General features: G+C 40.9%; 53 protein-coding genes (2 of these 53 running past the window's edge). 25 read left to right on the top strand and 28 right to left on the bottom strand.

The genetic code is table 11. The annotated features are described in order from the left end of the window. A protein-coding gene (locus tag MuYL_RS11445) for an MGH1-like glycoside hydrolase domain-containing protein (RefSeq protein ID WP_094570700.1) crosses the window boundary here: on the bottom strand, positions 1–175 show its start. The gene continues 2,429 nt to the left of window position 1, outside the view; only the first 175 of its 2,604 coding nucleotides appear in the window; its start codon is at positions 173–175; the stop codon falls past the left edge of the window. Positions 176–480: 305 nt separating this feature from the next. Here MuYL_RS11445 and MuYL_RS11440 point away from each other — a divergent pair, with 305 nt between their 5' ends. The 8 genes from MuYL_RS11440 to MuYL_RS23185 all read left to right on the top strand — a co-directional run bounded on the left by MuYL_RS11440 (position 481) and on the right by MuYL_RS23185 (position 3,849). Next, entirely contained in the window at positions 481–1,191 is a 711-nt protein-coding gene (locus tag MuYL_RS11440) for a LytR/AlgR family response regulator transcription factor (RefSeq protein WP_094570699.1), read from the top strand. A 103-nt stretch (positions 1,192–1,294) separates the two neighbouring features. Continuing rightward, positions 1,295–1,738 (top strand): hypothetical protein, encoded by a 444-nt coding sequence (locus tag MuYL_RS23455; protein WP_094570698.1) that lies wholly within the window; start codon positions 1,295–1,297, stop codon positions 1,736–1,738. A gap of 339 nt (positions 1,739–2,077) precedes the next feature. Further along, a complete protein-coding gene (locus tag MuYL_RS11430) occupies positions 2,078–2,365 on the top strand; it encodes a TIGR03643 family protein (RefSeq protein WP_094570697.1) in 288 nt (95 codons plus the stop codon). 301 nt (positions 2,366–2,666) lie between these two features. Further along, positions 2,667–2,843, top strand: a complete 177-nt coding sequence (locus tag MuYL_RS23450; protein ID WP_170309748.1) for a hypothetical protein — start codon at positions 2,667–2,669, stop codon at positions 2,841–2,843. A 1-nt stretch (position 2,844) separates the two neighbouring features. Next, entirely contained in the window at positions 2,845–2,967 is a 123-nt protein-coding gene (locus MuYL_RS23755; RefSeq protein ID WP_262493683.1) for a hypothetical protein, read from the top strand. A 26-nt stretch (positions 2,968–2,993) separates the two neighbouring features. Next, on the top strand, positions 2,994–3,338 hold the full coding sequence (locus MuYL_RS11425; RefSeq protein WP_094570696.1) for a DoxX family protein: 345 nt from the start codon (positions 2,994–2,996) through the stop codon (positions 3,336–3,338). A 5-nt stretch (positions 3,339–3,343) separates the two neighbouring features. After that, positions 3,344–3,682 (top strand): DoxX family protein, encoded by a 339-nt coding sequence (locus tag MuYL_RS11420; protein WP_094570695.1) that lies wholly within the window; start codon positions 3,344–3,346, stop codon positions 3,680–3,682. Between the two features lie 29 nt (positions 3,683–3,711). Next, positions 3,712–3,849 (top strand): hypothetical protein, encoded by a 138-nt coding sequence (locus tag MuYL_RS23185; RefSeq protein ID WP_157740776.1) that lies wholly within the window; start codon positions 3,712–3,714, stop codon positions 3,847–3,849. Positions 3,850–3,933: 84 nt separating this feature from the next. Here the strand turns inward: MuYL_RS23185 and MuYL_RS11415 are convergent, their stop codons facing one another. The 4 genes from MuYL_RS11415 to MuYL_RS11400 form a co-directional block, all read right to left on the bottom strand. Further along, positions 3,934–4,623 (bottom strand): hypothetical protein, encoded by a 690-nt coding sequence (locus tag MuYL_RS11415; RefSeq protein ID WP_157740774.1) that lies wholly within the window; start codon positions 4,621–4,623, stop codon positions 3,934–3,936. Continuing rightward, positions 4,620–8,306 carry a putative Ig domain-containing protein gene (locus tag MuYL_RS11410; protein ID WP_094570693.1) on the bottom strand — a complete coding sequence of 1,229 codons (3,687 nt, stop codon included), beginning with the start codon at positions 8,304–8,306 and terminating at the stop codon, positions 4,620–4,622. Before MuYL_RS11410 ends, MuYL_RS11415 begins: the two co-directional genes overlap by 4 nt. A 455-nt stretch (positions 8,307–8,761) precedes the next feature. After that, complete coding sequence (locus MuYL_RS11405) at positions 8,762–10,303, bottom strand: serine hydrolase domain-containing protein (protein ID WP_170309747.1); 1,542 nt, start codon at positions 10,301–10,303, stop codon at positions 8,762–8,764. 351 nt (positions 10,304–10,654) lie between these two features. Further along, positions 10,655–11,581, bottom strand: a complete 927-nt coding sequence (locus MuYL_RS11400; RefSeq protein WP_094570691.1) for a winged helix-turn-helix domain-containing protein — start codon at positions 11,579–11,581, stop codon at positions 10,655–10,657. Between the two features lie 149 nt (positions 11,582–11,730). Between MuYL_RS11400 and MuYL_RS11395 the strand changes: the two genes are divergently transcribed. The 4 genes from MuYL_RS11395 to MuYL_RS11380 all read left to right on the top strand — a co-directional run bounded on the left by MuYL_RS11395 (position 11,731) and on the right by MuYL_RS11380 (position 16,326). Then, a complete protein-coding gene (locus MuYL_RS11395; RefSeq protein ID WP_245845842.1) occupies positions 11,731–12,834 on the top strand; it encodes a YCF48-related protein in 1,104 nt (367 codons plus the stop codon). A gap of 460 nt (positions 12,835–13,294) precedes the next feature. After that, positions 13,295–13,894 carry a hypothetical protein gene (locus tag MuYL_RS11390; protein ID WP_094570689.1) on the top strand — a complete coding sequence of 200 codons (600 nt, stop codon included), beginning with the start codon at positions 13,295–13,297 and terminating at the stop codon, positions 13,892–13,894. Positions 13,895–14,114: 220 nt separating this feature from the next. Next, a complete protein-coding gene (locus MuYL_RS11385; RefSeq protein WP_094570688.1) occupies positions 14,115–14,924 on the top strand; it encodes a tRNA pseudouridine synthase A in 810 nt (269 codons plus the stop codon). Between the two features lie 91 nt (positions 14,925–15,015). Then, positions 15,016–16,326 carry a DEAD/DEAH box helicase gene (locus MuYL_RS11380; protein WP_094570687.1) on the top strand — a complete coding sequence of 437 codons (1,311 nt, stop codon included), beginning with the start codon at positions 15,016–15,018 and terminating at the stop codon, positions 16,324–16,326. 5 nt (positions 16,327–16,331) lie between these two features. On the opposite strand, the gene MuYL_RS11375 is transcribed toward MuYL_RS11380, so the two are convergent. Then, positions 16,332–16,550 (bottom strand): VF530 family protein, encoded by a 219-nt coding sequence (locus tag MuYL_RS11375; RefSeq protein ID WP_094570686.1) that lies wholly within the window; start codon positions 16,548–16,550, stop codon positions 16,332–16,334. 298 nt (positions 16,551–16,848) lie between these two features. On the opposite strand from MuYL_RS11375, the gene MuYL_RS11370 reads away from it, so the two are divergent. Both MuYL_RS11370 and MuYL_RS11365 read left to right on the top strand, forming a co-directional pair. Further along, the gene (locus tag MuYL_RS11370) at positions 16,849–17,460 is read left to right on the top strand and encodes an HAD family hydrolase (protein WP_094570685.1); all 612 of its coding nucleotides are present in this window, start codon (positions 16,849–16,851) and stop codon (positions 17,458–17,460) included. Between the two features lie 66 nt (positions 17,461–17,526). Continuing rightward, positions 17,527–19,113: a S41 family peptidase gene (locus MuYL_RS11365; RefSeq protein WP_094570684.1), complete on the top strand. Its 1,587-nt coding sequence runs from the start codon at positions 17,527–17,529 to the stop codon at positions 19,111–19,113. Between the two features lie 95 nt (positions 19,114–19,208). Here the strand turns inward: MuYL_RS11365 and smc are convergent, their stop codons facing one another. Continuing rightward, entirely contained in the window at positions 19,209–22,763 is a 3,555-nt protein-coding gene (gene smc, locus MuYL_RS11360; RefSeq protein ID WP_094570683.1) for a chromosome segregation protein SMC, read from the bottom strand. Between the two features lie 224 nt (positions 22,764–22,987). Between smc and MuYL_RS11355 the strand changes: the two genes are divergently transcribed. Then, a complete protein-coding gene (locus tag MuYL_RS11355; protein ID WP_094570682.1) occupies positions 22,988–23,626 on the top strand; it encodes an NAD(P)-dependent oxidoreductase in 639 nt (212 codons plus the stop codon). Between the two features lie 49 nt (positions 23,627–23,675). Here the strand turns inward: MuYL_RS11355 and MuYL_RS11350 are convergent, their stop codons facing one another. From MuYL_RS11350 to MuYL_RS11315, 8 genes are all read right to left on the bottom strand, one after another. Then, positions 23,676–24,464, bottom strand: a complete 789-nt coding sequence (locus MuYL_RS11350) for a PhzF family phenazine biosynthesis protein (protein WP_245845841.1) — start codon at positions 24,462–24,464, stop codon at positions 23,676–23,678. Positions 24,465–24,569: 105 nt separating this feature from the next. After that, entirely contained in the window at positions 24,570–26,003 is a 1,434-nt protein-coding gene (locus MuYL_RS11345; protein WP_094570681.1) for a hypothetical protein, read from the bottom strand. A gap of 5 nt (positions 26,004–26,008) precedes the next feature. Further along, on the bottom strand, positions 26,009–26,989 hold the full coding sequence (locus MuYL_RS11340; RefSeq protein ID WP_094570680.1) for a pepsin/retropepsin-like aspartic protease family protein: 981 nt from the start codon (positions 26,987–26,989) through the stop codon (positions 26,009–26,011). Between the two features lie 132 nt (positions 26,990–27,121). Further along, positions 27,122–27,340 (bottom strand): gliding motility-associated C-terminal domain-containing protein, encoded by a 219-nt coding sequence (locus MuYL_RS11335; RefSeq protein ID WP_157740772.1) that lies wholly within the window; start codon positions 27,338–27,340, stop codon positions 27,122–27,124. Between the two features lie 232 nt (positions 27,341–27,572). After that, on the bottom strand, positions 27,573–28,433 hold the full coding sequence (locus tag MuYL_RS11330; RefSeq protein ID WP_094570678.1) for a sigma-70 family RNA polymerase sigma factor: 861 nt from the start codon (positions 28,431–28,433) through the stop codon (positions 27,573–27,575). Positions 28,434–28,590: 157 nt separating this feature from the next. Continuing rightward, positions 28,591–29,430, bottom strand: coding sequence for an MBL fold metallo-hydrolase (locus MuYL_RS11325; protein ID WP_094570677.1), 840 nt, complete (start codon positions 29,428–29,430; stop codon positions 28,591–28,593). A gap of 73 nt (positions 29,431–29,503) precedes the next feature. Further along, a complete protein-coding gene (locus MuYL_RS11320; protein ID WP_094570676.1) occupies positions 29,504–29,803 on the bottom strand; it encodes a hypothetical protein in 300 nt (99 codons plus the stop codon). 7 nt (positions 29,804–29,810) lie between these two features. Next, entirely contained in the window at positions 29,811–30,461 is a 651-nt protein-coding gene (locus tag MuYL_RS11315; protein WP_094570675.1) for an ABC transporter ATP-binding protein, read from the bottom strand. 172 nt (positions 30,462–30,633) lie between these two features. On the opposite strand from MuYL_RS11315, the gene sucC reads away from it, so the two are divergent. The 5 genes from sucC to dnaJ all read left to right on the top strand — a co-directional run bounded on the left by sucC (position 30,634) and on the right by dnaJ (position 35,038). After that, positions 30,634–31,878, top strand: a complete 1,245-nt coding sequence (gene sucC, locus MuYL_RS11310) for an ADP-forming succinate--CoA ligase subunit beta (protein ID WP_262493686.1) — start codon at positions 30,634–30,636, stop codon at positions 31,876–31,878. Positions 31,879–31,980: 102 nt separating this feature from the next. Then, positions 31,981–32,184, top strand: coding sequence for a fructose-6-phosphate aldolase (locus MuYL_RS11305; RefSeq protein ID WP_094572917.1), 204 nt, complete (start codon positions 31,981–31,983; stop codon positions 32,182–32,184). A 79-nt stretch (positions 32,185–32,263) separates the two neighbouring features. Next, the gene (locus MuYL_RS11300) at positions 32,264–32,947 is read left to right on the top strand and encodes a cell division ATP-binding protein FtsE (RefSeq protein ID WP_094570673.1); all 684 of its coding nucleotides are present in this window, start codon (positions 32,264–32,266) and stop codon (positions 32,945–32,947) included. A 252-nt stretch (positions 32,948–33,199) separates the two neighbouring features. After that, a complete protein-coding gene (locus MuYL_RS11295; RefSeq protein WP_094572916.1) occupies positions 33,200–33,757 on the top strand; it encodes a nucleotide exchange factor GrpE in 558 nt (185 codons plus the stop codon). Positions 33,758–33,871: 114 nt separating this feature from the next. Further along, entirely contained in the window at positions 33,872–35,038 is a 1,167-nt protein-coding gene (gene dnaJ / locus MuYL_RS11290) for a molecular chaperone DnaJ (protein WP_094570672.1), read from the top strand. A 107-nt stretch (positions 35,039–35,145) separates the two neighbouring features. Here dnaJ and MuYL_RS11285 read toward each other — a convergent pair whose 3' ends face one another. The 3 genes from MuYL_RS11285 to gatB all read right to left on the bottom strand — a co-directional run bounded on the left by MuYL_RS11285 (position 35,146) and on the right by gatB (position 38,637). Continuing rightward, a complete protein-coding gene (locus tag MuYL_RS11285; RefSeq protein ID WP_094570671.1) occupies positions 35,146–35,835 on the bottom strand; it encodes a response regulator transcription factor in 690 nt (229 codons plus the stop codon). Positions 35,836–35,912: 77 nt separating this feature from the next. Beyond that, positions 35,913–37,055, bottom strand: a complete 1,143-nt coding sequence (locus MuYL_RS11280; RefSeq protein ID WP_094570670.1) for a TlpA disulfide reductase family protein — start codon at positions 37,053–37,055, stop codon at positions 35,913–35,915. Positions 37,056–37,170: 115 nt separating this feature from the next. Then, positions 37,171–38,637, bottom strand: a complete 1,467-nt coding sequence (gene gatB, locus MuYL_RS11275) for an Asp-tRNA(Asn)/Glu-tRNA(Gln) amidotransferase subunit GatB (RefSeq protein WP_094570669.1) — start codon at positions 38,635–38,637, stop codon at positions 37,171–37,173. A gap of 146 nt (positions 38,638–38,783) precedes the next feature. Here gatB and MuYL_RS23445 point away from each other — a divergent pair, with 146 nt between their 5' ends. Next, positions 38,784–39,365, top strand: coding sequence for a hypothetical protein (locus MuYL_RS23445; protein ID WP_170309746.1), 582 nt, complete (start codon positions 38,784–38,786; stop codon positions 39,363–39,365). A 70-nt stretch (positions 39,366–39,435) separates the two neighbouring features. On the opposite strand, the gene alaS is transcribed toward MuYL_RS23445, so the two are convergent. The 3 genes from alaS to MuYL_RS11255 form a co-directional block, all read right to left on the bottom strand. Then, on the bottom strand, positions 39,436–42,126 hold the full coding sequence (gene alaS / locus MuYL_RS11265) for an alanine--tRNA ligase (RefSeq protein WP_094570668.1): 2,691 nt from the start codon (positions 42,124–42,126) through the stop codon (positions 39,436–39,438). A 93-nt stretch (positions 42,127–42,219) separates the two neighbouring features. After that, positions 42,220–44,454, bottom strand: a complete 2,235-nt coding sequence (locus MuYL_RS11260) for a DUF3857 domain-containing protein (RefSeq protein WP_094570667.1) — start codon at positions 44,452–44,454, stop codon at positions 42,220–42,222. Continuing rightward, positions 44,451–46,328 carry a transglutaminase-like domain-containing protein gene (locus MuYL_RS11255; protein ID WP_094570666.1) on the bottom strand — a complete coding sequence of 626 codons (1,878 nt, stop codon included), beginning with the start codon at positions 46,326–46,328 and terminating at the stop codon, positions 44,451–44,453. The genes MuYL_RS11260 and MuYL_RS11255 overlap by 4 nt, the downstream gene beginning before the upstream one ends. 149 nt (positions 46,329–46,477) lie before the next feature. Here MuYL_RS11255 and MuYL_RS11250 point away from each other — a divergent pair, with 149 nt between their 5' ends. The 3 genes from MuYL_RS11250 (at position 46,478) to MuYL_RS11240 (ending at position 49,651) form a co-directional block, all read left to right on the top strand. Then, entirely contained in the window at positions 46,478–46,813 is a 336-nt protein-coding gene (locus MuYL_RS11250) for a MerR family transcriptional regulator (RefSeq protein ID WP_094570665.1), read from the top strand. 32 nt (positions 46,814–46,845) lie between these two features. Further along, complete coding sequence (locus MuYL_RS11245; RefSeq protein WP_094570664.1) at positions 46,846–48,945, top strand: ComEC/Rec2 family competence protein; 2,100 nt, start codon at positions 46,846–46,848, stop codon at positions 48,943–48,945. Positions 48,946–49,018: 73 nt separating this feature from the next. Next, positions 49,019–49,651 carry a DUF4412 domain-containing protein gene (locus MuYL_RS11240; RefSeq protein WP_094570663.1) on the top strand — a complete coding sequence of 211 codons (633 nt, stop codon included), beginning with the start codon at positions 49,019–49,021 and terminating at the stop codon, positions 49,649–49,651. Between the two features lie 64 nt (positions 49,652–49,715). Here MuYL_RS11240 and MuYL_RS11235 read toward each other — a convergent pair whose 3' ends face one another. The 4 genes from MuYL_RS11235 to MuYL_RS11220 are packed head-to-tail and all read right to left on the bottom strand — an operon-like array spanning position 49,716 to position 53,043. Then, entirely contained in the window at positions 49,716–50,333 is a 618-nt protein-coding gene (locus MuYL_RS11235) for a hypothetical protein (protein ID WP_094570662.1), read from the bottom strand. A 36-nt stretch (positions 50,334–50,369) separates the two neighbouring features. Next, entirely contained in the window at positions 50,370–51,635 is a 1,266-nt protein-coding gene (gene bioA, locus MuYL_RS11230) for an adenosylmethionine--8-amino-7-oxononanoate transaminase (RefSeq protein WP_094570661.1), read from the bottom strand. Beyond that, positions 51,632–52,072 carry an NUDIX domain-containing protein gene (locus MuYL_RS11225; protein WP_094570660.1) on the bottom strand — a complete coding sequence of 147 codons (441 nt, stop codon included), beginning with the start codon at positions 52,070–52,072 and terminating at the stop codon, positions 51,632–51,634. The genes bioA and MuYL_RS11225 overlap by 4 nt, the downstream gene beginning before the upstream one ends. Beyond that, positions 52,072–53,043 (bottom strand): cation diffusion facilitator family transporter, encoded by a 972-nt coding sequence (locus MuYL_RS11220; protein WP_094570659.1) that lies wholly within the window; start codon positions 53,041–53,043, stop codon positions 52,072–52,074. The genes MuYL_RS11225 and MuYL_RS11220 overlap by 1 nt, the downstream gene beginning before the upstream one ends. Before the next feature lie 357 nt (positions 53,044–53,400). Between MuYL_RS11220 and MuYL_RS11215 the strand changes: the two genes are divergently transcribed. Beyond that, positions 53,401–54,594 (top strand): pyridoxal phosphate-dependent aminotransferase, encoded by a 1,194-nt coding sequence (locus MuYL_RS11215; protein ID WP_170309745.1) that lies wholly within the window; start codon positions 53,401–53,403, stop codon positions 54,592–54,594. A gap of 180 nt (positions 54,595–54,774) precedes the next feature. Here MuYL_RS11215 and MuYL_RS11210 read toward each other — a convergent pair whose 3' ends face one another. From MuYL_RS11210 to MuYL_RS11200, 3 genes are all read right to left on the bottom strand, one after another. Continuing rightward, complete coding sequence (locus MuYL_RS11210; protein WP_094570658.1) at positions 54,775–55,308, bottom strand: hypothetical protein; 534 nt, start codon at positions 55,306–55,308, stop codon at positions 54,775–54,777. Between the two features lie 572 nt (positions 55,309–55,880). After that, entirely contained in the window at positions 55,881–56,795 is a 915-nt protein-coding gene (locus tag MuYL_RS11205) for a PorP/SprF family type IX secretion system membrane protein (protein WP_094570657.1), read from the bottom strand. A gap of 24 nt (positions 56,796–56,819) precedes the next feature. Next, a protein-coding gene (locus tag MuYL_RS11200) for a beta strand repeat-containing protein (protein WP_094570656.1) crosses the window boundary here: on the bottom strand, positions 56,820–57,671 show its end. Its footprint extends 3,363 nt past the window's final position; the window shows 852 of its 4,215 coding nt (coding positions 3,364–4,215); the start codon falls outside the window, past its right edge — the gene reads right to left on this strand; it ends in the stop codon at positions 56,820–56,822.

The following is a 57,671-nucleotide window of genomic DNA, read 5'->3' as shown; positions in this document are numbered from 1 at the left end:
CCTCGCCCCACCTGTAGGCATAACTTCGTGCCAAATCATGGTTTATATAGCTCCATGTGTTTCCGGAAGCGCTGTAGTCTTCCCTAACTGTGCCCCATTGCCGTTCAGAAATATATGGACCCCATACTTTCCATTTCCTTTCGCTCTGCGGTTTGGAAAGTCGTGTGTTTTCCATGATTATTCCTAATTAATTTTGATAATATAGCCCGATTGAAATCTCAATATAGTCAAAATCTATCTTAACGCCAATTAAAGCACTGTTACACTTCATTAAGTGTTTAATCATACAAAAAAGATCATTAAAAATTTCAGTCACCGGGATAGAAAGGCAATACTTTGGATAGCACAGTATTTTATAAGTCATAATGCTTTGGGTAAATATATAATGAAGTTGGCAACAGGGATTCAATCGTTTAGCTAATCCTTGCCAAATTAAAAGTCAGCTTGCACCAAAAGGCTTTCCGGCGTACCTTAGTAATTATGGAACATGTGCTCAATTGCCTGGTCATTGACGATGACCCCGAAGTAAATACCTATGTCTGCGAGTTGGTTAGTCAAACCCCATTCCTGCAACTGACCGGCTCTTATGACAATGCGCCGGCGGCTCTCCATGACCTGGAAACCGGGACTGTTGACCTATTGATACTGGACATTAACCTGCCGGGTATAGATGGTGTTACTTTTGCACGTACCTTAAAAGATAGCGGTCGCCCTGGTCCTCGTGTTATCCTGATCAGCGGCTCACGGGAATATGCAGTAGATGGTTACAAGGTGGATGCCGTAGATTACCTGGTAAAGCCTTTTTTATACGAAGACTTTTTTCGGGCCGTAGCAAAAGTTCGCAGCATGATGAGCCAGCCTAAGGCGGTTCCGGGTGATGACCACCTCTTTCTTAAAGTAGAACACGAACTAGTTAGGGTAAATATCGGCGAGATCCGTTACATAGAAAGTTTTAAAGATTATGTAAAAGTGTTTACAGGCGATAAGATGATCACTGCATTGTCCACACTCAAAGCAATGGAAGAACGTGTTGCCGGGCACAGATTTATGCGGATCCACCGTTCCTTTATCGTTAACCTCGATAAGATCGATTCGATCCAACACCTTACTGTTCGTTTCGGTAAAACAATTATCCCCGTCACCGAGCAATACAGGGAAGTGTTCCGTGCTGAGTTTCGTGACTGGCTTTAACTGACGGGAGCAGCTTTTCATCGTTCGGCGGCCGGCTTCGGTCGAACCGGCTTGCACCCTTTTAAAAGTCGTTGTTCATTTGACTAAATTTAAATGAATAACCATGAAAAAGATATTATTAATAGCCCTTATTATCGGTCTTGGCGCCGCATGCAAGGCATCCGGTCAAAATGATTCTACTAAAAAGGATACTGCAAAAATTAACAACCAGATAGCTAAGCTGAATAAAAAGTTGAATGACCTGCAGGACGAGTTAACCAAGGTACAAAACCGTTTGCCTGAAGAACAATCCGCAGCAGACGAAGCCGCGAGCAATTCCAATAAAGCCCAGGAAAAAAGCCGGCGGCAGGCCGCTTCAGCAGTCGGAGGCGATGCCGGCGACACCCGCAAAGCGGCAAAAGCAGCAAAGAAAGCTGCCAACGAGACCGGTGACGCGGAATACGCGGCCGGCAAAGTAGAAAAGGATCAGAAAAAAATCAGGGAAATTAACAAGGATATTGAAAAGACGAAAGAAAAGATTACAAAGATGCAGCAAGACAATGGATAGAACTTAACCTGATCTGGCATTTTAAATTTCACGGACCCCAGCAACGAGAGAAGGACCTTTACCTTGATCAACCGCTACTTAACAACATCCTGTTATCTACCTATGGTAAATAACAGGATGTTTTGATTAAATTTTGTCAGCCAATATCCGCGGAAAAAGAGACAATCAATAGAGGGATTAAAAAATCAAATTTGAGGAAGTAATTTTAATAAATAAAGTATAATAATGTATTTAATTATTAAATTATGTATAACATTGCACTATATAGTCCTGACTTTAAATAATATGCCCCCCTATAAACCGGGTATTAATGAGTTTTAGGTAATAAATATGTACTTAATGAGTAAAGCGTTAAATTTAGATGTTAGAAATACTGACCGTGTAATCGAGATGGCCTGGGAAGATCGCACTTCGTTTGACGCCATTAAGCTGCAGTTCGGAATCAACGAACAACAGGTAATTGAGCTAATGCGCAGGGAATTAAAATTAACCAGCTTTAAATTATGGCGCACCCGGGTTCAGGGACGCAGCACCAAACATCAAAGCTTAGGTGAACCTTCTGATTTAAGATTTAAATGCAGCATGCAAAAACACATTAGCTTTAATAAAATCAGCAAAAGAAAGTGACCCTAAATAATCAGACTATCACTAACAACTTAAAACAGGCCAGGGAAGAACAAATCATTACAGATGCAATATTTACCTTGATGAACTAAAATTATTTTTCTCTAAGCTTCTTCAATAACTAATTCAACTACAAACAGGAACAATAAGATCCTGATTTTTTACCGGTTGTTTATGATCCCGGTAACAATTTTCTTCTCCTATTTTACATTTCGCAGTTAACAAGTTCAGCATTTTTTAAGCTGTTTTTTTCAGTACCCCGGTAAGTCTATATCTTAATTTCCATTGTAATAATATATATCAAATGAACAAAATTTCTAAAATCGAATTTGCGATATTAACTATGATCATCGCTATCATATTTATATCAGAGTACTATTACATTATCCTCAAGGACCACGATCGCGCCATATTTATTGGGCTTTGGCCTCCTACAATGGTGGGTTTACTGATTTATTTTAACCTTAAAAAGAACAGGTAATATGGAAAATTTAGATCTGATCATTCTTACGTCCATAGTGACCATATTATATGTTGGCTTTGCCTGGGGACTTTTTTCTGCGCAAAAAAAACAACAGCACACCAGGAGCGAAACCCATTCTTAACAAACTTACAATTAACCAGCTTTTTTATGAATACCCTTTCAATTTGTGCCCAGGTCATCGTTGCAGTTACCGTACTTTATGTATGGATAGTCCGTTATGACAACATCCTAAAAGAGTTTAAGCAATTCGAAATTTCGGATTTATTAAGAAATTTTGTTGGCGCAACGAAAACAGCACTGTCAACGCTTTTAATTGCCGGGATTTGGTATCCGGAGTTGGTGATGATTCCTGCACTATTGATGGCCGTATTGATGGGGTGTGCCCAGATGGCCCATATTAAAGTTCGAAACCCCTGGCAAAAGTTTGTACCGTCAGGGATTTTGCTATTGCTCTCCCTGTTTATCGCCGGCGTTCATGCCGGAGTAATTTAATTTTCATGCTGCTAAAAATTTTAACCATAATTTCCGCTGCTTCATTCATTTATTATGGAATCAGCTTCTTTACAAACTCAGGTATGGAGGAAGAATTTCGGCGCTATAACCTGGATAAATTCAGGAAATTTATCGGGGTATTGCAATTGCTCGGCGGATCAGGATTACTGGCAGGATTATTTTGGCAACCTGGTTTAATCATATCGTCCGGCGGCCTTGCCTTATTAATGCTGGTAGGTTTCGGGGTGAGGGTTAAGATGAAGGATGGTTTACTAGCGTCAATGCCCTCTTTTATTTTTATGCTTTTAAATTCGTACATCTGCTTCGCCGCAATTTGCAGGTAATAACAGTATGTATAAAACTAATTGTTCCCATGGATGCTTATATCTTTATACATAATGTGCATGATATTGATGTGCGGAGCGGTGATTACCGCGAGGCCCAATATCATATAAATAACCATTGTAGCGAGCGTATTGCAGACTGGTGGCGCTTCATGTACATGAAGTGAGTGTTAATTTAGTTTGATCTGTGATTTTGTTTAGTGTTAGCAGAAAGCTAATGTTCTTTAATTAAGAACGTTAGGTAAATTCGCTTACTTCACTGCAAACTGGTATAAACCAGAATCAGAAGTATTACCGTTAACATCCCGGGTGATCACTCTCCAATAATAAGTTGTACCTGATATTACACTTACCCCGTTTACAAAACTATCGGAGATGGCGTTTTTAAAGATGGCCGGCGTTTTGGTGGTTCCAAAATAAACGTCGTAATTGGTGATGGTGTTGTTGTCAATTGCGCTGCCGGTCCAGGTTAAGTTGATAGCGCCTGTTGTTGACGCTATACTTTGTCCATAAGTTGGAGAAGTAATCTCAGCAGGATAAGGTGCATAGGTAACTACACCCGGCCCTGAATTGTAAAACTTCCAGGTAGCACTTTGTGCAGTAACGGTTGTTCTGTTAGATTTGGATATGATATACCAAGAGTAAGGTGTATTCCTGCTTAAGATAACAGTTAATTTCGTATCAGTTGTGGTTTGTGTGCTGGTGGCCGCTGTTAACAGGTTTTTAATGTACAGATCGTAGCTGTTGGCATTATCAGCAGCGTTCCACATAAATGTAATGGAGCTTTGGGTATTAGAAATTATTGTACCTGTGGTGCAAACCGCATTCTGTGTCGGTAAAGTAAGTGCTGCCATAGTCGGGTTGGGAACAGGGTTGTTCTTCTTGCCCCCGCAGGCTATTAACAAAAATAATAAGGGTATAACTAATAGTTTTTCTCTCATTTCTTGATAATCTTAAATATTTTATCCGAACTATCCGTCGAAAGGTGAAGCGCATAAACCCCTCCTTGCAGGCCGGTGAGATCAAGTTGAATTACACCTGATTGATTAATATATTGCTTTGTATAAACCAGCTTTCCGTCCCCAACATTATGGATCTCGATACTTACGTTATTGACCATTGTATTTCCTACATTCAAATTTAAGGAATTTTGAAATGGCATAGGGTAAGGGATGATCTTGCCTGAGATGTTGATAAATCGCTTAAAACTACCCTGGCAAAGCCTGTCTGTAGTTACCGTCAGGTCATTGGTTCCTTCACCAAGCGGCAGGGTAATACTGTTGCTACTGGTAGCATAAGCAGTGCCATTTAAAATAATATTGTAACGACTTCCACCACTCAATCCCAGAGTTAGGCTATTGTCTGAATTGATCACGGAATAAACAGATAGGTTCTTTGGCTCTGTGATCACAACATCATAGCATTGGGCGTAATCCGGCTGCCCTGCTACCGTAATACATACATGGTAGCTCCCGGCAGCGATGTTATTGATAGCTGTTGATGTGGTAAAAGGATAAGGCGTACTTAACCCATTGCCAGTTATCGTAGCTGTATAGGCCATGCTTTGCACTGCTGTAATATTCACTGAACCATCGTTGTTGCCTATGCAGGTAGCGCTGGTTGCAGATACGGAAAAATTATTTGCAGGAAGTGTGAAAACAGATTTGACATTGACGACCGCCGATGTTTGTGAAACGCCATTGGCCGTTATAGTCACCGTATAAGCGCCACTTTGTTTAGCTATATAAGTTGAAGCTGTTGCCCCGGCTATAACGGTACCGCCGTTACTCCACTGATAGTTATAACCGGTAGCAGGACTTGCTGTTAAAACAACCGAACCGGTTGAAAGAAAGGTAACCGGACCGTTTGCTGTAATAGCGGGCAGCGGGACAAATATAAACCCGCCAAATGTGCCTGTGCCAAAAGGTGTTTTTACGGATACATTGCCGGTTGATCCGTTATCTACAACGGCGGTAATAACCGTTGGCGAGCTGATTACGAATGACTTGGCGGGTGTATCGCCAAAGGTGACGTTTGTTGCTGCTGTAAAATTATTACCGTTAATTACTATGGTGCCATCGGTAATAGCCGCGGCCGGAGTAATACTGGTAATGGTTGGGGCAGCATTTGATGCCACTGTAATATGTATTACATAGCTACTGTTGCCGCCTGCGTTATAAGCTGTGACAATATAAGCTTTTGCCGGAGCAGGTGTCGTAGGTGTTCCGCTAATGATGCCTGTTTTACCGTCAAAAGTTAATCCGGCTGGTAAGACGGAATCTATTGTGTAACCTGTAAGGATCATCTTTGATATAGTTTGGGTATTTACGTCAGCTATGATAAGATTTCCGTCTCTGTCAATCGTTTGACCGGTAGTGGTTACAGGACCAGTATTGGGATAAACCGGGTAATTAGCGGAGTAATATAAATTATCCTTTATATCCACACCAATACCATACGAGGGGTTGATCAGGCCAGATACAACCGTAGAAACCACACTGTCTTTAGTGATCTTTCGTATATTATGGGCGTTAAGATCCGTCACAAATAGATTTTCTGCTGTATCCATAGCCATACCCTGGGGAAGTTCAAAAAACGCATGTGAACCTACACCATCCGGTGGATGGCCAGCCTTAAAACTAACCCCTGCATTGTCGGTTAAATTACCTGCAAAAGTGGTGACTACTCCAGCCGGCGTTATTTTCCTTATAGAGGCAACATCAGTTACGTATAAGTCGCCGGTCTTACTTACAACCATTCCTCCGGGATGAGAAAAGGCGGCTGCGTTGCCGGTACCATCTTTTTGCTTTGAACCACTTATAGTTGTTCCGGCAAAAGGGCCGATCATTCCTGAATGACTAACTTTTTGTATTGTACTGTAGAGGTTTTCCGAAATGTAAATATTGCCGGCGCCGTCAAGAGCAACACCGTTAATACCGGGAAAAAGTGCAGCTGATGCCAGTCCCGGAGGTGGGTTTGACGTAAATTTTCCATTCATGTCTAACGTTGTTACAACTGCATTTGGAGATATCCTTCTAACTTTCGATCGATCCGTAACATAAATATTGCCCGAAGCGTCAGTAGCTAAGTTTAGCGGATAAATGAAGCTTGCTTTTGTGCCAATGGCGTCAAAAGAAATAGTGGGAGGGCCTCCCCCGGCAATAATGCTTGTTGACCCGTAGGTAGTTTGAGGAACCACACCTCCTGTATTTTTTGGCGCTAATGGAATAATAGGGGTAGATGTTACAAAATAAGCCGGCACATTATTATAAGCAATTTTAGGTGGCTTCATATACTTTGGAGCCGGCGGCAATTTAACGTCAATAGTTACAGATGCGGTACTGCTGCCGTAACTATTGCTGGCAGTTATGTAAAAAGTCTGCGGGCCACCTGGTACATTAGGAGTTCCGCTTATAATTCCTGTATTAGGGTCAAAAACCAATCCGTCCGGTAATGAAGGGCCTTGTATTGTATAACTGCCCGTAACATCTACGCGCATGATGGTATTAATACCCGGGAAATAAATACTGCCATGGTAATATGTTATCGTTGCTCCGGATAATCCTTTTACAATGGTTGTTACAACTCCCCCGGGGCTTACTTTCCGCAAGGAGCCATTGCCGTCTAAAACATATTTATTACCTACGCCGTCTATAGCCAGTCCGGATAAATTATTAAAGCTGGCAGTGGTACCCGGGCCATCGTTATTTCCAATCGCTCCATAGCCTGCTTCAGTACTCACCAAACTATCGGGGGTTATTTTCCGTAAACGTAAATTGTAATAATCAGCTATAAATAAATTACCGCTGTTATCTGCTACTATGCCGATTGGTTGATTAAATCTTGCCGTTGTACCGTACCCATCTATAAATCCAGGCGAACCATCACCTGCAAAAGTGCTCACGTACTGTGAAGTGTTTATCTTTCGTATTTTATTTTGTGTTGTTAAATAAATATTCCCGGCATTATCCAGCGTTATGCCAACCGGCACAGAAAGACTTGCACTGGTACCCTGCCCATCCTGAGCATTAATTCTAATACCTGGGGCACCGCCCCCTGCCACTGTTGTGACCACACCACCGGCACTGATTTTTCGCACCAATCCGTTACTATACGTACCACCAAAAGGTTCCACAACGTATATATTTCTATTAATATCTGCAGCTAAACCTGCCGGGTTGTTAAAGCTCGCCGAGGCTGCCGGCCCATCTGCTGATCCATCGGTTCCGTTGCCTGCATAGGTACTCACAACACCACCGGGTGTTATCTTCCTGATAAATGCATGCTTGCCGGCATTGTTCGGAATGTTCCTGTCCGAAACATATAAATTACCTAACGAATCAACAGCTATACCGGAAGGAGAAGCAAAACTGGCCGCAGTACCCTTACCATTAACCGTACCGTATTGACCGTTACCCGCAAACGTGCTTACTTTGCCAAACTGCGATGCAGGTATGGACCCACCGGTATTTACCGGAATAAGCTTAACTGCCTTACCTGCTGTAAATGTTAGCGGCGTTGTATAAGTAATATTTGGTTTTTGGGCAAAAATATTCCCGGCAAATAAAAATGTGGTTGTTATAAGCAGCAACTTATAAAATACTTGCGGGTAAAACCTAAGCATAGGCGGTGGATTAGGTATTTTTAATTGATTATCAGAACCATACACTATAAAAGTGATAATAAAACTTCACTATTACAGTATTATATTGCTTTTTAAAACACTCCCTGGTCTAAATTTAGCGCAGCGCAACTTAGATCCACAATACCCAAAGCTTTCAGTTTAATAAAATAAACGGTACTAAGCCTTTCTGGCGGATAAATTATTCTTTTGGGATGTGGTGTAGGTAACCGCATTGGTTTCGCAAGCAGAATGCTTGCCATTTTTTAGGTCTAAGTTGCGCTGCGCTAAATTTAGACCAGTCGGAGGGTTTTCTGCAAAACTTTTATTACTTATATCTAATTAACTTTAGTTCTAACAATAAAACGTGAGCGAATATCTAACCTCATTCGGCTAACAAAATCGATGACGATGAGATAATCTGAACATTCCATAGCATTTGTCGGCGTTCCTGTACACTATTGCTGCAATTCGATTAATTTGTTCCGTGCATTGTCATTTTGCGGATTTAAGGAAAGTGATTTTGAATAATTTTTCCTGGCACCCGCTTTATCTCCGGCTTTCATTAATGCTTCACCAAGGCTATCGTACGCATCGGCAGATTTAGGATATAAAAACACCATGTGTTTAAAAATAGATAAAGCTTTAACTATTTGGCCAACACCAAGATAAAAATATCCAGTTTCATTCAAATCGCCTTCGCCAGCGCCGCTTTCTGATATTCCCTTTGCCTTTTGAGCGTCAAAGTATTTCAACATTACATCGACACCAGCAACTTGTGCAATAAGAAGAAATGTTTTTGGTTTTTGTTCAAATTTATAATTCCAACCAAATTCTTTGCTAACATTTTGCAGCAGAATATCCCAAAGATGCTCTCCGTTATCTGAGTTGGCGAGCAGGACAAGTCCGTTGCCCGTTTTCCAGTTCATGACAAGGAGGCTTTCAAAACCCTCATTTTGCCCATTATGACTATACAAACCCTCATTTATTGGATCAAGATGAAAACATTGTGCTCCTCCATCAATAAAGGGCGTTACCATAGCTTTTGCCAGTTGTTTTGGCAGGATGGCATTTGGCATGTTATTTTGAGCGCGACCTAAACCAATTGCGAACTTCGCTAAATCTGTTGCTGTAGTCCAAAGGCCTGCCGGTCCTTGTTCGGGGTAAATAAACCATTGACCTGGAACCTGATTTCCATTTGAGTTGGTTCCTGAAGCAGCCTTTGAATGCCATTTATCCGGTAATGGTTGAATGAAAGTGCTATTTGTCATTCCAAGTTTATCAAGTACAAGGTCACTCATAACGGTCGAAAATGGTTTCTTTGTGACATCAGTCAATAGTAATTGCTCGATTACAATCCCGCCCCCTGAATAACTTTCCATTTCTCCCGGTACTGCTATAACTCTTATCGCGGGATTATTGGCCGGTTGTTCCCCGTCCAAAATTTGTTTTAGCGTTGGTATTGGCAGCTTTCTGTTATACCCTGCGAAACCATGCACGTTTACTCCAGCACGGTGAGAAATCAGTTCTCTTAGCGTAACAGGATGTTGTTCAGTAAAACTATTCGAGGGAACTTTCCATGTGGTAAGAAAATGGTTAACATCTTCGTCAAGCGTTAAAACCTGTTTGTTCACAAGCAACATGGAAGCCATAGCAGTAACGGGTTTGCTTACAGAAGCAGCTTGAAATAACGTTGCAGGTCTAACTCGTTGAGATGAGCCTTGAGCCACAACACCATAACCCTTAGTAAAAACAATTTTATAATTACTAATAACAGCAATGCTAAGTCCTGGGACATGAAGAGATGCCATTAATTGCGAAAGGTTCAAATCCATGTAGTTCCTTCCATCAGAAAGCGGCATTTCGAGCCTTATCTTTTCAACTCGATTCATACGGGCAATTGCCGATCTTGTAGAAGAAGCAGGCAATGACACCTTAAGAGACTGAGCAGTCACATTGCTGACAATGAAATAAAGAAATAATGGAAGTATCCTTTTCATAATATAATTTTGACAAAGTTCTACCATTTAAATGAAAAGAATAAGTAAAAAACGGACAATAAAAAAATCGCTTTTTGATATATAGTTGTCATAAACTTGACCGAAGCCAAATTAAAGTCCCCGTGCTACTCCCTCGTCTAAGTTTAGCAGCGTAACTTAGATCTATAATAACCAAGGCTTTAAGCTTAATAAAATAAATCGCACTAAGCCTTTCGGGCCGGTATATTGATTTTTTGGTATGTGGCGTAGATAAACGCGTTGGTCTCGCAAGCAGAATGCTTGGCGTTTTTTAGGTATAAGTTGCGCTAAACTTAGACCAGTCGGGCAAAAGTACGTCTCTGCACTTTTAGCCTACGCAAGATAATCGCCGGACGGAGAGAAATCCTTCGTAGCGCCAATTTCAAGCTTATACCCTTTGCCGCGTACAACAATGATGTTGATCCCGGGATCAAGTTCCAGCTTTTTTCTGAGTTTGGAGATGAACATATCCAGGCTGCGCCCCACAATGACACCTTCATCTTCCCATATCTCTTTTTGCAGCCGGCTTCTTTCTATAACCTCGTTAGGCGATAGGGCGAAAATAAGCAGCACACGGGTTTCCGTCCGGGTAAGGTCTGTTGGCTTTCCATTTATAAGGAGTTTGCGATCCTGTACATCGAACAACACGGAGCCCAGGGTAAGCATGCCGGCGGGCTGGTCGCCGGGCAGCGCGGTGCGTGGCCTAAATGACCTGAAGGAAATAAAACCAACCAATGCTAAAAATGAAAGGCCGCCCAAAAGGTATCCGTTCTTTGCGGTAGTTATGCCCGTAGGTTTAAATTTGATTTCGATCATGTAACATCCCCGGGGTTGCTTTCTGCCTATACAGGCTACAATATCGTCCTTTTTATTGTTGGATACAGCGTATCCATAAGCTACGCTGGAGCTGCCGCAGTTCAGCACATTGACCACATAATCGCCCGCGAGCGGGTCTTTGGCCAGCAAGCGCCGGGTAGTGTTCACCAGGGAGTCCGGCCGAAAAGTAAGCTCATTTTCAAACGTGATCTGGTATTCATTTGCTGCGATCTTATTTACCGGCAGCACCCTCGACGTACTGTCGCCTGACTGCAAGAGCAGTTCGTGCCCGATCCTGCGGAGCAAAACTTCCCTCCTCGCGATATCAAAGTCGTCACTGCCGGACATACTGAAAGCTACACAAATTGCAGACGCCATTAAAAGCAGTATCGATCCAAAAAGGTACCTGCCTTTCCCGTAAAGGAGATTTCGGCTATCACGCATAGTGTCAAGATTTTATTTACAAAGTTTACATTTTTATTTACAATTAAAGCGCTCCAGGCTGAAATATATCAAAGTAATTTTGCTGAACCAATGCTGACAGGATCATAAAGTAGATTATGAAACATAGGTTTTACTTAAAATTTAAAAAAATGAAAAGATTATTTGTATTTGTTCCGGCTATCTTCCTGGTATTATTCCTGCTAAATTCTTTTGTGGTAAAAGAAAAGGACGCAAAAAAGAAACCAATAAAAGACGCCAAATCACCGGCGATTGGCAACATCATTTTTAAATCTGCTGATGGCGGACAAACATGGCAGGACATTAGCGAAGGACTACCTGAAAAATTGCAGCGGGAAGGTGTGTGGAGAGATGGTTTATTTGCAAATGACCGCGGGCTATATTTACGTGCCGGAAATGGGGTTTATCACAATGAACCAAATTCTACAACTCCTTTTTGGACGAAAGAAATTTTCCCTGGTGAACAACGTAACCTTGCCGCTGGCAAAAATGGGATCCTTGCATATGATTTAAGGGGCCAGTTTTTACAAAAAATAAACGGAACGAATAAGTGGTCGCCGATGTACACGAATTTTCAGGAACAAGCCGTACGCTTAGATAAAACGATAGATTGGATGTACGAGAATTATAAAGAGAGAGAAGTACGCACTGTTTTTGAAACTGCCGGAGGCACAGTTTTAATTGGCTCTAACAACAGCCTTTTTAGATCCACTGACGGTGGAAAAACCTGGAAACAAGTGCATGTTGGGGACGGTAGGATGAAATTTGCAGAGTCAAACGGTGTACTGCTGACTACCAGCAAAAATGGCATATTAAGATCGACCGATGATGGTCAACACTGGGATCGGGTGATTAGTGAAGGGGGGCTTGGCATTGCCGTGGAAAGTATAGACGGAGGATTTGCCGCTATAGTCTATAACACAATAACGCAAACAAACAGCATACACATTTCACTGGATAGTGGAAAAACCTGGAATGCCATAGGCGAAGAACTTCAACCTTCCTGGAATAGCTTATTAATGAAAAAAATAGGCATACCTCAATCTTCCTCGGATATTTCATCAATTAAACAAATGGGTAAATATTTAATATGCGGCGGCTCAGATGGGATATTCCGGTCAGCTGATATGGGCAAAACATGGAAAAAACTGTCACTTCCTGCTATAGAAAATTATGGCTTCAATTTATCTGTTTCAGGCAACGTAATTTATGTAATGCCAGGTAAGGGATGTTAAAAAAATCCAAACTCAGCGATACAAAATATCGCTGAATTAAAATCATTTGGTAATTATTATTAATCAATGTCATTTCTGTAGCGGACAAATACCTAAAAAATAATTTTCCACTACCCTAAAAAGTGAAACATATTGATTATAAGGTAATTACAAAAAAAAACACAAAAGCGAAAAATTTCATAATGCTTGATTATCAGATAGTTGCATCTGTTTTAAAATGAAACAAACTGACAATCAGCGTATTTCATAGTGTTCCACCCTGTTCCTGTGAAAAAACGGAACGCTGCACCGCGTGTTATAGGATTTTAAATCCGGTTAGATCTGAAAAATTATGAGGGCGGGCCCGGGGCAAAATATTTCTCACTTATAAAAATTAAAAAATATTATCAAACCTTTAAAACATGTTAATTTAAAACTGGTTATGTTATTTATTAAATAATTTAATTTAAAGGAATATAACATGAGCAATACGCCTGATAAAGAAGAGAAAGGTTTTTTTGACAAAGTCATAGAAACCATCAGCGAAATTTGGGATGGAACCAAAGATAAAGCCGAAGAATTAAAGGAAGAAGCTGGAGAAACAATTGACCACCTTAAGGAAAAAGCGGCGAAATCAAAAACTGCCGTTTCTGCTAAAGCTGCCAACGTAAAAAAAGACGCTTCACTTAAAGCCGAAAAACTGGAAAATAAAGCTAAAGTGGAAAAAGAGAAACTTACTGCCAAAGCTGCCGGCATTAAACAAAAAGCTTCAGCTAAATTAGCGGCTACTGAAACCAGCGCAAAAGCATCTGTTGAAAAGGTGAAAGATAAGGCTGAGTCAAAAGCAGCTGCCACTATCGCGAAAGCAAAAAAAGAAGCGGTCGTTGTCAAAGATCAGGCAGAAAAATCGTTAAAAAAAGCTTCGTCTGTTGTTGATAGCACTAAAAAACAGGCGAAAGAAAAAGCTAAGTCTGTGGCAGATACGGCCAAAACTAAAGCCGTAGCAGCAAAAAAAGAAATAGCCGGAAAGGTTTCAGCTAAAGCCTCGGCTGTTAAAAAGAAAGCGGACAACCAAAAATAACCGCTAACCAATGATTTGCTTAAGAAAGAGCATCACTTCCCATATTATTAAACAGATTAAAAAGAATCAACCACATTGAAAAATGCAGGTTGATTTTTTTAGTTTTGAGTGGTCCGGTTACCGATGAAATGATCATTATCAGCATCAGCGGCAGATTCTATTTTATAATTGTCACAGCCGAAAAAAATTATGCTTATTTTCGACTTTATTTGATTCGGCTTTGCGCTACTTCTTTCATATAGCCTATCATGGCACTAATTACAGCGGCTGGCAAAGACATCCGGGGGTGTCTAACGTGCAGGAAGTTTTGGAAACTGCTCTTGGTAAATTGTTAAAAGTTAATGTAAACATCAACGGCTGCGGGCGAACAGACGCACATGTACATGCCAGCCAGTTCTTTTTCCATGCCGATATCGATAGGGAACTGGACGACGAATTCTTTTTCAGGCTTAATAAGATCCTGCCGGATGATGTTGCCGTTTTTGACATTATAGCGATGCAGGGCCTCTGTCATGCACGTTTTGATGCCGTGCAAAGAAGTTACAACTATTTCATCCATACTTATAAAGACCCTTTCTTAAACACGTTCAGCTCGCTTTATCTTGATCCCAAACTTGATCTTGACAAAATGAACAAAGCTGTTGACCTCCTCCCCTTATATAATGATTACCGGTGCTTCTGCAAAATGCCCGACAGGAATGAAAACACCATCTGTAATGTATCAGCAGCGGGGCTATTTGTTAACAGCTCCGGCACTAAAATCAGGTTTAATATCTCAGCCAACCGCTTTTTAAGTAAAATGGTCCGGATCATCATAGGCCGGTTGCTGGATATTGGCGAAGGCCGAATGAGTGTTGATGAGTTTGAACACTATCTTATCAATAAAGAAACGCCAAAGATCATTATCCCTGCTTATCCCCAAGGTCTTTACCTGTCTAAAGTAACTTACCCATACCTTGATCTTCCACCTGCAACATCGTTCACAACTATGCTGCAAAACGATATTAATGCCAACTGGCAGCCTGTTTAACAGCTATAAACCACATCATTACATTAAATAGCTGAAAATAAGCTATAAAAAGGGTAATTTCGCGCTCCGTTAGGATTTTTAATATTACAGGATGGCGTGGTCAGAAAAATTAAAGCTCAGTAAACAATTAATAAAGGCAGTAACCGAAGCAGGCTATACAAGCCCTAAAGAGGTGCAGCAAAAAACGTTGGCCCGCATTTACGGCGGCCAGGATGTTTTAGTTGCCGGGCCGGAAGGATGCGGTAAAACCACTACTTATATTTTGGCCGTTTTAAACCGGATAAAATATAATGCCGAAGGTGTGCCTCTTGTCCTTATCCTGGTGCCTACTAAAGACGATGTACTGGCGGTGATCAGCGGGTTGGAACATTTTGGCAAAAACAAGCAAATGTCTATTGTTGGTTTATATGCCGCAACCGGTACTGAAGCTCAAATGGATGCATTGGCAGACGGTGCCGATATTGTAGTTGCCACGCCTGACCGGGCAAGGGCTATTTACTTAAAACTTGGGCTTAACCTGAACAAGGTTGAATTGTTGGTTGTTGATGACGCCGACCTGATAGTTAAACAAGGTTTACAGCTTCCTGTAGTTGAGTTGGCTAACAGTATTACCAAATGCCAGCACCTGGTATTTACTGAAGTGATCCATGACAGGCTAAACAAAATGATTAGTCCGTTTATGCAATCGGCAACTACTGTTGAGGTAGAAGAGGTTGCAGAAAGCGTACTTGAAACACACCCGCAACTGTTATATCATGTGCCAAACTTTGTCACCAAATTAAACCTGCTCAATTTATTTATGCAGGACAGTGAGTTGTTTACCAAAACCGTTGTGTTTGTAAATACCCGTCATACTGCCGAAAAAATCTACAAAACATTGCAAAATCGCCAGAACAATTCAATAGCTATCCTCAATTCCTGGTCGGTTGAATTTAATGGATTTACTGATATAAACGATTTTAAAAAATCTGCTAATACCAGGGTACTGATTGTAAGCAACGAAAATAGGGAGCCGATTGATCTGCATTACATCCCGTTCCTGATTCATTTTGAACTGCCTGAAGATAAAGAAACCTTTATCAGCCGCGTTACCAAAAAAACGTCAGAAACAGCGGATGAAACCCTGGCCATAACCTTTACAACAGACCTGGAACTAAGTACAGTAAGAAGAATAGAACAGGCTATAGGCCAAAAAATACCGGTTGGTGACCTTCCGGAAGCGCTTGTTATTGAGCAGGACAAAAAAGAAGCCGCCACAGAAGAAAAGAAACCGGTAAAAAACAAACCCGAAATACCGGTAGCAGGCGAAGCCTTCCATCAAAAAAAGCCCGAAAATTCCAAAACTTATAATTACAGTTCAGGTGTTAAAGCTAAAATGAATATGAAGAAAAAGCACGGATAATTCCCTTAATCAATACGGCTGTTTATATATAGATCTTCAACCTTTTTGCGCGCCCAAGGCGTTTTTCGAAGAAAAGTTAAACTGGATTTAATACTTGGATTGTCCAGGAAACAATTGATGCGGATCTGGTAACCAAGCTCCGGCCAGCCATAGTGAGCCACCAGGGCGTTCAAAACCATTTCCAATGTTTTACCGTGAAGCTTGTTATTGGGCTGTTGCTGCATTATATTTCAAAAATAGTTAAAATGCACACTCGCGGCGCATTCCCAGCTTTAAATACCATCATTTTTTTCCAGGTATCCAGCCAGCCACCTGCCAAGAATCTCTGTCCATAAAGATCTCCGCAGGCTTTTCACTAATAGATTGTATCTCTGATTTTTTACCGGGATAGTCGTTCCCGCGGATTACATGATAGCTGATGGTTCGTAACCATCTTGTTATTATCTTTACCAACACAAATCAATCGTTAATTGTGGTTAGATATAATTGACCGCAGTTAACGCAATATATGAACTGCTCACAATGAACTATATAGCTATTGACAGCCGTAAAAAGGCATTTATATTTGAACTGGACAACGTCCTCTATCCCGAAAAGGATTATTTATACCAGGTTTATTACCTTTTTGCAAGTCTTTTAGAATATACGGACCTTATTAATGCCAAAGAGACAACCGACCTGATGGTAAACACGTATATAAATGAGGGTAAGGAATATGTGTTTGACCGGGTAAAAGAAAAGTTTGGCATCAATGAAACCTACCGTGCTAACTTAAGGCACCTGATGTTGACTGCTAAACTACCCTTGAAATTACTGCTATACCAAAACATGCTGAATTTGTTACAGGATATTGTTGTTGACCGGAAAAAGATTTTTATAGTAACCAACGGTAACCCGGAGCAGCAGCTGAATAAAATTAAACAAACGGAATGGCACGGTCTTGAGGAATATTTAACGGTGTATTTTACCGAGGAAAGCACGCCGAAACCGGAGCCTGATATTATTGATATTTTAATAAAAGATCATAACTTGCAGAGGCGCGATCTGCTGATGATTGAAAACGCTGAAATTGACCGCCTTTGTGCCGAAGCAAGTGGAATTGATTATTTAAATTCCAGTGAATTTATACTTTAATACTATAACATAGTTAACTTATTACCGTTTAATAATCTGTTTAGAAAAACAAAACTTATCGTTTATATGAAAAAAATATTTTACTTATTTATCCTAGTAGCAGCGGCCGGTCTGTCATCTTGTAAAAAAGACAAAAAGACCACCACAACAGATTCAAACCAGCCCTCCAAACAAGGTACTGCATTGCAGCTGGCGCAGGATTCTCTTTATCTATATGCAAAAGAGGCGTACTTGTGGAATGATCAGCTCCCCACCTATGCAACATTTAAACCCCGCTCATTCACCAATGCATCCGACAAAACAGCTTTGGATAATGAGATGGATGCATTATCGCAATACGCGATAAACCCGGATGGCGGCAAACCGTACGAATATTATATCTACGATCCGGGTCGGGCGAAGTATTCATTTATTGATGACGGTACAGAAACCGGCGCGTTAAACGGCATCAAAGGCGACTTTGGAATTGACTACAATTACTGGCTTGTTGATGATATTCGTATAACTTATGTTTATCCCGGATCTCCCGCAGGCCTTGCCGGCCTCAAACGCGGCTACCAGATAGTAAGTATTAACGATAATACCAGTTTATCGTACGACGGTGTATCAGGTGGAAAAACTTATGGCGACGGATCAGGAAAAAATATAAATTTTGTTTACAATGCTATATTTCAAAGTTCCAGCATAAAAATGACGGTTAAACGTCCCGATGGCACTACCCTTTCCGTAAATTTCAGCACCGGCAGCTATGCCGTAAACCCTGTTTTAAAAGATACCGTTATTGACGCTGGCGCAGGGCACAAAATAGGCTATTTTGTTTTCAACAGCTTTACGTCTGACGCTAATGCCGATCCAAAACTTGACGCAGTATTTTCCAAATTTACTACGCAGGGCATAACTGACCTTGTTGTTGATTTACGTTACAATGGCGGCGGTTACGTTTCTACAGCCGAATATTTGGATAACCTGATTGTTCCGCCTTCAAAAAACGGCACCAATATGTATAAAACATATTTCAACAGCATCCTGAGCGCTAATAAGGAAACTTTACTTGTAAACCAGGTAAGAAAAGATGACAATGGTAATGTCTATAATTTATCGCAAATTGATTACTCTTTGAATTCCCAGTATAACACGCCTAATTTTGTTAAGAAAGGAAGCCTGAATATCCCAAGGGTATTCTTTATAATTGGTGGCGGCACTGCTTCAGCCAGTGAGCTTACCATAAATAACTTACGCCCGGTTATGGACGTGCAGTTTGTTGGTGAAACCAGTTATGGCAAGCCTGTTGGCTTTTTTGATATCCAAATTAACAAATACACCATGTTTACCCCTGAGTTTTCTACTAAAAACTCTGCAGGACAAGGGGATTACTATAACGGCATGACACCAAATACGGCTAATTACCCAGGAATTGCTGATTACGATGGTATAGACAAAGATTTTGGCGACCCTACCGAAAACTTATTTGCCCATATCATCGCCAAAGTAAAAACAGGCACCTACAGCCTTCCAACCAAGGTAACACAAAGCATTTCTTCAAACCCACGGGCGTTCTCTTTGGAACAGTCGCGTGATAAAACCATGCAGCTAAATAAAAATAAATTTACCGGAATGATATTCAATAGTAAGAAAGTAAAACTGAAAAAATAGAAATAAAGCATAAAGTTTAAGGGCGAAAGATAAAGGCAATTACGCCGAGATCTTTCGCCCTTTTTTTATTCACTCAATTACGCTTTACCCAGTCACTAATCTGCTAATTGCCGGAGATCAACAGCAACCACTCTTGATACGCCTTGCTCAACCATTGTTACACCATAAATAATATCGGTACTGGCTATCGTTCTTTTATTATGAGAGATAACTATGAACTGCGATTCTTTAGAGAATTCGCGGATGATATTATTGAATTTATCAATATTGGTATCATCAAGCGGGGCGTCAACCTCATCAAAAATACAGAAAGGCGCTGGTTTTAAAAGATAGAGAGAAAACAGTATGGCAGTTGCCGTTAGGGTTTTTTCGCCGCCCGACAACTGATTAATAGAGAGCGGTCGTTTACCTTTCGGCTTTGCAATAATGTCAATGTCTGATTCAAGTGGGTGCTGCGGATCGGTAAGGATCAGGTCGCATGAATCCTCCTCGTTAAACAGCGAACGGAAAACCCTTATAAAATTCTCACGCACCAGCGTAAACGAAGTCATGAATTTCTCTTTAGCAGTATCGTCAATTTCCTGTATGGTGGCCAATAATGAAGCCTTGGCGTCGCTCAAGTCTTTTTTCTGCGCCTGGATAAAGGTATAACGTTCGTTCATTTCGTTATATGCTTCCACAGCCAAAGGGTTTATGGCACCAAATTCATCTATCCGTTTTTTTAACTTTTCGGCTTTTTCCCTGATATCATGCTCATCTTCAACATCTTCAGCTTCAGTTTCCGGTAGTTCGTGGATGTCAACATTAAATTCAACTGATAACCGCTCTTTCAGGGCATTCAACTCCAGTTTTAAATTATTTTTCTCGTCGCGAAGTTCATTTTCTATCAGTTCCGCATTATCTTTCTTACGCCTTAACGCAGTTATTTCTTCTTCCGTTTCAGCAATCTTCCCGCGCCATGCATAATGTTCCTGCTCGGCCTGTTGTGTGGCTTTCTCAAGCAAGTCTTTTTGCTCATACATTTCCATCAGGTCATCATCTGAATTGTCCGACTGCTGCAAATTTTCATGGATGGCCAGCTTTACGTTTTCAAGCTCTTCGTTATTTACTTTTATCCGGCCTTCCAGGCTTTCCTTTTGCGATTCCCTGTAATCAAGGTCCTTTATCAACCCTGAAACCTTATTCTGCTGCTGGTGAAAGCGAATATTCTCCTGGTTATAGGCATTAGACTTTACAGACACATACTCATTCAACTCATTAAAAGCAAGTTGCTTTTCCGCCAGCAGTTCTGCCTGGGTTTGCTTCTGCCCTTTCAGTTCTTCGAGCTGTGGCAGTAACACAAGCATCTCTTCTTTAATACTGCTTATTTTCCGTGCAATGTCTTCCTTGCGGTTAAGGCTGTTTTCAATAAAGGTCTGATATTGCTCCTGCCTTGTTTTTACGGTTACCAGTTCGGTATTTAAACGGTTAACATCCTGCTGCTTTTGTTTGATATCAGCAGCCCTTCCTGACGCCTTCAGCGCCCCCAGCTTATTATGCAGGCCGTCAAAACGCGCTTTAAGTTCATTTACTTCAACGTCAACAAGCTTAATCACTTTCAGCAACGCCTCCAGGTTTTTCGCGCGGCCAATCCGCTTACCTTCAAACAAACCAACCGAGCCCCCAGCCATTGCATGTCTTGATTTATTGAACTTCCCGCTTTTGCCAATTAACACCACGCCCGGCGGCAGGTCGGCATTATTTAAGGCGTTGTCGTTTTCGTCATTCACCAGGTAAACATTATTCAGCAAGTGATCACAAAGCGCCTGGTATTGCTTTTCAACTTCAATTACATTCAGCGCCGGGACAGCCGCACCATCAAAATCAGCGCTTAATGTTGCTGCCTTATTTATTTCGGCAGTTTCATAGCTTTTTAAAACAAAAAACTGGGCCCTGCCCTGCGCAGCCCTGCTTAATAAATTGATAGCCTTAATGGCCTCGTTATAAGTATCAACCACATAATGGTTCATCAGCGGCTCAAGGTAGTTCTCAATAGCTATCCTATATTCCTCGCGGCAAAACAATATGTCGCTAAATAGTGGTGCATTTTTTGACCACTCCGTGTTTTTTTTCAAAAACCGGATGGATTCAGGAAATCCCTCCAGGTTGTCTACCATGCTTTTGGTAAGGTTGTACTCATTCTGTTTGGCATCAAGCTTCCTGCTTTCGCGAATGATCGTTTCCTGTATGGTATTGAGTTCGGTTTCGGTCGATTTTATCTGCTCCTGAAGTCCGGTTTCAAAGTCAACAACTTCATTATAATCCTTTTCGGCTGCCTCAACCCGTTGCTGCAGGCCATCAACTACCGTATTAAAATGTGAAAGTTCAGCCTCTTTGTTGGTGGCATCTTCCATATTCCGCTGCCCCTCCTGTTCCAGCGCCTGCTCCTGGATCTTTAAAATATCAAGATCCTTTTCGGTTTTGTAAGCCTGGTTCTGTAAGCGGGTATTAATGCTGCTAAGTTCTGCTATCTCATTTTTAGCTTCCGACTGTTCAGCCCGCAATTCATCAACGGCTTCTTTTAAATCTGTTACCTGCAGCAGCACTTTTTGCAGGTTTTCATCTTCCTGCAGTTTTTCCTCCAGCAGGCGCTTTATATTGTAAAGCACATGGTTAAACTGCGTTTTATCTTTATCAAGCTCTTCGGTTAACCTTTTCTCTTTGTCCTGCTGAAATTTCAGTTGCTCGTTCTTTATTTTCTTTTCGCTTTCATAAGCACGGATTTTTGAAACAAACTCGTTTGTGGCTTTTTGTTGTAACGACAGATTTTTTTCCTTTGTCAGGCTATCCAGCTTTTGCTGTTGTAAAAATGCCTCCAGCGTATCAATCTGGGTTACAATGCCCGATTTACCTTCCTTGTGCTTTTGCTCCTGTTCCTCTATCCTGCTTAACGATTCACTGAACGATGCGATCCTGAACGATGCCAATGTTATGCTTAGTGCCTTGTATTGCTCTTTGATCTGGTAATACCGCTCTGTCTTCCTGGCCTGGTTTTCTAACGTTTTAAGGTTCTTTTCTATTTCAAAAAGCAGGTCCTCTACCCTTTCCAGGTCAGCTTCGGTATCTTTCAGTTTGTTAAACGTTTGCTTTTTGCGGAGTTTGTATTTGGAAATACCCGATGCTTCCTCAAATAAATTGCGGCGCGAACCCTCTTTGTTAGTGATGATCTCATCAATCATCTTTAACTCTATAATGGAATAAGAATCCGCACCGATGCCCGTATCCAGGAACAGGTCAGTAATATCCTTTAAGCGACATTGCACATCGTTAAGGCGGTATTCACTTTCGCCGGTGCGGTAAAGCCGCCGCGTTAAGGTAACCTGCGAAAAATCAGTAGGAAGGATGTTTTTTGTATTATCGAATGTTAATGATACTTCGGCAAGATTGGCGGCTTTACGGCTTTTGGTCCCATTAAATATAACGTTATCCATTTTTTCGGAACGGAGCATCTTGGTGCTTTGTTCCCCAAGTACCCAGCGGATAGAATCGACAACGTTTGATTTTCCGCATCCGTTAGGGCCCACAATAGCAGTTACACCTTCATTAAAGTTTATAGTTATTTTATCACCAAAGCTTTTAAATCCCTTGATTTCTAACTTAGTAAGCTGCATTTACGTTATCCCGATCCTTAATTTTTCGAACTTTCAAAGTAATCATAAAAAAATCATTTTTTAAACAATATTTTACTTATGTAAAAGCTGATAGGTTTTAAAAAAAATATCCGGATAACTTCGGTTTTGTCAAAACAGCACCGTTTACGCTTGCTTTTTGCTTTTAAGTAATTCATCAAAACATTTTTAACTTTTCAAGCATTTATACCCTATATAACTTAAAAATGAAAATAGCAATATTTGGAGCTTCCGGAAACATAGGCAGCCGTATAGTTACCGAAGCATTGAACCGTGGGCACAACGTTACTGCGGTAGTACGCCAGCCGGAAAATTATATTTTACAAGCCCCACATCTTCGGATAGCGAAAGGAGACCTTTTCAATTCACAGGATGTGGAAGCAGCTGTATTTGACCATGATGCCGTTGTGTGCGCATATAATTTCACAAAGGGTGCAACACCCTCAACCATAACGGAGATCACAGTACCGCTGCTAAACGGCATGAAGCAAGCTCACGTAAAGCGATTAGTAGTAATTGGCGGCGCAGGCAGCCTGGAAGTGGCCCCGGGCATACAAAGCGTGGATACACCTGATTTTCCCGATGCCTATAAACCTGTTGCGCTCGCGCATCGCGAGGCGCTAAAAAACTATCAAAAAGAAACCGGGCTGGATTGGACTTATGTTAGCCCTTCAGCAGAAATTACTCCGGGGGAACGCACCGGCAATTTTCGTACAGGAAAAGACCAGATGTTGTTTGACGAAAACGGGAAAAGCCACATTTCAATGGAGGACTTTGCCGTTGCTATAATTGATGAACTTGAACAACCGAAGCATATCAGGGAAAGGTTTACGGTTGGCTATTAGTGCTTAGTGAACAGGCACTAACGCCATTAGTTCCAACCTCTAATCACTATCACACAAATATCTCGCCTTTTAAATAGGTTACCGCTTTACCGCTCATCAATACCCTGTCCCCTTTAAGTTCGCACCAAAGCTCGCCTTTGCGTTCGGAAAGCTGATAGGCATGCATTTTTGTTTTGCCCAACTTTTCGGCCCAATACGGGATCAGGTTGCAATGTGCCGACCCGGTAACCGGATCTTCAGGAATACCTGCACCGGGAGCAAAAAAGCGGGATACGAAATCAACCTTATCACCCGGAGCGGTAACAATTACCCCCACCGTGTCCATTTTTGATAACGCAAAAAAATCTGGCGAAAGGTCACGGATATCGCTTTCAAATTCGTACACCAAAAAGTAATCCCGCGATCTCAAAACCTCTACAGGTTGTTTTTCACCTAAAGCTTCAATAAGCCCTACAGGGGCGTCAATATGAATAGGCGGCCGCAACGGAAAGTCCAAAGTATATTTATCGCCTTCTCTTTTTACAATAAGTGTCCCCGCTTTTACAGTTTCAAAATGGATCTCATCGCTGCTATGGCCCAACTGGGTAAAAAGGATATGTGCCGATGCTAAAGTTGCATGTCCGCAAAGATCAATCTCATACTCAGGCGTAAACCACCTTAGTTTATAACCGTCGCCGGTTTTTACAAAAAAAGCAGTTTCGGCCAGATTGTTTTCAATTGCTATGTTTTGCATTGTTTCGTCCGGCAGCCACGCATCCAGCGGGCAAACAGCCGCGGGATTGCCGCCGAAAAGCCTGTCGGTAAATGCATCTGCCTGGTAAATAGGTATTGTAATCATATTTTGAAATGATAAATGGCGATGGTTAAAGTTAAAAGGTTTTTTTTGATATCAAAATGCAAGGTGCCTAACTTTATTAGCTATTAAAAGTAGCCTGTTTCCCTTTTATTCTATCCACAAAACGGAGTTACCTGTATTATATTCATTTCTCTCCCACAGTTTATTGCCGGGATCAAGGATCAACTTATCACCAACCTTAAATTTATATAAATATTTGCCCGGCTTAAGATAAAAATTTATCACCCATTCATCGCCCTGGTGTGCCATTGTGTAGCCATTTTCATCCCAATTGTTAAAATTGCCATTAAGTGTAATATTTTTTTCGCCCGGATAACCTTTTAATTTAAAAGTATAATTCGGTTTAGCTGCTACAAATGAATTGCGCTCACCGTTTTCAAAAGCATAGTGCGGGTTTGCCGGGTCAGTAATCCAATTACCATCAACAATAAACTTATATTGATAATCACCTGCTGGAAGTGTCAATTTAACCATCCACCCGTCAATAGTCTTGTTAAGGCTGATCTCATCTGGCTTCCAGTCATTAAAATCACCGGCTAAAAAGAGCTTTCTTGCATTTTTATAACCATTCAGTTTAAAAACAATTTTCTCGCCCAGATTTAAAACAGAGCTAGCATTTCCGCCCTCGTCTTTTAATTTATTCGGGTTTGCCGGATCAGCTATCCACCTGCCGTCCACCAAAAAATGATACACATGCCTGCCATCGCTTAAGTAAAGTTGCTTTTCCCAGGCACTTCCCCTTTTTTCCAGCACCAGTTCATCCTCATTCCATTTATTAAAATCGCCGGCCACGACGACTTTGCGTGCGGATGAATATCCGGGTAGTTTTAATGTATAATTGTATTTAAAGAACACCGAGTTGGTGTTACCCGCCCCATCATCAACCCGCAGCAGATTGTTAGGGTCGGTTGTCCAACGCCCGTCAACAATGTACTTATATTCATAAACACCGGCTTCAAGCTTAACATCAATTATCCAGCCGCCGCCTACTTTTCTCATTGCGCCGCGGAGTGTGCTCCAGTTATTAAAACTCCCCGACAAAAAGACTCTTCTCGCCCGGGTGTAACCGGGCAGAATAAACCGGGTTAAGCCAGACGACAGCCCAAATACGGTCATCTTTGCATATCGGTTAACCCCATATTCAACCGGGGCCGGATAACCTGATCTCCCCTCAAAGTTTGGGAGCCTGGTGGTTACTTCATAAGGTGTGCTTTGCGGGTTATAATTTAAATCTGTTAAGGATCTATCGAAGCGGATCACATTCCCCTTACGTTCGGTCATGTTCCATCCATCTTTGCTGATTTCTGTAAAATCGCCTTTTAAAACCTTTCCAGTGCTTGAATTACTTAGTCCGGCAATTTTCAGAATACTGTCTAATTGTTTTCCAGGCGATTTAAGGTCTAACTGCAGGATTAAATGGTCGCGGTCAACAAACAGGATATTTTGATTTTGGGCAACAGCAAGTTTCATACTGCTTAAAAGCAATACAAAAGCCACCAAAACACTCCTGCTGTTGCGCATCGTTATTAATTGTTATAAATGTACATTTCAAATTCCTTTTTTACGAAGTTGATAGTAAATATCCCTCTCGAAAAAAAATCGTATCCTAAAATACCGTCAACTGTATAGCCGTATGCTTTACCCATTTTCTCAAGATTGGTCACAAGGGCTCTGTTTTTCACAAAAGTGTGGTCGCCTACGGTTAAGCGATCAAAGCTGGTATATAACACCTCAAAAGTTGAGCCACCCACTCCTGTTAATTTTGTGCGACCAATTACCTGCATGGAGGATAGTGTTTTTTTTGACCGGTCATAGTCCAGGAGATTGGTTTCGGCGGCGGTATCAAATGCCAGCCATAAAGGATTATTGTTAACGTTGCTTTTCAAAAAAATAACATCATTTAAATAACGGAATGGGCTTGTTAATAAACGGTCATGAAAAATGCGTTCATTCTGAGGAATATTACCAGTTTTATCCACCTTTTGAATATAAAGAACATTGTGAAAAAGATCAATAGTAATGGCAAATTTTAAAAACAGCCCTGTACCCAATAAACCAAGCACCTTTATATTTCTTCCATTTTCTATAAATGAGAGATCAGTAACTTGTGCTGTAAGGCGACTATATTGAAGATCAAGGATTTTAAAGTTATGAATGTATGTTGTAAATGCTCCGGATGACAAACCATTGATGCCACCGGCTTCCTGGTCGCCAACGTTTGGGAGGTACCTGAAATAAGTTTCATTTAAAACCAGGTTTGGAGCACCTGTATCCAAAATAAAATTGCCCTCCATTGTATCCACCTGCGCTTCAACAATTATCAGGTTACCAGCCCTTTTTATAGGTACCACTAAGGTGTTAAAATCAGCGAAAGGTGCCGGATCGGGATAACGATTTCGGGCGACGGTTTTAAACTTGATATTACCGATTGCAATATTCTCATCAGCCTGTGCTATAAAGCTCCATGACAGCATTAAAATTGACCATATGACGAAAAGTTTGCGCATCTGCTATTGTACCTAATAGACCACCTTTCGGGCGGTATAGTTACAGCGAAGGCAAAAAATATCAGAAAATCACCTGACGATAAAAACCAAACCCGTTTGTTTGGGCACATAGCTATCTTTGGGGTCAACAATCTAATAGTAAGTTCCGGCGGGCAGGTATGCCCCGTTAAACCGGCCGTCCCAGGGTTTGCTGTAACCAATACTTTGAAACACACGCTGGCCGTACCTGCTAAAAACACTGACATCCGCTTTCGGATAATTATCTATATTTTTAATATACCAGCAATCATTTATACCGTCGCCATTAGGCGAAAAGCTGTCGACTATGGTCAGCACCTTATACACCTTCACAAGACATTGCTGGTTTGTTCGCCGCAATTTCCGGTAGATCGCCCGTGCAGTGTGTAGGTAATATCATTAAGAGCGCTGGTTACAGGCGTTAAAATCGATAGATTATCATCTTGAACAAATGGGATCTCAATTAAAAGTAAGCGCCGGGATAGAAAACCCCAAAAGAACAGGTAAAAAAAAACCGGAATTTCTTCCGGTTCTTCTCTCGTTACAATTAATGTAATAAAATTTATTATCCTAAATATGATTTCAGGATTTTGCTTCTTGAGGTATGACGCAGGCGTTGCAGCGCTTTATCTTTTATCTGCCGTACGCGCTCACGGGTAAGGTTAAACTTCTCGCCTATTTCTTCCAGCGACAGCGGATGATTGGTACCTAAACCGAAGAACAACACAATGATTTCGCGTTCACGTTCCGTAAGTGTTGAAAGTGAACGTTTAATTTCTTCTGATAACGATTCGTTAATTAAAATTGAATCGGTATTTGGTTCCTGGTTCTCCAATACATCAAGCAGGGTATTTTCTTCACCCTGCACAAAAGGGGCATCCATTGATACATGACGGCCTGAATTGCTCAGCGTGTCTGATATTTTATCAACCGTGGTCTCCAGCATGTCAGCCAATTCTTCCGGCGATGGCTCACGCTCATATTCCTGCTCAAGCTTTGAAAATGCTTTGCTTATTTTACTTAATGAGCCTACCTGATTTAACGGCAAACGTACAATACGTGATTGCTCGGCAATAGCCTGCAAAATTGACTGACGAATCCACCAAACGGCGTATGATATAAATTTAAAACCTTTGGTTTCATCAAAGCGTTTTGCGGCCTTTATTAAACCTAAGTTACCTTCATTTATTAAATCGCCCAGGGTTAAGCCCTGGTTTTGATATTGTTTAGCTACAGAAACCACAAAGCGAAGGTTGGTTTTTGTTAAGCGCTCTAATGCAGCCTGGTCACCCTCCCTTATCTTCTGCGCTAATATTACTTCTTCTTCGGCTGTTATCAGGTCAACTTTACCAATTTCGTGCAGGTATTTATCAAGTGATTGCGACTCACGATTGGTAATTGATTGGGTTATTTTGAGTTGTCTCATCTAATTTATTAACCTCGATTCTTATTTTAGAAATGAACGTGCAAAGGTATGATTTTGTTACAAAAATTTTTCGGTTATGCTTAAATAATAAAATATTTACATTTTACTGATCGTGCTGTATTTATTGAATTATTTTGCGGGATATTGCCTCTTGTTCTCATATACAATCAAGGTTAAAAGTTTCTTTAAGCCTGATCCCTTTTTCAGTTTGCTGAAGTGTACAACACTCATTAACCGGATCGTGTTCGAGGTACAAGATATAATTTTTTTCAACTGCTTCATTTAAAAAAAGTTTTTTTTCATTGAGCGTTTGAAGGGGAAACATATCATAAGCCATTACATAAGGCAGCGGTATATGCCCGGTTGATGGCAGAAGATCAGCCATATATAAAACAGATTTGCCGTTGTAGTTCATCAGTGGCAGCATCATCGCATCTGTATGCCCGTAAACAAACCGGATGTCAATATGATCAGTAAACTTTACGCCGTCTTCGGCAGCTATAAACTTTAGTTGTCCGCTCTCTTGTATGGGTAAAATATTTTCCTTTAAAAACGAAGCTTTTTCACGTTCATTGGGGTTAACGGCCCAATCCCAATGCCTCTCATTGCTCCAGTACGTTGCATTTTTAAATGCAGGCAATAATTTATCATCTTCCCTTTCTACGGCCCCACCAACGTGATCAAAATGCAAATGAGTTAAAAATACGTCGGTGATATCATTGCGGTGAAAACCAAATTTGGCCAATGACTTGTCCATTGTTGCATCGCCATGCAAATAGTAGTGACTAAAAAATTTCTGATCCTGCTTGTTGCCTATCCCTGTATCAACCAAAATTAACCGGCCTGCATCAGCTATCAGCAAACAGCGCATGGCCCAGGTACAAAGGTTATTTTCATCAGCGGGATTGCTTTTACTCCATATAGTTTTTGGCACAACACCAAACATGGCCCCACCATCTAATTTAAAAAACCCGGTATCTATTGTATATAAGTTCATAGTTGACAGTTTATAGCCGAAACGGCTTCCACATACAGTAAGCAAAGTAAAACAAATTGCAATGAACTGTCAACTATGAACTTTGAACTACTTCAATTCCGTATTCATTAAACAACTGCACTGCTTTAAGTAAATTTGCAAACTCATCATCTTTTAACGCATAAACTTTATTAACTTCCTTATCCAGGCATAAAGTGAGCATTTCGTGGGTATAAGACGGTGAAGCCGGATTGGGCAGCTTCAGCATATTGGCATTTTTCAACATAAAGTCAGGCAACTCCAAATAATCGCCTAATAAAACATGGTCAGTGTTTAGCTGGTTCTTAAGCTTGTGAGCTTCAGCAGAGCTGGCTGCGGTGATAAGTATTTTCATTAGGCAATTAAACTATCAAACCATCTTTCATTGATACAACACGATCGCTCATATCGGCCAGGTCCTGGTTGTGGGTAACTATTACAAAAGTTTGGTTAAACTCCTTACGCAGGCTGATGAACAGTTTATGCAGATCAAGGGAATTGGCCGAATCGAGGTTCCCTGATGGTTCGTCGGCGAAGATGATGGATGGGTTATTGATCAGGGCCCTGGCCACAGCCACCCGTTGCTGCTCGCCGCCCGAAAGTTCATTTGGTTTATGGTTTAGCCTGTCGCCCAAGCCAAGTAATTGTAACAATTCAGTTGCCCTGCCTTCTGCTTCCTTGCGCGCGGTGCCGGCAATAAAAGCCGGGATACAAACATTTTCAATAGCATCAAATTCGCCAAGCAAATGATGGAACTGAAAGATAAACCCTATCCGCTGGTTACGGAACGCGCTTAAGCTTTTATTATTCAAGCCGCCAACTTCGGCATTATCTATATAGAGTTTTCCGCTGTCAGGCCTGTCTAAAGTGCCTAAAATATTCAGCAAAGTACTTTTCCCGGCGCCTGAAGCACCAACAATGGTTACAATTTCGCCCTGGCCCACTTCGAGGTCAACGCCTTTCAAAATCTGCAATTGCCCGTATGATTTATGGATATTTTTAGCTTTGAGCATGGGCGAATTTAGAGATTAGACATTAGAGATTAGCGATTAGCAGAAAAAAAATTATACCATTTACCTTTTTAACAGCGGATCGGCATAACTGTGTCTATTAAAGCATTTGTATTGCTCCATAAATCTTTACTCACCCTAAAGTAAAAAACTAATTTCTATTCGCTGGTCTCTAATCACTAATCTCAAACAAAATCGTAGATTTACCGCAAATTCTTCACAAAACATGAATATTCACGAATATCAAGGTAAGGCCATATTAAAAAGCTTTGGCGTTAGGGTTCAGGAAGGCATAGTTGCCGACAGCGTTGAACAGGCTGTTGAAGCTGCAAAAAAAATGAAAGAAGATTACGGCTCGGATTGGGTGGTAATAAAAGCGCAGATTCACGCTGGTGGCCGCGGAAAAGGCGGCGGTGTAAAATTAGCTAAGAACTTAGAAGAGGTAAAAGAAAGAGCAACCAATATATTGGGCATGCAATTGATTACCCCTCAAACCGGCCCCGAAGGCAAGCTGGTGAGCAAAGTGCTGGTAGCACAGGATGTTTATTATCCGGGCGAAAGCGAAACAAAAGAATTTTATATAAGCGTGCTACTTGACCGTGCAAAGGGCCGTAACATAATCATGTATTCAACCGAAGGCGGTATGGATATTGAAGAAGTTGCACACTCAACACCAGAGCGCATCCATAAAGAAGAAATTGATCCTAAAGTAGGCTTACAGGGTTTCCAGGCACGTAAAATAGCCTTTAACCTTGGTCTCTCAGGCGACGCTTTTAAGGATATGGTGAAATTTATCACCGCCTTATATAAGGCATATGATGCTACTGATTCATCTCAATTTGAGATTAACCCGGTATTAAAAACATCTGACAACAAAATACTTGCTGTTGACGCCAAGGTAAACCTTGATGACAACGCATTATTCCGCCACCCGGATTATGCTGCAATGCGCGATGTTGCCGAAGAGGACCCGATGGAAGTGGAAGCCAGCAAATCAAACCTAAACTTTGTAAAGCTCGACGGCAACGTTGGCTGTATGGTTAATGGTGCAGGTTTAGCCATGGCAACAATGGACATTATTAAAATTGCCGGTGGCGAGCCTGCCAACTTTTTGGATGTTGGCGGTACGGCCAATGCAGAAACTGTAAAAGCAGCGTTCAACATCATATTAAAAGATCCAAACGTTAAAGCCATCCTGATTAATATATTTGGCGGTATAGTACGTTGCGACCGTGTTGCACAAGGTGTTATTGATGCCTACCACGAAATCGGTAATATCCCGGTTCCAATTATAGTTCGCTTACAGGGAACAAACGCTGTTGAAGCTAAAAAACTAATTGACGACTCGGGCTTAAAAGTTTACTCAGCTATTTTACTTAAAGAAGCAGCTGAGCGGGTTAAAGAAGTGTTGGCATTATAGAAAGTCTATAGTCGATGGACCATAGTCAATGGTTTATCTAACTTTGAACTATTAAACAATACAAACCATGGACTATCGACCATGGTCCATGGACCTGAAAATATGTATATAATTAAAGTTAAAGGCGTTGCCAAAATACCTGATTACGTACAGTTAAGGGATGATAAGTTTACATTGCTTGCTTATTTCAGAGTGGACAGGCCTGATAAATCGCTGGATAAAGTAGGGCTTCAGGATAAAACAGAATATATTATGAATATTATTAAGGATCTGCCTTTCGGGCAGATCCTTAAATTAGAACTTTGATGGAGTTAATCAGCGATTAGTTAATTAGAGGTTAACTATATTTGGCGATTGAACCAATCAAACCAGTGAACCGAAAGATATGATTGAAAATTCCATTATAAAGCTAAACAACGTTGATGTTTTTCAGCAGGCACACCTGGTGCTGTCAAACGTTAACCTGCATATTAATAAAGGGGATTTTGTTTGGCTTATAGGGCAAACTGGTTCAGGTAAAAGTAGTTTACTGAAAGTTATTTACGGCGACCTGAATATCAATACAGGTTCAGGGTATGCGTGCAGTTATGACCTGAACCATCTTAAAAGCAACGACGTGCCTTTTTTACGCCGCAAGCTTGGAATAGTTTTCCAGGATTTTCAACTACTGACCGATCGTACAGTGGAGCAAAACCTCCAGTTTGTGATGCGCGCAACCGGCTGGACGGATAAAAAATTAATCTCAGACCGCGCACTGGATGTTTTGGAAAAAGTAGGATTACGCTCCAAATTGAAAAAAATGCCGCATGAGCTATCAGGCGGTGAGCAGCAACGGGTGGTTATAGCCCGGGCCTTACTTAACGACCCTGAAATTATTCTGGCTGATGAGCCAACCGGCAACCTTGACCCCGATACCTCTGAAGAAATTGTACTGCTGTTAAAACAGATTAGCCAATCAGGCACTTCCGTAATTATAGCCACGCATGATTATCATATCATCCGTACTTTTCCGTCCCGTATTATTAAATGCGAAAATGGCAAAGTTTTGGAAGACGTGAAAATTGCCTGAATAAAATAAGTAGTAACGGTAAGTGGCAATAGCAGTCAATAATTTGATTATATGGTTACATACCCTTCTTTTTTAGAATTACCGTTAACACAGCTAATCCGTTTACCTAAAGCTATTACTGCCACTAATTAAAACTCTGCCACTAAAACAGTGTCACAATTTACATTTTACTCAAAAAGCTCTGACACGATGTCGCCTTTATGCCTGTGGCAGGATACTTGATTGGCACTATTAGCTATGAATTTTAACGATATGTTGAAGAAAAAAAAGAAAGAAGATTCAGAAAACACTGAAGATATAAATGGTACACTTGATGGCGCCGGGCAGGAAATAGATGAACAGGCTGCCGAAAATGCACCTTCACCTGTAGATACACTCAAAGAAGAGTTATCGCTAGCAAATGACAAATACCTGCGTTTATATGCTGAATTTGATAATTTCAGGAGGCGCACTATAAAAGAACGCGAAGAAGCAAGAAAACTGGAAGGTAAAGACGTTATCGTTTCATTACTGCCTGTATTAGATGATTTTGAGCGCGCATTAAAGGCTATGGAAACTGCTGCCGATATTGCCCCGGTTAAAGAAGGTGTTACATTGATCCAAAACAAGTTAAAAAACGCATTAGCGCAAAAAGGCCTGAAAGAAATGGAGTCAATAGGTTCCCCGTTTGACCCTGAACTACAGGAAGCGATCACCAATATCCCTGCGCCTACTGATGACCTTAAAGGCAAAGTAGTTGATGAAATGGAAAAAGGTTATTTCCTTAATGACCGGGTGGTACGTTTTGCTAAAGTAATAGTAGGAGCGTAATTGATTTCGGATTTGGAAATTTCAACTTCGGGGCTAAAAATCGAATTTGATTATCCATATAAAAAATCCAAAATCTGAAATAATAGTAAATTCGAATTCCGAAACAATAAAAAAATGTCTAAAAGAGATTACTACGATATATTGGGCGTAGCAAAAGGCGCTGATGCTGATGAGATAAAAAAAGCTTATCGCAAAATGGCGATCAAGTACCACCCTGACAAGAACCAGGGGGACAAAGCTGCCGAAGATAAGTTTAAAGAAGCGGCAGAAGCATACGAAGTTTTAAGTAATCCTGAAAAACGGCAGCGGTATGACCAATTTGGCCATGCAGCCAATGCACATTCTGCCAACGGTGGCGGCTATGGCGGCGGCGGTATGGATATGAATGACATATTCAGCCAGTTTGGTGACATATTTGGCGGGGGTAGTCCGTTTGAAGGCTTTTTTGGCGGCGGAAGACAAGGCGGCAGCGCCGGCGGCCGAAGGGTAGCCCGCGGCAGCAACCTGCGTATTAAAGTAAGGTTAACCCTTGAAGAAATTGCCAATGGCGCCGAAAAGAAAATTAAGGTAAACAAACAAATTGTATGTAAAACCTGCGATGGCAGCGGCGCAAAAGATAAAGCATCGTTCCAAACCTGTAAAACATGCGGTGGTTCCGGCGCTGTGCGCAGGGTAACCAATACTATACTTGGCCAGATGCAGACTACCAGCACCTGCCCTACCTGTAACGGCGAAGGCTCAACCATACTGTCAAAATGTACGGTATGCCATGGCGACGGCGTTGTACGCGGTGAAGAAACTATTACCATCAACATCCCTGCGGGCGTAAGCGAAGGCATGCAACTAAGCATGGGCGGTAAGGGAAATGCTGCGCCACGCGGCGGTGTACCCGGAGACCTGATTATACTGATTGAGGAGATTCCGCATGAAACACTAAAACGCGATGGCAACAATGTGATCTACGACTTGCACGTAAACTTTGTTGACGCCACTTTAGGAACCAGCGTTGAAGTGCCAACCATTGACGGTAAGGTTAAAATTAAAATAGATGCAGGTACCCAGGGAGGTAAAATCCTTCGCCTAAAAAGTAAAGGCGTACCTGAAGTGAATTCGTACCGCCGCGGCGATCAACTTGTACATATCAACATCTGGACGCCAAAAGCACTGAGCCGTGAAGAACGCGAACTGCTTGAAAAATTGCAGAGTTCTCCAAACTTTAAACCAAATCCGGGCAAAAACGAGAAAAGCTTTTTTGAACGGATGAAGGAATACTTTGAATAAAGGAAAAGCTTAAAAGCAAAGGGTTAGGAACCCAAAATCATCATACAAAAACAAAAGCGGGCGCAAATAATTTACGCCCGCTTTTGTTTTATCAAAATGTGTAGTTGTTAAGCTTCAAATTTGTACCCCACTCCTTTTACAGTTGCAACACAGTCATCGCCAAGCTTCTCGCGCAGTTTGCGGATGTGAACGTCAATGGTGCGGTTAGTAACCACTACAGAATCTTCCCAAATATTTTTAAGGATCACCTCGCGGGTGTAAACTTTGCCCGGTTTTGAAGCAAGCAGGTATAACAATTCAAACTCTTTCTTTGCCAATACAACCTTATTACCGCGCTGAAAAACAAGATAAGCTTCGCGGTCAATAACCAGGTCGCCTATTTCAAGCTTGTTATCGGTCATATCTTCTGCCGGCGCATTGCGGCGCAATATGGCGTTTATGCGGCTAACCAGAGCACGGGGCTTTATTGGTTTAGCAATATAATCATCGGCACCTACATTAAATCCGGCAATTTCAGAGTACTCTTCGCTGCGGGCAGTCAAGAAAACCATAAAAGTATTCTTGAACTCAGGCATTGTGCGCATAATTCGGCATGCTTCAATACCATCCATTTTTGGCATCATTATATCCAATACAATTAAGTCTGGTAATGATCTTTTAGCTTCAGCAACAGCTTCCTGCCCGTTGCGTGCCAGGAAAACCTGGTAGCCCTCTTTTTTCAAATTATATTCAATAAGCTCTAAAATATCAGGCTCATCGTCAACTATCAGAATTTTTTGTTTGTTAGAACTACTCATGCACGTTAATTTTTTGCGTAAAAGTAGGTGCGCAAATGAAGATTACGGTTAAAGATACATTAACAAATTGTTAAATGTTACTTTATTTTAACGATTTGTTGAGATTTATTAAACGTCTTATTTAAAAACTCTTCAAGATCGGTACCTGTTACGTTTTTTGCAACGATAACACCGTTCGGATCAATTATAAAATTTGAAGGGATCGCTTCAATATGGAAAAGTCGTTCTGTAGGACCCTCGAAATTTTTCAGGTCAGATCCATGGCTCCAGGTAAGTTTATCGGCAGCTATAGCCTGCTCCCATTTAGCTTTGTCCTGGTCAAGCGAAATCCCAAGTATATTAAATCCGAGTGGTTTAAATACGGCATATTGCTTAACCACATTTGGATTTTCCTGCCTGCAGGGCGCACACCACGATGCCCAGAAATCAAGCATCACATATTTACCTTTGTAATCAGCCAATTTTATGGGTTTACCATCCACACCTGCGATGGTAAAATCAGGTGCCTTATGCCCCACCGAAACAGGCTTAAGGTCCATCATTTGTTTGATGAATTTTTGAACACCCGGATTATCTTTAAAGCTGCTTTTAATATCATCCGCGTATGCAATAAGATGCGGCTCAAACTTGCCTTCCTCCAGCGATGTTGCCGCATAAAACCCTGCAAGCGAATTTTTGTTAGCATTAACAAACTTCAGGATCTCGGTGCTGTAATCTTTGATATTCCGTTGAAACATGGGCAGATATATTTTTATCAGTGAATCTGATTCTTTGCCAATTGCCTGCGCTTTATCCTGATATTCCTGCGTTATTTTAGCATTCTTTTCACCATAAAAATTACTGATCTTGTTAAATTCTTTGATCTTTTCCGAATCATCCGATCCTGAAATCTTATAGGCATGTGAATTATCAGTAAGATTTGTACTGAAGTCAATAGCATCTCCATTTTTAGCGATCAGATCAAAAATACTCCCGCCAACCCTTAACTTATACAGATTGGCATAAGGTGCCACATGCTTAAACTGGAACGTGCCCTGGTCGCTTAAATTAGTCGAATCAACAACGGCAACAGTAGCACTGTCAGCGGCTAACAGGTATATTTTTTTTAGGCTTCCAGGGTTGGTCACGGTTCCCGAAAGGGTAAATGCGTCCTTATTTTTGCAGGAAGACACTACAAATGAAACCAGGATAATGGTGTAAAATATGAAATACTTTTTCATGGTATATTTTTTAATCAATTTAAATAAGCGGTTGACCTTTAATCAATGCCCATATACATAGTTGCTTTTACCTTATATTAAAAATTTAAAATGACCGTTAAACTCCGGCCTCAAATTATTTCGATTCCAGTTCTTTAATTAATAACTGGTTTGTTTTTTGCGGATCAATTTTCCCTTTCGAGCTTTTCATTATTTCGCCCATAAACAAGCCTAAAACGCCTTTTTTTCCTTTTTTGTACTCTATAACTTTATCAGGAAATTTAGCGATTGCATCCTGTATAAACCTGCTCACGTCATCATTATCAGCACTTATCAGCAAATTTAATTCAGCAGCCAGCGTAGCTGCGTCTTTATCACCATGTTTAACCAGCTCCGGGAATAGTTTGTGCGACGCTACGGTATTATTGATCTTTCCTGAATCAACCAGTTTTATCAGACCCGCTAAAGTTCCTGGCTTCAGGGTGAAGTCAGTTATGGACAGGCTATGATCATTTAAATAGGATTTTATGGGGCCCATCAGCCAGTTTACCGCAGCTTTATAGTTATCTGTACTGGCAATAAGCTGTTCAAAATATTGGGCGAAGTCTTTGTCAGCTGTGATAACACCGGCATCATAGTCAGAAAGGCCCAACTGCGCGGTGTACTTTTCATAAAGAACGTTTGGCAATACCGGCATGGTAAGCAGTACCTTATCAATATACTCCTGGTTTAATGACAATGGTGTGAGATCCGGCTCAGGAAAATAACGATAATCATTAGCCATTTCTTTTGACCGCAGTACAGATGTTTCACCGGTATCCGCATTAAAATTAAGGGTATTTTGGTCGATATGGCCTCCATTTTCAATAATATTAACCTGGCGCTCAAATTCATGCTCAATAGCACGCTGAACATTACGGATAGAGTTAAGGTTTTTTACCTCGCAACGGTTTCCATAAGTTGTTGCCCCCCTAAGCCTCACTGAAATATTGGCGTCGCAGCGCAGGCTGCCCTCTTCCATATTGCCATCGCAAATATCAAGGTAACGTACCAGCTTGCGGACCTCTGTTAAAAAATGTCCTGCCTCTTCACTACTGCGCATATCAGGCTCCGTAACTATTTCAATAAGTGGAACGCCAGCCCTGTTTAAATCGATCAATGAGTCTGAATGATCCTGGTCGTGCATGCTTTTTCCGGCATCTTCCTCCAGGTGGATATGATGGATAGCGATATTTTTGGCTCCGTTAGCTAACCTTACCAATACCGATCCGCCTAAGCAAATGGGCATCTGATCCTGGGTTATCTGGTAGCCTTTAGGTAAATCGGCATAAAAATAATTTTTTCGTGCAAAAGTATTGCGCAGGTTGATGGTGCAATTACAGGCAAGCCCCATTTTTACGGCGTATTCAACTGCTTTTTTATTAAGCTTGGGCAAAGTGCCCGGATGCCCCAGGGAAATGGGACTGATATGCTCGTTGGGTCCTGCGCCGAAAGCGGCAGAATCACTCGAAAATACTTTACTTAAAGTGGATAACTGTGCGTGAACCTCCAACCCGACAACTAATTCATATTTGTCGCTTTTCCCGGCTATAGTACTGATCATATAAATAAAATGCGGCGATGGTTTTATCCGTTCTACCGTTCAAATATAAAGTTATTACTTATTAATGCCACACAGACCGGAAAAATAGATACCATTTTGCAATAGCGGCACGTGTTTTGGCTTATGTACCCAAATTACATTTAATTATGAAAAAATTCGTCTTTAATTTATTAGCTGTGTCCCTTGTAATTGCATTTAACAGTTCTCCATCAAAAGCGCAGGTTAGCGTCGGGGTACACGTGGGGATCTGGACACCTCCACCCGCATACGCCTCGGTAAATTATTATTATTTACCTGACGTGGAAAGTTATTATTATGTACCAACTCATCAATATGTTTATTTAAACGGCGGAAACTGGGTTTTCCGGGCATCTTTACCATCGCGCTATAGCGATTATGACATAAATTCAGGATATAAAGTAGCTATTAACAGGCCGCGTCCCTACAGGTATTTTTATCACGACCGTGATGCCTACAGAGGCCATCGCGGTGAAAGGGGCGGTACTATATTTCGCGATCATTACAGATCAGGAGGCGGCAACTATAACCATTATGGAAACAGGCCTCATGGAAATTTACGTGGATACGGAAATAATGGCCGTCATACAGGACAAATGTATCGCGGCGGCCATGGCGGTGGTGGTCATGGTGGCGGAGGCCGTCCAGGCGGAGGCGAACATGGTGGTGGCCGCGGTGGCGGCGGACATGGTGGTGGTCACGGGCATTAATCACAAAAAAGAGAAAAACCGCTTTACAGGGCGGTTTTTCTCTTTTGTATTGCCGGGAAGAATATTTTCTTTATGCAACAAAACTCTTTGCTTTTTCCAATGCTTTGTCAAGCCCACTAATGTCACTGCCGCCTGCCGTAGCAAAAAACGGCTGACCGCCTCCCCCGCCCTTTATCTCCTTGGCAAGTTCGCGCACTATCGCTCCTGCATTAAGGTTCTTTTCTTTTACAAGGTTCTCTGCTATCATCACCGTCAAAGATGGCTTACCGTCAATCTCAGCTGCCAACACCAGGAACAAGTCTGAAACAATATCCTTTAGCTGGTAGGCAAGATTCTTTATAGCATCAGCATTTGGCAACTGAACTTTTTGGGCGATAAAATTAATGCCGTTTATCTGCTCTGCTTTTTCAGCCAGTTCATTTTTTAACCCCGCCGATTTTTCGAGAACCGATTTTTCAATTTCCTTTTTTAGTTTTGAATTCTCTTCCAATAAAGCTTCAACGCTTTTTGAAATGTCCTTTGGGTTTTTCAGCAGCTCTTTTAAATGTTGCACCAGTTTATTTTGGGCAATAATATAATCTTCGGCGGCAATACCAGTAATCGCTTCAATACGCCTTACCCCTGCTGCTACAGCGCTTTCACTTATAATTTTGAAGAAACCTATTTGGCCGGTAGCTTTGACATGCGTACCGCCGCAAAGCTCTTTGCTAAACTCATCGTCAAAGGTAATTACGCGTACGTACTCGCCATATTTTTCACCAAACAGGGCAGTTACGCCGCTGGTGATTGCCTCTGCATACAATACACTCCGCTCCTCTTTAAGCGGGATGTTTTCGCGCACTTTTTGATTAACAATAGCTTCTATCTGTGCCAGCTCATCATCCGTAACCTTTGCGAAGTGCGAAAAGTCAAAACGCAGGTAATCTGAATTTACCAATGATCCTTTTTGGTTTACATGCGCCCCCAATACCTGTTTCATGGCGGCATGCAGCAAGTGCGTGGCGCTGTGGTTACTGTTGGTGCGGTTGCGCAGCGCAGGGTCAACAATAGCTGTTAAAGCATCGTCAATATCTTCCGGCAGCTTATCTGTAAAATGAACGATCAGGCCATTTTCTTTTTTGGTATCGGTTACATAAATAACCTCACCAACCGGGAACACCAGCTCACCCTTATCGCCCACCTGCCCGCCGCTTTCAGCATAGAACGGGGTCTTATCCAATACTATCTGGTATTGCTCTGTTCCCTTTGCCTTTACCTTGCGGTATTTTACAATATGGGCTATGCTTTCCGTTTCATCATAACCGGTAAACTCAACGGTATCATCATCCTTTAAAACCACCCAATCGCCGGTATCAATGGCTGTAGCTGCGCGTGAGCGGGTCTTTTGTTGTTGAAGGGCTTCATTAAAACCTTTAACATCTACTTGCCAACCTTTTTCGCGAGCCATTAATTCTGTAAGATCTAATGGAAACCCATAAGTATCGGACAATTCGAAGGCATTCTTTCCAGAAACAACATTTTTATATGGAGTATGGATTTGTGTCCCATCTCCATTAACTACTGTTTGTGCCGTAGCGAAGACTGACGTCATTTGATTAAAGCGATTGATACCTGAAAGAAGAGTCCTTAAAAAGCTAATTTCCTCTTCCAACACCACCTTCTGCACAAAATCCTTTTGATCATACAGATTATCAAATACTCTTTTAAACTGCTCAGCCAATAAAGGCACCAGCTGGTTTAAAAATGGCTCTTTAAATTCCAGGTACTGATATGAATATCTAACAGCCCTGCGCAAGATCCGGCGGATAACGTACCCTGCCTTATTATTTGATGGCAATTGTCCATCCGCAATAGCAAAACTGATAGCGCGGATATGATCGGCCAGTACCCGCATGGCAACAGCCTCGTTCCAGCCTTCCCTGCCGGGTTTTACAGCACTATTATATTTCTTACCGCTTCTTTCGGCAATAAAACTGATCATCGGCTGAAAAACATCCGTATCGTAATTCGATGTTTTTCCCTGCATCACCCTTACCAGCCGCTCGAAGCCCATGCCCGTATCCACATGCTTGGCCGGCAGCAATTGCAGCGAACCATCTTTAAGGCGGTTAAACTGCATAAACACGTTATTCCAGATCTCAATTACCTGGTCGTGGTCGCCATTTACCAGGGTTGCGCCATCAACAAGGGCACGCTCACTGTCGGGGCGGTTGTCATAATGGATCTCAGAGCTGGGGCCGCAGGGGCCTGTTTCGCCCATTTCCCAGAAGTTATCTTTTTTATTTCCGGGGAGAATATTTGCTTCAGCAACAAATTCCTTCCAGAAGTTATAAGTCTCGGTATCTTTTTCCAAACCTTCCTTTTCGTCACCTTCAAAATAGGTCACATACAAGCGGCTCTTATCTATTTTATAAACTTCAGTTAGTAGTTCCCAGCTCCAGGCGATGGCCTCTTTTTTAAAATAGTCGCCAAAGCTCCAGTTGCCCAACATCTCGAACATGGTGTGGTGATAGGTATCAATACCTACTTCCTCCAGGTCGTTATGCTTGCCCGATACGCGCAGACAACGTTGCGTATCAACCGCCCGGGTAAACTTCAGCGTCTCCTCGCCTAAAAATATCGCTTTAAACTGATTCATCCCCGCGTTGGTAAACATCAGCGTAGGATCGTTTTTTATTACAATAGGTGCTGAGGGCACAATGGTGTGTCCCTTTGAAGCAAAAAAATCAAGAAATGCCTTACGAATTTCATTAGCTGTCATGAGTGCAAAGATAGAATTATTGTACGAACCCAAATTTGACGACAATATTTTATTTCAGAAGCAGGTGCATAATAACCCTAATTTTTTTACAGTTTAATTAACCTTTTCAAACAGTATTTTCTTTGAGTCAAATTCTGCTGCCGTATTTATTACAGCAACCAGATTTGGCCAATCTGAAGCTTTTTCAAAATTATTGGTATAAACGCGGTTAACACTTACATGAAGCTTGTCGCCGCTAACCGTAGCTGATGATGTAAAAGAGCCCGTTTTATTAGCTTTGGTGCCCGTAAGCTCTTCCATGCCTTTAGCTGCGTAACCCTTTGGTATGTCAATAGTAATGGTGTATTTAAAACTGCGCGCCATGGGCATATAAACATCCTTGTCGCGTACCTTATCTTTTTCTTCAATCTTCAAAAATCCACCGGTTAACTTACCTACATCAATAATAAAATTATTTCCTGCTTTTTTCACCAAATTATCTAACTCGAATTTCTCGCTGTATTCAAATATTGGACGGGAATTGTTAACGGCTGTATTTATTATTTTGCAGTCGGTTACTTTCTGTGGTTCCTGGCTAAATTTTGTTTTTATCTCGTCGCTGTAATATTTATCCCTGCTGCTGTGTTCCTTAGCAAATGTTTCATTCACCTGTGCGGGGAATTTCTTCATGCCCTCAAATCTTTTGTAACGCTTTTCAATGGGAATGCCGGCCGCTGCGTCCGTCATAGCTATATCAATCTCATCCGCAAGCATCAGATCTTTTTGATCATCATGCCTTAACGCACCTTTTTCTTTAACTATCCTTTCAATGGCTAATTTCTTTTGGTCGGGGCCAGAAAGGCTTACATTTAATTGTTCATTAATGTAGTTTTGATCAGCTGCAATTACCGGCAATATCGCTTCACTTTCAGTAAAATCGTATTCATGATCGTTCTTCCGCTTTGGGTGCAGCACAATCACTTTCTCGCCTTGAAACCGTGCCGGGATCTCGTTGTAATGGGTAACAATATCATCAAAACACAGGTATGCCGGCGTGCTTCCATTTATACGGATAAGTGCCTCAAAATCTTCTGCATTAAAAACGTTATCCAAAAAATTGCCGTTGCGTGATGCTACCAATAAAACATCATGATCAACCTTCATCTCAGTTAAAGCAAAAGAAATGTTTGTTGTATTAACCCTGCTTGCCGCTGCACGGTATTTCATACCGGAGAGATCCTCAAGGTCAGTCGGTATATATTGGCAAAAGGTATTAAATTTCCATTTGGTATAAAGCACTTTTGCAACACTGTCTGCCGAAGCTGCCTTTAATGATTTCTTATCTTTGAAATTTTCTTTAACACTAACTACAAGGTCCATAAAAAGATGCTCCCTTTCGATAAAGTTTTTTTCAAAATTATATTTTTGCGCCTGAAGCATGGCTGTTTTGCCTTCAAACTTGTTTTTTTCGACCACTTTGTCAATAGGATCGTCGTAAGCGCTTCCTATCTCTATGTAAGGATATTGGCGAAATCCTGAAATCCATACCTGGCTTTGATATTTAGGAATATTGGTAAGCTTAAGACTCAATATTTGATCGCCTTCGCTGTTGCGGGTTTCTTCAAAGTGCGGGGCACCATTGGCATAGATAGTTTTAAACTTGATCTTTTTATTGAACTGGTATTCTATGCTATAGTATAACACAGGATACTCATCCACCAGGAAAAACAGGTTGTCGTTATCCTTATACAAATTCCCTTCCTCCTTATCTGCTATGTCTTGCTTACAAATATAATAGTCGAGTATGTCGCCAACCTGCAGATCAGGAATGGCAAGCTTACCTTTCTGATCTTTAGCCTCATTTTTTGTTAAAACCTCTTCGCTGGTATTTACAATTAACTCCTTGCCGCCCGGCTTCAATACCTTAGCGCCAATAAAAGTGTTATTTACATTGGCAAACCTTGCGAATAGCTGGGAGGTAGTCTTATCGAGCCGTTTTTGGTAGGCGAGTGTCGAGAAGCTTTCCAATGCGGTTTTATCATTGATCTTAACCCTTTCGTGAAATATACTGAATTTTGTAGTGCGGGTTGTAACTCCTATTGCCCTTCCAAATTTAAGCTTTCCACTCGAAGCCCTTGATAAACTGAACGACCGTGCCAGTATAACAGCACTTTCCTTACTAAAATTGGCCGGAGCCGTGGTTGATTTAAATTCAGCAACCGGGTTACCCCAAACCTCAGTTTTCAATTGTTCTGCCTTCTCTATGTAGGCCGCTTTTTCTTTGGCGCTTTGGGCTAAAGCAGCAAAAGATGATATTAAACAAATTATTAACAGTAAAGATTTTTTCATTCAGAGATAGGTTTAAGCGTTATATTTTCGTTGTAAGTTTTAGCAAGTTGTTCAATATCCCTATTCCACTGCGCAAATTTAGAAACAGTCAAATGGGTATTTTTTATTAAAAGGTTCTTTTTGTAGATAATTTTACCCGGTTGGCTGTCATACGTTATATGAAATTCATAGTCGGGGTTTACAATATTAAGTGGGGCCGGCACGCTGCTTACTTTATATTTCGCAGGAAGCGTCAATTCAGTTTCCTTATAAAGGTTTGTTTTGTACTCAAACCAGTAATCATGTTTTCGTTCATCTGTTTTTATTGCTGAATTTAAAAATTCCTTTTTAAAATCCAGGTCAACGTAATAAGCCTTACTGAATGATGATACGGCATTTTTGTACTCCAGTTTGTAAGCAGCAGTAAGGTCCTTATCAACATTGTCTGTGCTGGAGAGGTTCAATTCTTTTATAGCATAATCATTATTGTTGTTTGACAAATAGTGGTTCATAGCCTCGTCAGCCTTTTCCTTTTTTATATTACTCAATCCACTTAACACCGATTCCTTTTCTTCACCCTTCCACAGGTGTTTTACGCTTCCATCAAGGCTTGTGCCATTGATTGTAAGCCTGCTGGTTTCAAAATCATAATTTTGAGCCGGCAATGCATATGGAATTTTGTTTAAAACAAAATGCTCGCCGTCTTCCATCATCACCTCGCGGCCCTGGATCCTTTCAGCATATTCATTAAGGCCAAGATAGGTTTCAGTAGCATCAAGATAAATGAACTTTCCTTTAAAATTTAAAGCACAGATCATGTGGTTGTCTACAGCCAGCGATGGCGTTTGATAGTTATAAGCAATGTGATCCGTCCCCAGCCAGCACAACCTGGCATCATAACCAGAAGCAGTAAGCAGTTCCTTAGTTAAGTTTGCCATCCCTTTACAGTCACCATATTTTTTACGCAGCACCTCGTCGGCCTTTTCAGGTTTAAACCCTGCCATGCCATCTTCAAAAGCTATGTACCTCACATTGTCCTGTACATAATAAAACAGCGCCTTAATTTTATCCATATCAGCCGTTAGCCCCGCGGTAAGCTCTTTAGCCTTGGCACTTAATACGGCCTTATCATTAATAACTTCCTTAGTTAAGCCATGACACCAGGTGTACATATCTTCTACCGTGCCCAAATACCTGAAATCCCTGCCGCCCGCTTTAGCCGACTTAGATAAGATCAATATATGCGGATAAATATATGTGGGCCCGGGGCTGTTTTCCTCGGTTTTAAAAGCAGGTAAATTAACCGCTGTATAAGTTATAATGTCGGCATCATCTCCTTTGTTGTATGTGGTTGTTTCGGTAATGTTGTAACCATTAAAGTTCATTTCTTTTAATTCAACATTCATCCATCGCGGAATTTTAAAAATCACATCTCTTTTTTTAACAGCGTAGCTATCAGAAAAATAGGCCGAAGTTAAATATCTCGGATCTGCAATTGTTTCAGTAAAAGTAACGTTTGCGGTACTACCTTTCTTCTGGAGGAGGAGCGGGAAATAGCAGATCCGTTCATCAGAATAAAAAACATCATTAACAGAGTAGTAAGAATATTTAGGCTGAAAATCTTTCGGTGTATGGTTATCTACTTTGCATTCAACGTCATTAATTGTTACCTGGTCATTGTAATTTTCAGAAACCGGGAGACTTACCAAATAATTATTACTGGTGTAAACTGTATTAAGCAAATATTTAACCTCAATTCTGGCTAATTTTGCGTTATAAATAAACTGGTAATTATTTTTTGCGGATGTAATAGTAACTGAAGAATCAGCGGGAATGGCAAATGCCTGTAAATCAACAAACAACAGTGCACAGTAAAGAAGTAAAGGTTTAATCATATTTTTTGGGTCAGGGTTCCCTAAGGTAAAACAATTTCTACGTGAAAAAAGCTAAATAAGTTAAGATTGGAATTATATTTCCCAGCACTTGTTTTTGAAATTTCAGTCCACAGATTTCCGCACTTCCAATTAAACAATTACATTTGTACATGCCATATAAAGAACGGGAAATCAGCAAGATGTACTATACCATGGGTGAGGTCGCCATCCTATTTGATGTAAACCAATCGCTCATAAGGTTTTACGAAAAAGAGTTTGATGTGCTGCAGCCCAAGAAGAACAAAAAAGGGAATCGTTACTTTACCCCTGAAGACATTGAGAACCTGAAAATCATCTTTCATCTCATCCGCGATAAAGGCTACACCCTGAACGGAGCAAAAGAATATTTAAAAAACAATATGGCTGATAGTAAAGACAGCCATCGGGTAATCAGCTCTTTGGAAAGTCTTAAAAAGTTTTTGATAGAGGTTAGAGACCAGTTGTAATTTCTGATTGAAAAGCTATCTTTATTTTCTATATGATAGCCAAACACAAAGGCGAAATACCTTTCCTTATCCTGCTGCTTCCCTTTATATTGGGAATTAGTTTAGCTATTAATTTCTCCACCTTATCCAACATCAACCTGCTCACCGTTTTATTTTTTGCGCTGAGCTTAATATTTATTTTACTCAATTTAACTTACACAAAGATAGGGCTTTATAGATCCAGGTGGATTGGCGGCATACTGATCACCTGCATTTTATTTTTATCGGGTTTTATCAGTGTTATCAGAAATAACGAGCTTAACAACAACCACCATTTTTCGAAGGCTAGCGCACAGTATCTTGTTGTAAAGATCAATAATGAACCTATTCTTAAAAATGGCTGGATCAGATTTATTGCCACTGTTGAAGAAACTGTAAACAACGGTAAAAGCACCCCATCATCCGGTACTTTGCTTTTAGCTTTAAAAGACCAGGAAAGTGACCTCACTTACGGTGATGAACTATTGATTCCTGCAAAATACGCAGCGGTAAACCCGCCGTTTAATCCCGCTGAGTTTAATTATAAAAGATACCTGGCTAACCAAAACATCTATTACCAGTCTTTTTTATTCCCTAAACAATATGAACTATTAGCGTTCGGAAAAGGCAATGCCATAGTAAGTTACGCTTTAAAACTAAGAAAAAACCTGATAGGAAAGCTAAAGCGCAACATGCGCGATACCAATGCCATCGCAGTGGCATCCACGCTGATATTGGGTTATAAAACTGATCTGAGCAATGATGTATTACAGGCCTACTCAAAAACAGGAACGGTACATGTGCTTTCCGTTTCGGGTGCCCACGTAGCAGTCATTTACCTGTTGCTGGCGTTTGCGCTGGGTTTCCTAAATAGGTTCAAGTATGGCAAATTGCTCAAAGCCATAATTATTATAGCTATAATTTGGTATTATGCATTACTTACTGGCTTTTCGCCGGCGGTTTGCCGGGCTGCTGTAATGATCAGCATGGTTGTTGTCGGTAAAACTTACAGCCGTTATATTAATACGTTAAATATTTTGGCGATCTCTGCTTTCGGATTGTTGCTTTATAACCCGCTTTATATTGTTGATGTCGGTTTTCAGCTGTCCTATCTTGCCGTTTTTGGATTAATTGTCTTTCAGCCGGTGGTATATAACTGGCTGACGTTTAAAAACAAACTGGCCGACAAATTATGGGCTGCCTGCTCGGTATCTGTAGCGGCACAGGTTATTACCTTTCCTTTAAGCGCTTTTTATTTTCACCAATTCCCGGTTTACTTTTTATTGAGCAACTTATTTATCGTATTGCCAACAATGGTGATCATGTATTCGGGCATTTTATACCTGCTGCTGCCGCAAATACCTTATGCATCAAAAGCGTTGGCCTTTGTACTGGAAAATTCAATCCTGCTGATGAATAAATTTTTAACCCGGGTGGAGCATTTACCTTTTGCCTCAATTACAAAAATTTGGGTAACCACAGCGGAGTATTTGCTACTTTACGCAATTATTATCAGCCTGTTTTATTTTTTGTACGATAAGAAAAAGTGGGTTCTTAAAATTTTGATGGTTTGTACGCTGCTCTTTAGCATTTCTGTTAGCTTAAAGCGGATACGAAATACTGCCGGTAACAATATAGCCTGGCTAAGTATAAATAAGCACAAGGCTATCGTTTTCAGAAATGGCAACGCGGCAATTGTACTTACCGACCTGCGCGATACAGATAAAACCTATCAATATGCCATTCAACCTTACCTTGATAGTTGCCAGGTTAACAATACAAGAACTTTAACATTCTATCAAAATATTAAAATGGCATGGCTCGCGAAAAACGGAGGAGCAGTACAGTTTTTAAATACCAAACTATTTTTAATAAATGCACACCCAGCGGATGATTCCCAGGCGGCTAAATTAAAATTCGATTATCTTTATCTTACCGGTAACCCCCATGCCGGTTTAACAGCAATCAGCAATATATTTGATTATAAGCTAATTATAGCAGATGGCACTAACAGCGACAATTATATAAATAAGCTTAAAATTGATGCTAAAAATAAAAATGTAAGTTATAAAATACTAAAACGTAACATTTCAATGGTTACGGTATCTAATTAAAAACAAAAGAAAGATCAGGAAAATTTGTATCTGAGCTATTAAAAATCTAAATTGTATTAAAATAAACTACAATATGAATATCAAACTTTTTAACGTTGCCCTGGGCGTAGCGCTTACAGCAACTGCGTTTAGTGCAAGTGCACAAAAAAAATACACCGAAGGTGTTGTATCATTTAGCACCGAAATGCGCGGACAACCTGCCGAAGTAAAAGAATACTTTAATGCTGATTCAACTGCAGCATTGATAACTATGGGGCCGGCTAATGTAAAAATATTAAGTAACGCAAAGCATGATTTTTTTGCAGTAGTACTTGATGTTCCGGTTGCAGGAATAAAAAAAGCAGGCATTGCTACTCCGGCAGAAGTTGAAGAAGCGATGAGTCAGCTTCCAAGTTTTACGTTTACTCCGGGTACTGAAACCAAGCAGATCTCTGGCTTTAACTGTAAAAAAGTAACAGCTAAAGACACCAAAAGCGGCAAAGCTTACGATGTATGGATTACCAACGATTTTACTGTTCCTGAAACCGCTATGCCGGTTTATTACAAACAAATTGGCGGCTTCCCGGTTCAGTACACTGCATTTCAGCAAGGCCAGGAAACCAGTATTACTATTACAAGTATAGCTGATACAAAAGCACCTGCCGGAACATTTGGAATAGGTAAAGACTACACAAGAGGTTCAATGGCTGATTTGAGCGCCCAGTAATTAATAGAATTTACTAGAAGAGCCGTTTGCCTAAAAGTAAACGGCTCTTCTGTTTACCTGTAGTTTAGTTTGCAAAGATTAATTCTTTCGCCAGGGCATTCACCCAATCAGTAAATAGCCGGCTCTCGTAATCAACGGCTATTTGAGCGTGTTCCTCCCATTGGGGCGAAAACCTTTTTAGCTGACTTATCATTTCTTCCAGATGCCCCTCTTCCTCCAATATTATTGATTTTACGTTAACCTTACTCGCTGCATTTTCCAGCGCTTCCTGGTAAACCGGGTAAAGTTCGTCCGCACGTACTTCAATAGCGTAGGTTACCAGCAGGTATGCGCCAAAACGCAGTTCTTTTCCTTCAAGTTTTAATGCCTGCTTCAGGTACCTGCTAACCTGTGTATCCAGCTGGTTAAGATAATACTTACTGTAAGCCGGAGCCAATAGAAACTCAGGGGCATAAGTTGGACATACATTTTCGCCGGTTTTCTCTATTTGTTTTTTCAAATAAAAAGCATGACGGTGCTCTTCAGCAGCATGCTTCAGGATAATATAGGTAACGGTAAGCGGATCCTCACTGGCCGAGATCTTGCGCGCACCTGTATTTTCCATTAACGACAAAGTATTTAACCACTTGGAATGCAATACTTTATCAGCTATTATTAAAGGCAATATTTTATTTAATTCCATAAGTTTTATTATTGAAGTTCACCAACTGAGGAAGGATTAAATTTCCTCCAGCGCTTGCATAATTTTGCTATAAATGTAACTCAGCTCGGTATCAGTTATGCAATACGGGGGTAAAATATAAATGATGTTTCCCAATGGGCGCAATATAATTCCGGCATTTAAAAAGTACTGGTATAAAGTATCCCTCAGTGAACTAAAATAGGAAGTATCATTTCCCGTTTCCCATTCCAGGGCCACGATAGTTCCGGTTTGTCTTACCGTTTTAACTTTAGGGTGATGTTTGATCTTATCTAAAAATGCCTTGTGGGATGTCGATATTCGATTGATGTTAGATTGTGTTGCAGGCTCCATAAAAAGATCCATGCTTGCTAATGCGGCTGCACACGCAATTGGGTTAGCTGTAAAGGAATGGCCGTGAAACAACGTCTTTAACCGGTCGTCAGATAAAAAAGCGTCGTAGATTTGCTGGCTGCAGGTAGTCATACCTAAAGCCATAGTGCCTCCCGTTAGCCCTTTTGAAAAACACATAATGTCCGGCTGTTCGGTTACATGATAGCAGGCAAATGACTTCCCGGTACGGCCAAACCCTGTAAATACCTCATCATCAATCATTAATACAGCTTCATTGCGGCAATGCTTCATTAATTCATCCAGGTATTGGGCTTCATACATCAGCATTCCGCCAGCACCCTGTACCAAAGGTTCAAATATGAAGCAGGCAAGTTCTGATTTAAGACCTGAGATCTGAGATTTAAGCTCGGCTATATTTTCTTTGTTTGGCAGATCAATAAATTCTACCTCAAACAATAATGAATCAAATGCAGCGGTAAAAGCACTGCGCCCGCTTACGGCCATAGCACCAAAGGTATCGCCATGGTACGCATTTTTAAAGGCCAGTATCTTTGTGCGCCCTTCGCCCTTGTTATGCCAGTATTGCAGGCACATTTTTATAGCCACCTCAATAGCAGTTGAGCCATTGTCTGAATAGAAAGCTTTTTGCTGATTGCCGGGTAACAAAGTGAGCAGGCGTTCTGCTAATGCAACGGCGCCCTCATGCGTAAAGCCTGCAAATATCACATGTTCAAGCTTATTTAATTGTTCAGAAACCTTTTTTGCGATGTGCGGATGCGCGTGACCGTGGATATTAACCCACCAGGAGGATACAGCATCTATGTATTTCTTACCGCTTTCATCATAAAGGCACGCCCCTTCACCTCTTACAATAGGTATCGGAGGCAAAGCAGTTTTCATCTGTGTGTAAGGATGCCAAATTACTTTTAAATCCCTGTCAACCAAGCTCATATATCTTTTATCAAAAGTTCAACAACACATTTATCTGTTGAAAAAATAAAATCTTCCGGATTCAGGTTCGTCAGTTTAACCCACCTAAATGCCTGCAGCACATCCCCTTCCCCGTCAAAGTCAAATGCAACTGTTTTTATATTAAAATTAATAGGATCACTATTCTTAACGTGATAATAAACACTTATTATTTGTGACTCATTAAAGGCCGATTTTATAAAAAAATCCGTGGTGTAAAAATGATCAATTACCTCAACGTTTATATTACATTCTTCCAAAAACTCGCGTTTTAATGCATCAATCAAGCCTTCGCCAAACTCAAGGCCGCCCCCCGGAAACTTTGTAAAGCGCATGCCATATTCCTGCTCGTCGCTGATCAGTACTTCACCGGCATCGTTTACTAAAATGCCATAAACACGTACGTTAAATGGATACATTATTCAAAGTGTTTTTTGTTGCGGATAATTTTGTCCAGCGTCCAGGTTATGTCCTCGGTCTTCGCTTCGGTCCTAATTGGGCAATTTGGCACGTTGCAATAATGGCAACATTCGGGCAGGCAAGGGTCAACGTGAATAAACAGTTCGGTTTTTGTTACTTCCCTGTTTATCAGTTCATCTACTGATTTTACCTCGTCATGAACCTTATTAAGGTCAAAGTAGTTTGGTAAAGTTAAATGGCAGTCAATATGAAGTTCATTGCCATATTTTTGTGCACGAAAGTTATGAATATCGATCCATTCTTCTTTTCTTTTTTCATTTAATACTGCTACTATTTCAGTTACAACACCAAAGTCAGCCTCATCCATCAGCCCGGAAACCGACCGCCTTACCAGTTTATACCCGCTGAACAAAATATAGAGCGCAACTAATATAGACAATACGCTGTCTAACCAGAGTACGTTGGTAAAATGAATTAACAACAAGCCAACTACAAGACCAACACTGGTAACCATATCCGCCATCAGGTGCCTGCCGTCAGCTTCAATGGTGATTGACTGCAATGTTTTACCCTTGCCTATCATGTAGTAACCCAACGCGCCATTAATAACACCCGTTGCTCCTATTATGGTAGCGCCTGTTAAAAGGTCATGGATGGCATTTGGATAAAAAATTCCATAAACAGACTTTACAATAATGATAATTGCGGCGATGCCAATTAAAGAGCCTTCTATAAAAACTGAAAAATATTCCACTTTACCATGCCCGTATGGGTGGTTCTCGTCCCGTGGCTGCGCGGCAAGGTAAATACTAAAAAATGCAAAAGAACTTGCAAGTACGTTAACAATACTTTCGGCTGCATCAGTAAGTACAAAGTTGGATGCCGTTAAAAAATAAGCTCCAAATTTTGCAAGCATCAAGACTACACCTACTATTAATGCCGTTAGTATAATCCTTTTTTGCTCTCTCAAAACTATATTATTTAGGGCGCAAAAATATATATTTTAACTGTTAAGTTTATAGTTTTTAACTTTAAGTGGTGAAATACAGCCGAATGGTTTGAGCATTAGCGCTTTTAGTTAATATGGTAATTTCTTGTCAGCCAAAAAAATCAAAATGTATTAAAGAATTAAGAGTTTTGTAAAGCACTAAGCAGAACGATTGAAATTCTTGAGTAATAAGATTAAAAAAACAGATCATATTTAGTTTTTTCTAAAATTAAGCAACAGCAATCACGCATTTTCTTCATCAAAAGGAATAAAACTCTTAACACTAATTACTTAGGACATAGGAGTTTTTCTATATTTGCCGCAATAAGAGAAAATTATATGAGTACATTAAGTAACAGGATCAATAACCTGTCTGAATCAGCGACTATTAAAATGGCCAAAATGGGCCGCGAACTTGCTGCAAAAGGTGTAGATGTGATCAGCCTTAGCTTCGGCGAACCTGATTTTCATACCCCGGAGCATATAAAGGAAGCTGCCAAACAGGCCATGGATCAGAATTACACGTATTATACTCCAGTATCAGGTTACCCTGAACTAAGGAAAGCGGTTGTAGCCAAGCTCAAAAATGAGAACGGGCTTGATTATGATGTCAGCCAAATCGTAGTTTCAACAGGAGCCAAACAGGCAATAGCCAATGCGGTGTTATGTTTAGTTAACCCTGGCGAAGAAGTAATTATTCCTACCCCTTATTGGGTTTCGTACTCTGAAGTTGTAAAACTTGCAGAAGGTGTTAGCGTTTTTATTGAAGCACCTGTTGAGCAGGACTTTAAAATAACACCAGCACAGCTTGAGGCAGCTATAACGCCCAAAACCAAGCTTTTTATGTTTTCATCGCCATGTAACCCAACGGGCAGTGTTTACAGTAAAAGCGAACTGGAAGGATTATCCAAAGTTTTTGAAAAACATCCGCAGGTTTACATTTTATCTGACGAAATTTACGAGCATATTAACTTTGTTGACAAACACGAGTCAATTGCGCAGTTTGATAGCATTAAAGATCGCGTGATTATTATCAATGGATGGTCAAAAGCCTTTGCGATGACGGGCTGGAGAATTGGCTACACTGCATCAAATAAAGAAATTGCAAGTGCTTGTGATAAAATGCAGGGACAAATTACATCTGGCACCTGTTCAATTACACAGCGCGCCGGGATTGCCGCTTACGAAGGCGGACTTGAATCTGTTTTAGAAATGCGCGAAGCTTTTAAAAAGCGCCGCGACCTGGTTTATAGCTTATTAAAAGAAATTGATGGCATAAAAGTAAACCTGCCCGAAGGAGCATTCTACTTTTTCCCCGACGTAACTTCATTTTTCGGAAAAAGCTATAACGGAAAAACAATTAACGATGCTGATGAACTGAGCATCTTCTTATTAGAAGAAGGACACGTTGCAACCGTTGGCGGTGATTCTTTTGGCGATAAAAAATCTATCCGCATAAGCTATGCTGCGGCCGAGGACAAGTTGATTGAAGCGATGAAAAGAGTAAAGGAAGCTTTAGGAAAGTTGAAATAAACAGATAGCTGTTCATAAATAGTAAAACGCCCAAAGGACATATCGTCAATTGGGCGTTTTTATTTATTCCCCCGGTTTCTTGCACCGATCTTAAGTTAGTATTTCAAAAACAACAAAGTCGCCTGACGATTAATCGTCAGGCGACTTTGTTGTTTTTTATTACGATATTATTTGAGGAAATTATAGTGAAAACCCGTAAGCTAAACGCAAACCTACAATACCGTAGCTATCGCTCTGGCCCGAAAGGTTTTCGTAACGAACGCCCACATCCCATGATTTATTAGCCCATCCAAATGCCGGAGACAAAATAAGTTTTGTATTCTTGTCATATTTGGTTTCAAAACCAGCACCTGCTTCTGCACCAAAGTATAAGTTTTCTGTAAAGAACCCTTTTACCCCAACTTTTACAGGGACAACACCAAAGCTTTCGCCACCTACATCTTTAGCTGCCTGGGTAGCAAAAAAGTTGTAATAACCGGAAGTTAGTGTTAATGCAAGGTTTTTTTGTATTCCATATTGCAACCTCGCTGTTCCGCCTAACTCAAATTTCGAGTATGCCGGCGAAGTATTTAGGCTCCCTGTAGGGATACCGCCTTCAACCCCAAAACCTAAACGCCATGCGCTTTTATCAGTAGTTTGTGCTTTTACATTTACGGAGAAAAATATAGCCGCAGCAGTTGCTACCGTTGCTATCCATTTTGTTGAATTTTTCATTGTTGTGATTTTAGTGAAATAATAGATAATTCTATACACACCAGGTAGACAAATATGTTGCCACTATACCAATTCCAATGTCTTTTTTATGTAAAAGCATTTTACTTATCAAATTATCAACAATAGTAATCCACAATTGTCAACGAGTTAACTACTGATTATCAGTTGATTTTCACAACATGAAAGTCAGCATAATCACTTTACAATTTCTTAATATCACTCTGTTTTAAAGGGGATTGAATTTGGCAGCTAAGACTAAATGCAGCCTATAAATTGAAGAGTAAAAAGGTCAAAAATGTACTTTTGAAGCAACGGATTGCCACATAAACCAGAACTTGCACCACTTACTGACCCGCGAATCAGCATGCTGATTAATTTTCAACAGGATACTTATTTGTCCTTTTCATATCGAGACCTATAATTTAAAACCGGTTTGCTTCAAGTTAGGCGGTGCTTAAACACACTTATATAAAGATCAAGGCTGTCGCGGTACTTCCGACCCATAAGCCCTGCCGCAAAAAAAAACGCAGCTATCGTTTGATGAAAGCTGCGTTTTTTTGATGTGATTTATTTTACAACAATTTCCGTTTGGTGATACCCTTACCGAACCGGTAACTGAGTGTTACTTCATGTGTAGCCAAATTGAACCCGCCAAGATTACTTGATGAAGTGCCAAACTGGTAGCTATAACCAATATGCACCTGATCAAGGTTTAGTGTAATAATTCCTGCAGCCAGGTTCTGACTGGTACGGTATCCGGCGCCAAGCCCCAGCGTTTCTTTCATATAAAAAATGCCGGAGATATCCGCTACCAGCGGGACATCCTTTGCATAAGAAACCAATACCGATGGCTTTAACTTGAAATCCTCTCCCAAATCTGCCAGCAGTGCTCCTGTAAAATAATAGTGACTTCTAAAGTTATAAGTACTTTGTACAGATGCTGTTCCAAGGCTGGTTATTGTTAGTTCCGGCGCAGATATTCCCAGGTAATACCAGTCAGTAAAATACATTACACCAAAGCCGATATTAGGCCTTGTTTGTCTGACATCATTAGCAAACGAAGGATCTTCTGGTCCAAGTGTCGAGTAATTAGCCACATAGTTTCGAATGCCTGCATTTAATGATACGGCAAGGTAGTCGCTTTGCCCCAATTGTATCGCCTTTGAAAAATAGGCGTTTACTTCTGTTTGGTGCTCTATTGCAATCTTGTCATTAAAAATAATAAGTCCGGCCGCTCCGTTGATAGATTCAATAGGCACGTTGCCATTTAATAAAAGCGTAGTCGGGGCGCCATCTATTCCTACAAATTGCTTTTTAGCCATTGTATTTACAGAATAAGCCTGATCAAGCACCGAATAAGCCGGGTTAAACGGCGTCAGGTTATCCATGTACTGTGTAAAGCTGAAGGATTGACTTTGTGCTTTCAACTGCTCCCCTCTCCCCAACCAAAACAAAACCAACAGCATTACTACAGTTCTTACACGCATACCTCTTTTTCCCTGTCTGAATTTTTAATATTTTAATACAATAAACCCTGTTTTGTGAACTACGTCTTTGCCTACCTTATAATCCAATGAGTAAAAATAAGTACCCGGCTCCTGCAACTTTCCGTTTGTGCTGGCATGCCCGTCAAATGCTTTTGTCGCATTGTCATACCCTTTCGCTTCGTAAACTAAAGCGCCGCTCCGGCTCATAATCTGTAGCGTATTTTCAGGGTAAGCTGTAATTCCGTCTATTTTCAACACGTCACCGTTTCCGTCACCATTCGGTGATACGTTCTGGTGTACCTGTATATCAGGTGTTCTTACCGGGGCCACAGCTACCAGCGTTGCATCGTAAGTAGAGGCAACTACCGGCGGTGCTAGCCTGGTGATAACAGTGCTATAGGTATTGGTGGTGGTATTGTCCTTCGCTGTTACTACTGTGGTAATCGTATTATCACCTTCGTTCAGAGAAATAGCTGATGACGCGGTGCCGGAAGTAACCGGTGTGCCGTTCACTGTTACCGTTGAGGTAGCATCCTGCGTTACTGGTGTTACCGTTACTGAGCTTACCGTATTGTTTACCGTTGCAGTATAATCTCTGTAATCAGGGCCGCTTACCGTGGTTGTCGTGATTCTCGGGCTGAAAGTTAGCGATGACAACAGCGCATTTACGCCTCTTGTTATAACAATGCTGTAAGTACGTGTCCCGGATGCATCTGGTGCAGTTACTATCGTAGTAATTGTATTATCACCCACATTCAGCGGGATTGAAGCCGAGGCTGTCCCTGATGCTACAGTAGTGCCGTTTACTGTGATAGTAGCACTTGGATCCTGGGCAACCGGTGTTACTGTTACGGAACTTACTGCATTGCTTACATT

The sequence above is a fragment of the Mucilaginibacter xinganensis genome (assembly GCF_002257585.1).
Taxonomy (GTDB): domain Bacteria; phylum Bacteroidota; class Bacteroidia; order Sphingobacteriales; family Sphingobacteriaceae; genus Mucilaginibacter; species Mucilaginibacter xinganensis.
The sequence above is the reverse complement of the archived record's forward strand: the minus strand, read 5'-3'. Positions and strand labels throughout refer to the sequence as shown.

Excerpts from the sequence above, each read along its gene's own strand:
- MuYL_RS11320 (WP_094570676.1), bottom strand. The coding sequence starts at position 29,803 with ATGAAAATACTTATCACCGCAGCCAGCTCTGCTGAAGCTCACAAGCTT.
- MuYL_RS11430 (WP_094570697.1), top strand. The coding sequence starts at position 2,078 with ATGAGTAAAGCGTTAAATTTAGATGTTAGAAATACTGACCGTGTAATC.
- smc (WP_094570683.1), bottom strand. The coding sequence starts at position 22,763 with ATGCAGCTTACTAAGTTAGAAATCAAGGGATTTAAAAGCTTTGGTGAT.
- MuYL_RS11300 (WP_094570673.1), top strand. The coding sequence starts at position 32,264 with ATGATTGAAAATTCCATTATAAAGCTAAACAACGTTGATGTTTTTCAG.
- MuYL_RS23185 (WP_157740776.1), top strand. The coding sequence starts at position 3,712 with ATGGATGCTTATATCTTTATACATAATGTGCATGATATTGATGTGCGG.
- MuYL_RS11350 (WP_245845841.1), bottom strand. The coding sequence starts at position 24,464 with ATGATTACAATACCTATTTACCAGGCAGATGCATTTACCGACAGGCTT.
- MuYL_RS11345 (WP_094570681.1), bottom strand. The coding sequence starts at position 26,003 with ATGCGCAACAGCAGGAGTGTTTTGGTGGCTTTTGTATTGCTTTTAAGC.
- MuYL_RS11370 (WP_094570685.1), top strand. The coding sequence starts at position 16,849 with ATGAACTATATAGCTATTGACAGCCGTAAAAAGGCATTTATATTTGAA.
- MuYL_RS11365 (WP_094570684.1), top strand. The coding sequence starts at position 17,527 with ATGAAAAAAATATTTTACTTATTTATCCTAGTAGCAGCGGCCGGTCTG.
- dnaJ (WP_094570672.1), top strand. The coding sequence starts at position 33,872 with ATGTCTAAAAGAGATTACTACGATATATTGGGCGTAGCAAAAGGCGCT.
- MuYL_RS11215 (WP_170309745.1), top strand. The coding sequence starts at position 53,401 with ATGAGTACATTAAGTAACAGGATCAATAACCTGTCTGAATCAGCGACT.
- MuYL_RS11260 (WP_094570667.1), bottom strand. The coding sequence starts at position 44,454 with ATGAAAAAATCTTTACTGTTAATAATTTGTTTAATATCATCTTTTGCT.
- MuYL_RS11255 (WP_094570666.1), bottom strand. The coding sequence starts at position 46,328 with ATGATTAAACCTTTACTTCTTTACTGTGCACTGTTGTTTGTTGATTTA.
- MuYL_RS11425 (WP_094570696.1), top strand. The coding sequence starts at position 2,994 with ATGAATACCCTTTCAATTTGTGCCCAGGTCATCGTTGCAGTTACCGTA.
- MuYL_RS11355 (WP_094570682.1), top strand. The coding sequence starts at position 22,988 with ATGAAAATAGCAATATTTGGAGCTTCCGGAAACATAGGCAGCCGTATA.
- MuYL_RS11415 (WP_157740774.1), bottom strand. The coding sequence starts at position 4,623 with ATGAGAGAAAAACTATTAGTTATACCCTTATTATTTTTGTTAATAGCC.
- MuYL_RS23445 (WP_170309746.1), top strand. The coding sequence starts at position 38,784 with ATGAAAAAATTCGTCTTTAATTTATTAGCTGTGTCCCTTGTAATTGCA.
- MuYL_RS11325 (WP_094570677.1), bottom strand. The coding sequence starts at position 29,430 with ATGAACTTATATACAATAGATACCGGGTTTTTTAAATTAGATGGTGGG.
- MuYL_RS11280 (WP_094570670.1), bottom strand. The coding sequence starts at position 37,055 with ATGAAAAAGTATTTCATATTTTACACCATTATCCTGGTTTCATTTGTA.
- MuYL_RS11210 (WP_094570658.1), bottom strand. The coding sequence starts at position 55,308 with ATGAAAAATTCAACAAAATGGATAGCAACGGTAGCAACTGCTGCGGCT.
- MuYL_RS11250 (WP_094570665.1), top strand. The coding sequence starts at position 46,478 with ATGCCATATAAAGAACGGGAAATCAGCAAGATGTACTATACCATGGGT.
- MuYL_RS11390 (WP_094570689.1), top strand. The coding sequence starts at position 13,295 with ATGAGCAATACGCCTGATAAAGAAGAGAAAGGTTTTTTTGACAAAGTC.
- MuYL_RS11245 (WP_094570664.1), top strand. The coding sequence starts at position 46,846 with ATGATAGCCAAACACAAAGGCGAAATACCTTTCCTTATCCTGCTGCTT.
- MuYL_RS11405 (WP_170309747.1), bottom strand. The coding sequence starts at position 10,303 with ATGAAAAGGATACTTCCATTATTTCTTTATTTCATTGTCAGCAATGTG.
- MuYL_RS11205 (WP_094570657.1), bottom strand. The coding sequence starts at position 56,795 with ATGCGTGTAAGAACTGTAGTAATGCTGTTGGTTTTGTTTTGGTTGGGG.
- MuYL_RS11305 (WP_094572917.1), top strand. The coding sequence starts at position 31,981 with ATGTATATAATTAAAGTTAAAGGCGTTGCCAAAATACCTGATTACGTA.
- MuYL_RS11375 (WP_094570686.1), bottom strand. The coding sequence starts at position 16,550 with ATGCAGCAACAGCCCAATAACAAGCTTCACGGTAAAACATTGGAAATG.
- MuYL_RS11380 (WP_094570687.1), top strand. The coding sequence starts at position 15,016 with ATGGCGTGGTCAGAAAAATTAAAGCTCAGTAAACAATTAATAAAGGCA.
- MuYL_RS11340 (WP_094570680.1), bottom strand. The coding sequence starts at position 26,989 with ATGCGCAAACTTTTCGTCATATGGTCAATTTTAATGCTGTCATGGAGC.
- MuYL_RS23450 (WP_170309748.1), top strand. The coding sequence starts at position 2,667 with ATGAACAAAATTTCTAAAATCGAATTTGCGATATTAACTATGATCATC.
- alaS (WP_094570668.1), bottom strand. The coding sequence starts at position 42,126 with ATGACAGCTAATGAAATTCGTAAGGCATTTCTTGATTTTTTTGCTTCA.
- MuYL_RS11240 (WP_094570663.1), top strand. The coding sequence starts at position 49,019 with ATGAATATCAAACTTTTTAACGTTGCCCTGGGCGTAGCGCTTACAGCA.
- MuYL_RS11315 (WP_094570675.1), bottom strand. The coding sequence starts at position 30,461 with ATGCTCAAAGCTAAAAATATCCATAAATCATACGGGCAATTGCAGATT.
- MuYL_RS11285 (WP_094570671.1), bottom strand. The coding sequence starts at position 35,835 with ATGAGTAGTTCTAACAAACAAAAAATTCTGATAGTTGACGATGAGCCT.
- gatB (WP_094570669.1), bottom strand. The coding sequence starts at position 38,637 with ATGATCAGTACTATAGCCGGGAAAAGCGACAAATATGAATTAGTTGTC.
- MuYL_RS11400 (WP_094570691.1), bottom strand. The coding sequence starts at position 11,581 with ATGCGTGATAGCCGAAATCTCCTTTACGGGAAAGGCAGGTACCTTTTT.
- MuYL_RS11440 (WP_094570699.1), top strand. The coding sequence starts at position 481 with ATGGAACATGTGCTCAATTGCCTGGTCATTGACGATGACCCCGAAGTA.
- MuYL_RS11395 (WP_245845842.1), top strand. The coding sequence starts at position 11,731 with ATGAAAAGATTATTTGTATTTGTTCCGGCTATCTTCCTGGTATTATTC.
- MuYL_RS23755 (WP_262493683.1), top strand. The coding sequence starts at position 2,845 with ATGGAAAATTTAGATCTGATCATTCTTACGTCCATAGTGACCATATTA.
- MuYL_RS23455 (WP_094570698.1), top strand. The coding sequence starts at position 1,295 with ATGAAAAAGATATTATTAATAGCCCTTATTATCGGTCTTGGCGCCGCA.
- MuYL_RS11295 (WP_094572916.1), top strand. The coding sequence starts at position 33,200 with ATGTTGAAGAAAAAAAAGAAAGAAGATTCAGAAAACACTGAAGATATA.
- MuYL_RS11330 (WP_094570678.1), bottom strand. The coding sequence starts at position 28,433 with ATGAGACAACTCAAAATAACCCAATCAATTACCAATCGTGAGTCGCAA.
- MuYL_RS11410 (WP_094570693.1), bottom strand. The coding sequence starts at position 8,306 with ATGCTTAGGTTTTACCCGCAAGTATTTTATAAGTTGCTGCTTATAACA.
- bioA (WP_094570661.1), bottom strand. The coding sequence starts at position 51,635 with ATGAGCTTGGTTGACAGGGATTTAAAAGTAATTTGGCATCCTTACACA.
- MuYL_RS11420 (WP_094570695.1), top strand. The coding sequence starts at position 3,344 with ATGCTGCTAAAAATTTTAACCATAATTTCCGCTGCTTCATTCATTTAT.
- MuYL_RS11235 (WP_094570662.1), bottom strand. The coding sequence starts at position 50,333 with ATGGAATTAAATAAAATATTGCCTTTAATAATAGCTGATAAAGTATTG.
- MuYL_RS11225 (WP_094570660.1), bottom strand. The coding sequence starts at position 52,072 with ATGTATCCATTTAACGTACGTGTTTATGGCATTTTAGTAAACGATGCC.